Origin of the sequence: Citrobacter sp. Cpo109 (assembly GCF_030332565.1) — a bacterium.
Classification (GTDB): domain Bacteria; phylum Pseudomonadota; class Gammaproteobacteria; order Enterobacterales; family Enterobacteriaceae; genus Citrobacter; species Citrobacter portucalensis.
Window position 1 is genome coordinate 1 of record NZ_JAOWHQ010000071.1, and the last position, 57,671, is coordinate 57,671.

The following is a 57,671-nucleotide window of genomic DNA, read 5'->3' on the forward strand; positions in this document are numbered from 1 at the left end:
TTCTACCCCCCTCTACAAGACTCTAGCCTGCCAGTTTCGGATGCAGTTCCCAGGTTGAGCCCGGGGATTTCACATCCGACTTGACAGACCGCCTGCGTGCGCTTTACGCCCAGTAATTCCGATTAACGCTTGCACCCTCCGTATTACCGCGGCTGCTGGCACGGAGTTAGCCGGTGCTTCTTCTGCGAGTAACGTCAATTGCTGCGGTTATTAACCACAACACCTTCCTCCTCGCTGAAAGTACTTTACAACCCGAAGGCCTTCTTCATACACGCGGCATGGCTGCATCAGGCTTGCGCCCATTGTGCAATATTCCCCACTGCTGCCTCCCGTAGGAGTCTGGACCGTGTCTCAGTTCCAGTGTGGCTGGTCATCCTCTCAGACCAGCTAGGGATCGTCGCCTAGGTGAGCCGTTACCCCACCTACTAGCTAATCCCATCTGGGCACATCCGATGGCAAGAGGCCCGAAGGTCCCCCTCTTTGGTCTTGCGACGTTATGCGGTATTAGCTACCGTTTCCAGTAGTTATCCCCCTCCATCGGGCAGTTTCCCAGACATTACTCACCCGTCCGCCACTCGTCACCCAAGGAGCAAGCTCCTCTGTGCTACCGTTCGACTTGCATGTGTTAGGCCTGCCGCCAGCGTTCAATCTGAGCCATGATCAAACTCTTCAATTTAAAAGTTTGATGCTCAATGAATTAAACTTCGTAATGAATTACGTGTTCACTCGTTGAGACTTGGTATTCATTTTTCGTCTTGCGACGTTAAGAATCCGTATCTTCGAGTGCCCACACAGATTGTCTGATAAATTGTTAAAGAGCAGTTGCGACGCGCTTTAGCGCTCTGTCGCGAGGTGGCGTATATTACGCTTTCCTCTTTCAGAGTCAACCTTCATTTTCAGGTTTTTCTCTTCAACCGAACCGGCTGTTTGTGTGAAGTGATTCACATCCGCCGTGTCGATGGAGGCGCATTATAGGGAGTCGACTCAGGAAGACAAGCGGAAAAATGCATTTTTGTTTCAACCGCTCACCTTTTATCCACAACGCTTACTTTTGCTGCTTTTTTATCGCCATTGGCAGGTCTGCCAGACTATTTATGACCAAATCTGCCGCATTTTCTGCTTCCGGCGTGACGGGTTTTCCTGTGCGCACCAATACCTTCGTGCCAACATTCGCAGCTGCCGCCGCCTGCATATCTTCAATTTTATCGCCTACCATATAAGAAGCGGCCATATCGATGTGCAAGAAGTCTCGGGCGGAGATAAACATGCCAGGATGTGGTTTACGACAGTCGCAGACCTGACGATACTCTTCTACAGTACCCTGCGGGTGATGCGGGCAGTAGTAGATGCCATCCAGCTCAACGTCGCGATCGGCCAGCGACCAGTCCATCCATTCGGTCAACGTTTCAAACTGCGCCTCAGTAAATTTACCACGCGCGATACCAGACTGGTTCGTCACGATAATAAGCGCGTAACCCATCTTTTTAAGTTCACGCATGGCATCAATAACGCCGTCGATAAACTCAAACTCGTCGATCTCATGTACATAACCGTGGTCCACATTAATGGTACCGTCACGGTCGAGAAAAATTGCGGGTACAGACTTTGCCACCTTTTATAGCTCCTGAATAAGGCATGTGACTCTAGTATCGCATGTTTCAGCGGGCAAGAAAGTGCTCATCGTGCAAAGCCCGATTGATTTAGACGTCTGGATGCCTTAACATCCATCTTGTTGACGGCTTCGACCGTACCTGACAGACGAAAATGCCACGGCTAACTTAATTACGATAATAAATAACCAATGATTAAACTTTCGAATATCACCAAAGTGTTCCAGCAGGGGACTCGCACCATTCAGGCGCTAAATAATGTCAGCCTGCATGTTCCTGCCGGGCAGATTTATGGCGTTATTGGCGCCTCCGGTGCTGGTAAAAGTACGCTCATCCGCTGCGTTAACCTACTCGAACGCCCTACTGAAGGCAGCGTTCAGGTTGGCGGTCAGGAGCTGACCACGCTTTCTGAGTCGGAGTTGACTAAAGCTCGCCGCCAAATCGGCATGATTTTTCAGCACTTTAACCTGCTCTCTTCCCGTACGGTGTTCGGTAACGTCGCACTACCGCTGGAACTGGATAACACGCCAAAAGAAGAGATCAAACGCCGCGTAACAGAACTGTTGGATTTGGTTGGTCTTGGAGACAAGCACGATAGCTACCCGGCCAACCTTTCCGGTGGACAAAAACAGCGTGTGGCGATCGCCCGTGCGCTGGCAAGTAATCCCAAAGTGTTGCTGTGCGATGAAGCTACCAGCGCACTCGATCCGGCAACGACCCGCTCAATTCTGGAATTATTGAAAGATATTAACCGTCGTCTGGGACTCACCATTCTGCTGATTACCCACGAAATGGACGTTGTAAAACGTATTTGTGACTGCGTGGCGGTCATCAGTAATGGTGAACTGATTGAGCAGGACACCGTCAGCGAAGTTTTCTCTCATCCGAAAACGCCGCTGGCACAGAAATTTATCCAGTCCACGCTGCACCTGGATATTCCGGAAGATTATCTGGAACGTTTAAAAGCGGAGCCGGAAGCCGACAGCGTGCCGATGCTGCGTATGGAATTCACCGGCCATTCGGTCGATGCACCGCTACTTTCTGAGACGGCCCGTCGCTTTAATGTGAATAACAATATTATTAGCGCGCAGATGGATTACGCCGGCGGCGTGAAGTTCGGCATCATGCTGACTGAAATGCACGGCACACAGGAAGATACACAAGCAGCCATCAGTTGGTTGCAGGAACACCATGTAAAAGTAGAGGTACTGGGTTATGTCTGAGCCGATGATGTGGCTGCTGGTTCGCGGCGTATGGGAAACGCTGGCAATGACCTTTGTGTCCGGTTTTTTTGGCTTTGTGATTGGTCTGCCGGTCGGCGTGTTGCTGTACGTAACGCGTCCGGGGCAAATTATTGAGAACGCGAAGCTCTACCGTACGCTCTCTGCGCTGGTGAACATTTTCCGTTCCATCCCGTTCATCATCTTACTGGTGTGGATGATTCCGTTCACCCGCATGATCGTAGGCACCTCTATCGGACTGCAGGCCGCTATCGTTCCGCTGACCGTCGGTGCCGCGCCGTTTATCGCCCGTATGGTGGAAAACGCGCTGCTCGAAATCCCGACCGGGCTGATAGAAGCCTCTCGTGCGATGGGCGCCACGCCGCTGCAAATTGTACGTAAGGTATTACTGCCAGAAGCGCTGCCAGGACTGGTCAATGCGGCCACCATCACCCTTATCACGCTGGTTGGTTACTCCGCGATGGGCGGTGCCGTCGGTGCCGGTGGTCTTGGACAGATTGGCTATCAGTACGGCTATATTGGTTACAACGCTACCGTAATGAATACAGTACTGGTATTGCTCGTCGTTCTGGTTTATTTAATTCAGTTATCCGGCGATCGCATCGTCCGGGCTGTCACGCACAAATAACGTTGCACACAACACTAAAAACTCATTAAGAAAAGGAAATAAGCATGGCGTTCAAATTCAAAACCTTTGCGGCAGTTGGAGCCCTGATCGGTTCTCTGGCACTTGTGGGTTGTGGTCAGGATGAAAAAGATCCTAATCACATCAAAGTGGGCGTTATTGTTGGCGCAGAGCAGCAGGTTGCAGAAGTCGCGCAGAAAGTAGCAAAAGAAAAATACGGTCTGGACGTTGAGCTGGTCACGTTTAACGATTACGTTCTGCCTAACGAAGCGCTGAGCAAAGGCGATATCGATGCTAACGCCTTCCAGCACAAACCATACCTGGACCAGCAGATCAAAGATCGCGGTTACAAGCTGGTTGCTGTAGGCAATACTTTTGTTTACCCGATTGCGGGCTACTCCAAAAAAATCAAATCACTGGATGAGCTGCAGGACGGTTCCCAGGTCGCGATTCCAAACGACCCGACTAACCTTGGTCGTTCCTTGCTGCTGCTGCAAAAAGTGGGCTTAATCAAACTGAAAGACGGTGTTGGCCTGCTGCCGACCGCGCTGGACGTGATTGAAAACCCGAAAAACCTGAAGCTGGTTGAACTTGAAGCACCGCAACTGCCACGTTCCCTGGACGATGCACAAATCGCACTGGCGGTCATCAACACCACCTACGCCAGCCAGATCGGCCTGACTCCGGCAAAAGACGGTATCTTTGTTGAAGATAAAGATTCCCCGTACGTAAACCTGATTGTGACTCGTGAAGACAATAAAGATGCTGAGAACGTGAAGAAATTCGTTGAAGCATACCAGTCTGACGAAGTGTACGAAGCAGCAAACAAAGTCTTCAACGGCGGTGCTGTTAAGGGCTGGTAATTTTAGGCTGTTTACAGAATCTGTAATATCATCAGGACGGGCGCTTGCCCGTCTTGTCATTTCTGCAAGCACCTGATTCAATATCTGACGTTTAGATCATTCATTGAGGAAATATTATGCGTGCTTTACCGATCTGTTTAGTAGCACTCTTGCTGAGCGGCTGTTCTATGTTAAGCAGATCCCCTGTTGAACCCGTTCAAAGCACCGCAACCCCGCCGAAAGCGGAGCCGGAAAAACCGAAAGCACCGCGCGCTACGCCGGTAAGAATCATTACTAACGCTGAAGATTTAGTAGGCAAACCGTTCCGCGATCTTGGCGAAGTTAGCGGTGAATCCTGCCAGGCTTCAAACCAGGATTCCCCTCCGAGCATTCCAACCGCACGCAAACGCATGCAGATTAACGCATCAAAAATGAAAGCTAATGCGGTATTGCTGCACAGTTGCGAAGTGACCAGCGGAACGCCGGGTTGCTATCGTCAGGCGGTTTGCATCGGTTCTGCACTGAACATTTCGGCGAAATGAGCCATTTTCAGTTCGAGCAAATAGGCGTTATCCGCTCACCTTATAAAGAAAAGTTCGCCGTTCCACGCCAGCCCGGTCTGGTGAAAAGCGCCAGCGGTGAACTGCATTTGCTCGCACCTTATAACCAGGCCGATGCCGTTCGCGGCCTGGAAGCCTTCAGTCATTTGTGGGTGATTTTTGTTTTTCACCAGACAATGGAAGGTGGATGGCGTCCGACCGTGCGCCCTCCCCGCCTTGGCGGCAACGCCAGAATGGGTGTCTTTGCCACGCGTTCAACGTTTCGTCCTAACCCTGTTGGCATGTCGTTGGTTGAGCTACGGGGCATCCGCTGCCATAAAGAGCACGTGATCCTCGAACTCGGTGGGCTGGATCTCGTTGATGGCACGCCAGTCGTAGATATAAAACCGTATCTGCCGTTTGCCGAATCGTTACCCGATGCTCGTGCCAGCTATGCTCAGGATGCCCCCCAGGCCAGCGTAGACGTGACGTTCAGTGAAGATCTCGCGGAGCAGCTACCGAAGCTCGAACAACGTTACCCGCATCTTCGTCAGTTTATTGCCGAAGTGCTGGCGCAGGATCCGCGTCCTGCCTACCGTAAAAACGAGGAAGAAGGCAAAACCTACGCCGTCTGGCTGCTGGACTTTAACGTCCGCTGGCGCGTCACGCCGTCAGGATTTGAGGTCTTTGCTCTGGAAGCCCGCTAATTTGCGTCGCGTACTCTTTTGACATCCCTTTCTCGCTGGTAAACTAAACCACTTTTGTTTTGTGCCAGGCTCGTTTTGAGCCTGTTCGATCGTTCAACTGGAACCGTAACAACATGCGTACTAGCCAATATCTGCTCTCCACTCTGAAGGAGACACCTGCCGACGCCGAAGTCATCAGCCACCAGCTGATGCTGCGCGCCGGGATGATCCGCAAGCTGGCCTCCGGGTTATATACCTGGCTGCCGACCGGCGTGCGCGTCCTGAAAAAAGTCGAAAACATCGTGCGTGAAGAGATGAACAACGCCGGTGCGATCGAGGTGTTGATGCCGGTCGTTCAGCCTTCTGAACTGTGGGAAGAGAGCGGCCGTTGGGAACAATACGGCCCGGAACTGCTGCGTATTGCTGACCGTGGCGATCGTTCGTTCGTCCTCGGCCCAACGCATGAAGAAGTGATCACCGACCTGATCCGTAACGAGCTGAGCTCTTACAAACAGCTGCCGCTGAACTTCTATCAGATCCAGACCAAATTCCGTGACGAAGTCCGTCCGCGCTTCGGCGTGATGCGCTCCCGCGAATTCCTGATGAAAGATGCATACTCTTTCCACACCTCTCAGGAATCCCTGCAGGAAACCTACGACGCGATGTACGCTGCGTATAGCAAAATCTTCAGCCGTATGGGGCTGGATTTCCGTGCAGTACAAGCGGATACCGGTTCTATTGGCGGCAGCGCCTCTCACGAATTCCAGGTGCTGGCGCAGAGCGGCGAAGACGATGTGATCTTCTCCGACTCCTCTGACTATGCGGCGAACATCGAATTTGCCGAAGCCGTTGCGCCGAAAGAGCCGCGCGCGGCAGCAACCCAGGAAATGACGCTGGTAGATACGCCGAACGCTAAAACCATCGCCGAACTGGTTGAGCAGTTCAACCTGCCTATCGAAAAAACCGTGAAAACCCTGCTGGTGAAAGCGGTTGAAGGCAGCAGCTACCCGCTGGTCGCCCTGCTGGTTCGTGGCGATCACGAGCTGAACGAAGTCAAAGCAGAAAAACTGCCGCAGGTTGCCAGCCCACTGACCTTTGCCACCGAAGAAGAAATTCGTGCGCTGGTAAAAGCAGGTCCTGGCTCGCTCGGTCCGGTGAATATGCCAATTCCGGTGGTTATCGACCGTACCGTTGCAGTAATGAGCGATTTCGCTGCCGGTGCCAACATCGACGGTAAACACTATTTCGGTATCAACTGGGATCGCGATGTGGCCACCCCGGAAGTTGCTGACATCCGTAACGTGGTCGCCGGCGACCCTAGCCCGGACGGCAAAGGTACGCTGATGATCAAACGCGGTATCGAAGTCGGCCACATCTTCCAGTTGGGTACCAAGTACTCTGAAGCGATGAAAGCCGCTGTTCAGGGCGAAGATGGCCGTAACCAGACGCTGACTATGGGCTGTTACGGTATCGGGGTCACTCGCGTGGTTGCCGCGGCTATTGAACAGAACTTTGACGATCGTGGCATCGTATGGCCAGATGCCATTGCCCCGTTCCAGGTCGCTATTCTGCCGATGAACATGCACAAATCCTACCGTGTGCAGGAGCTGGCTGAAAAGCTGTACGCTGAGCTGCGCGCGCAGGGTATCGAAGTGCTGATGGACGATCGTAAAGAGCGTCCGGGCGTGATGTTTGCCGATATGGAACTGATCGGTATCCCACACACCATCGTACTGGGCGACCGTAACCTCGATAACGACGATATCGAATACAAATACCGTCGTAACGGCGAGAAAGAGCTGATTAAAACCGGCGACATAGTCGACTTCCTGGTCAAAGCCATTAAAGGCTAATACCAACAAAAAGGCCCTGATTATCAGGGCCTTTTTTCTATCGATTAATTACACGCTTTACCAGGGATAAATTTCGCGTCTTTATCCGCCATCAACGTTTTCACTTTCTCACCCGTATCCGGGTTTGACTCCAACGTGAAATGCGCCTCAAGCGTCAGCAGTACGGACTGTCCGTTTTCCGCACGAGCGGCTAAATAGTCGCGTTCAAGCTGAGCGTTATTCGCCACCGGCATCCGTTTACCCGTTGCGCAGTCGGTAAAGATTGCCGCGTCAGCCATATAGAAATACATGCCTCGCATCGGCATTGGCGTCACCGGTAAGCTGGCGGAAACCGGCTGGAGCGTGTAATTAAACTGTGACTCAATCGGGTTACCTTCACGATCGAGCATTTCCAGCGCCTCGCCTTTAGCCCGGTAGTACGACTTCTCACCTTTGCTGTCGGTCAGCACCAGTTTGTCGGCTGTACGCGCCCATGTGCCATAAGAGGCAAATGAAGACGGTTCATCCCGCACGCCCTGATAGCGTTCGTTCATCACCCATGTGCCGTCTTTTTCCAGAAACAGAGAGGTTTCAATCCCTTCGCAGTCCGCACAAGGTAAGATGCCACGCCAGCTTTGCTGCATCGGTTTTAATTCTGCCGCCCGCGTCGGCTGTAGTACTTCAACTTCAGTACGGTTATTACAGCCAATCAAGGAAAAAAGCGTGCATGCAGCGACCACGGACAATATTGCTGTTTTCACTATCAATTCCTTATTTATTTTTATTCCCGCTCGTCAGTCTTGCGTTCGACGAACTCTCCCGCGCAGTGCTTTCACTGTGGATTTTTGCGCCTTCGATGACAACCTGCGCTCTTTCGAGGCGCGCGTAGGGCGAGTTGCCTGTCGGCTTTTTTGCACCGCGGTTAATTCTTTTATCACCGCCACCAGTCGGGAGATTGCCGCTTCCCGATTGAGCTCCTGGCTACGGTATTCCTGCGCCTTAATGATAATAATGCCATCGCCGCTAATCAGATGATGGCTGGCAGCCAGCAGGCGTTCCTTGTAATACTCTGGCAGGCTCGAGGCCCGAATGTCAAAGCGCAAATGGATAGCCGTCGAGGTCTTGTTAACGTGCTGACCACCCGCGCCTTGTGCCCGAATCGCCGTGATTTCCAGCTCATTATCAGGGATAGAGACGTTTCGGGAGAGAACAATCATGAACGCGGCTGCCACGCGGTCAGATGAATTTCCAGATTGTTCTGAGAGTCGGACAGCCAAATAGCGCCGTCCTGAATAGTCGCCTGCAGCGCCATTGTACGACCAGCAAAATCACTCAGTTGCGCCAGCTGTTCATCATCCAGATACCACACGGTGAGATTTTTAAACTGCGCACATTTGTTCTGGTTTTGCTGCCACCAGATCTGAGCCGCACGGCTGTTGTAGGCAAACAGAGCAACCTCACCAGACTGGGTACAGGCTTTCTTGATACGGCGCTCATCAGGCAGACCCAACTCAATCCAAAGATCGATGCCCAGATGGTCGTTACGCAGCCATGCTTCAGGCTCGTCTTCCGCGCTCAGGCCACGCGTGAACTGCAGCCGCTCATCGGCATATTTAATCCAGGCAAGCAGGCGCAGCATCATACGCTCCTGGGTTTCAGAGGGGTGACGCGCCAGCGTCAAGGCCGCGTCAAGAAACTGGTTGCGGTCAAGATCCGCTACGTTGACGACGGCTTTATAAATTGTCGCTTTAAGCGCCATGGGAGAACTCCTTTCGAATCAGGCGCACATTGTAGCGAAAACTGCGGCAAAAGGCTGCTAACTGCTCATCTATCAAGACGCTGATATTGCTTGAATGAGTATGGTATAGTCACCTTGCTAAACAGAGTTTATCTTCGTAGGCTTAGACTTGCATCCACGGTTAAGTCAGAGTGCTGACAGGAGGGCATGTGGAAAAATATTGTGAGTTAATACGCAAGCGGTACGCGGAAATCGCCAGCGGAGACTTAGGGTATATCCCGGATGCGCTGGGTTGCGTATTGAAGGTGCTTAATGAAGTGGCGGCAGACAGCGCCCTTCCAGAGTCGGTCAGGGAAAAAGCGGCCTATGCTGCCGCGAACTTACTGGTGAGCGATTATGTCAATGAATGAAACGTATCAACCCATCAACTGCGATGATTACGACAATCTTGAACTCGCCTGCCAGCACCATTTGTTACTGACGCTGGCGTTAAAAGATGGCGAAGTTTTGCAGGCGAAAGCGAACGACCTGGTTTCACGCAAAAACGTGGAGTATCTGGTCGCAGATGTCGCAGGTGAAACCCGGGAGCTTCGCCTCGACAAAATTGCCAGCTTCAGCCACCCGCAGATCGGTACTGTGGTGGTCAGCGAATCCTGATTATTTTGGTGCCGGATGACGGTGCAAAGCATCTTATCCGGCCTACTTTCCACGCCAAACCAGACTCACGCCTTCTTCATCTTCCGCCGCTCCCTCACGCGTCACGAAAACACCCGCAGCCGCAATCAACGTTTCGCCGTAAAACAGCAGCGGTGTGGTATCTCGTCGCCAGGGCGGGATCCCCTGCTCCTGCCAGATTTTCTTTAATTTCCGTCCACCGTTACGCCCGACAATATGCAATAAGCCTGGTGCTTTGAAACGAATGCTGACGGTTTCATCCTCTTGCGGCATGCGCAATTCACCCGCAGAGATTAACTGAACCGAACCCAATCCGGCAGGCAGCGCCAACGGTGTTTTCCACTCTAACCATGGGATAACGGTTTCGCTTTGCCCATCGACTGACTTCACCCACCACAGCTGTGACTGATAACGACGGACCTCGTACTCCCCAAGGCGAAAACAGGGTGAGGCATCTTCCCGCGCCAGCGCCACTTCCTGCCAGATACGTTCCAGTCCATCACGAGAAGGCATCGGCGCATTTAACCCCGCCAGCCAGCGACGAAGCAGCGCGGCACGACGCACGTCGCTCACCATCATTAACGGTACCAGTAACAATGTGCCGTGGGCTGTGATGCAATCGGCTAAATCGCTGGCCAGCAGTTCATCCAGTAAACTCTCCTGCTCAGCACACAGCGCGGCGCTGCGGGCTACGGCTTGCGCGAAGTGCGGCCAGCGCTGTTGCAGCAATGGGGTAACGCGCAATCTGAGGAAATTGCGATCGTAGGTATCATCCTGATTGCTTTCATCTTCAATCCAGCATAATTCATGCTGCCGCGCCCATGCTTCTAGCGCCTCTCGCGTTTGCGCCAGCAGCGGTCGAATCAGCTGGGTTCCGGCGAACGGTGAGTTTTCGCCCATGGCGGAAAGTCCGGCAGGACCACTACCGCGCTTAAGCGCCAGCAAAAAGGTTTCACACTGGTCATCGAGATGCTGGGCGGTCATCAGCACCTCGCCCGGTAGTAAGGTCTGCGCAAATGCCTGATAGCGCGCGCGTCGTGCCTGAGCTTCGATGCCCAGACCATCATCCTCAAGGTGTACCCGCTCAACCACCAGCGGCACCTGCCACTGCATACATACTGACTCACAGTGCTGCACCCAACTGTCTGCATGTGGGCTTAATCCGTGATGAATATGGATTGCGCGTAAAGCGACCTCAGGATGCTGCGCTCGCCACTGCACCAGCTGATGCAGGAGTACGGTTGAGTCCAGCCCGCCGCTAAAGGCGACCAAAATCGATTGAAAATTCAGCAGTGAAGTGTTCAGCGTGAGTGTCGTCATGATGGTTACTTACAATGGCATTGCCCGGCACGTTACCGGGCTAACACCACAATGACAAGTCTTACATCTCGTACAGTTCGAGGGGCAATCCGTCCGGATCGTTGAAAAACGTAAAGCGTTTACCGGTAAATGGATCGATACGTATGGATTCACACTTCACGTGGTGTGCTTCCAGATGCGCGATCGACTTTTCCACATCCTCCACACTGAACGCCAGATGACGCAAACCGCAGGCTTCCGGTCGGCTCGGACGGCAAGGTGGAAACGGGAAAGAAAAAAGCTCAATCACATACTGGCCGTTCAATGCCAGATCGCCTTTCCACGAGTCTCTCTCTTCCCGATAGGCTTCGCTCATCAGTGTAAAGCCAAGCACATCGCAGTAAAATGCCTTACTCGCCGCGTAGTCCGTCGCAATAATGGCAATATGGTGAACCTGTTTTAATCCCAGCATAGCGTCATCGCCTCTTTCATTTTTCTGTCAGCACGTTACTCGTACGTCTTAGGGTCAGGCAAGTCGTTATGCCATTTTTAAGACTCTCACGCGATACACACCATCCTCGCCCAATTTAGCGCCATGGATATCGGTTTCAAATCCCGGGTAGCGCTGCCCCACTGAACACAGCATCAGCAGAAAATCGAGGACAGCCCGGCTTTTAGCAGTGATCATTTCCCCGGGCATCAAGAGCGGCACGCCGGGAGGATAAGGCAGGATCATATTGGCGGACACGCGTCCTACCAGTTGATCAAGCGCCACGGTCTCCACCTCACCTTTGATCTGCCGCTGCCAGGCCTGGTGCGGTGTCATTTTCATTTCCGGCAAGGTATCAAATGCCCGCAGCATCAGTCCGGAGAGATCGTGCTGGCGGATCAGCTTATGGATCCCCTGTGCCAGATCCTGAATACGCATATTGCGATAGAAATCGGGATCTTCAGCATACAGATCCGGCAGCATATTTTTCACGCGTAAATTCAGATCGTACGAGCGCTTAAATTCCGTCAGGCCACGTAGCAGCCCCATCGCCCGGGTTTTATCAATGCCAATACTGAACAGGAACAACAGGTTATACGGTCCCGTTTTTTCGACGACGACGCCGCGTTCATCAAGGAATTTCGCCACCAGCGCCGCGGGGATCCCCTCTTCGCTCATATTTCCCTGTTCATCCATTCCCGGCGTCAGAATCGTGACCTTCACCGGGTCGAGGAACATGTGGTCGGCATCAGCATCAATAAATCCGTGCCAGTCTTCACCTGGCGCTACCGGCCAACATTCTGCTTCATCGACCTTTTCCGGCTGCCAGATATCAAAGAACCAGCCATCCGACTCTTCGCGCAGACGCTGCACTTCTTTACGGAAATGCAACGCCCGTTCCACCGAACGATTGATTAACCGCTTGCCGGAATTGCCACGCAGCATTGCCGCCGCCGTTTCTATCGACGCCACAATCGGATAGCTCGGAGACGTGGAGGTATGCATCATAAAGGCTTCGTTAAACGTGTCTTCATCATAGTCACCCTTAATGTGGATCAGCGAAGCCTGTGACAACGCCGCCAGCATCTTGTGGGTGGACTGGGTTTCAAAAATCAGCTTTCCCGGTACCCGTTCGCCGCTCATCCCGCTTTTCCCCTGATAGATCGGATGAAAATGGGTATACGGCACCCAGGCTGAATCAAAATGGATGGAGGGCACATCCAGGGTTTGCTTGATCCAGTTGGTGTTATAAAGCAGCCCGTCATAGGTGGAGTTAGTGATCACCGCGTGTACCGGCCATTGCGCCTGAGTCGTCTCTTCTACCTTGCGTTCAATACTTGCGCGGGTAAATTCCCGGCGGGGTATACCGCCGAGGATCCCCAACGCGTTACGCGTAGGCTTCAGCCAGATTGGCACCACATCGCTCATCATCAGCAAATGCGCCAGCGACTTATGGCAGTTGCGGTCAATCAGTAACGTACTGCCTGCAGGCGCAGCATACATGCCGACAATCTTGTTCGATGTCGAGGTGCCGTTGGTCACCATATAGCTCTGCTCAGCACCAAAGGTGCGAGCGATGTACTCCTCCGCCTCGAGGTGTGGTCCGGTATGATCAAGCAATGAACCCAGTTCGGTTACGGAAATGGACACGTCGGCTTTCAGCGTATTGCCGCCAAAGAAATCATAGAACAGGCAGCCGACCGGGCTTTTCTGGTACGCCGTACCCGCCATGTGCCCGGGCGTACAGAAGGTATACTTTCCTTCCTTCACATAGGTAAACAGCGCCTTGGTGAACGGAGGCGTGATGTTATCGAGGTATTCGCTGGTGTACTGACGGATGCGGGTGGCAATATCTTCAGACTGACCCAGCGCATACTCAAAAAACCACAGCGCCATGCGCAGGTCGTGCGCACTGACATCCATCGTCGAATGGGTATTAATAAAGGCGTAGAGCGGGAGATACTCGTTGAGCTGGTTGATGTCACTGCACAGCTCCAGGCTATATTCATCCCAGTCAAAAATGACGCCGCAAATTCGCGGGTTATGTTCGATAAACTTCAGCAGGTCAACGCTATTCTGCGGCCAGATAATCTGAAATCCCTGCTGTTGCAGCGCACGCTCAAGTTCCTTGATGGGCTCATCTTTATAAAAGACGCCATGCGGTCCCATGATGGCAATGATATTCATGCGTTCCTCCTGGAAAAACCTTAGTTAATCATAGCCTGGTCAAACCGCAGGTAAAAAAAAGGGCCACAACGTTGCGGCCCTTTTCGGAATTAATGCAGTTTACGCGTAACCGTAGCTCATCAGGCGCTGGTAACGACGGTTTTTCAGATCGTCTTTGCTTAACACGTCGAGATCGGCGAGATCAGCCAGCAGCTGCGCTTTCAGGGACGCAGCCATCACTTCCGGATTGCGGTGTGCGCCGCCTAACGGTTCCGGAATGATAGAGTCGATAAGCTTCAGCTCTTTCAGACGCGGGGCAACAATTCCCATCGCTTCTGCGGCCAGCGGCGCTTTGTCGGCGCTTTTCCACAGAATGGAAGCACAACCTTCCGGGGAGATAACGGAATAGGTGCTGTATTGCAGCATATTCACTTTATCACCTACACCGATCGCCAGCGCGCCACCGGAACCACCTTCACCGATAACGGTACAGATTACCGGTACGCTCAGACGCGACATTTCACGCAGGTTGCGCGCGATCGCTTCTGACTGACCACGCTCTTCCGCGCCCACGCCCGGGTAAGCCCCTGGGGTGTCGATGAAGGTAATGATCGGCATGTTGAAACGCTCGGCCATTTCCATCAGACGCAGCGCTTTGCGATAGCCTTCCGGCGCTGGCATGCCGAAATTACGGCGAATCTTTTCTTTGGTCTCACGGCCTTTCTGATGACCAATGATCATCACCGGACGACCATCCAGACGCGCGATACCGCCGACAATAGCTTTATCATCCGCATAGGCACGATCGCCCGCCAGCTCATCAAATTCATCAAACGCCAGGCGGACATAATCCAGGGTGTACGGACGCTGTGGATGGCGCGCCAGTTGGGCTACCTGCCATGCGCCAAGATCGGCGAAGATTTTACGCGTCAGTTCTACGCTTTTTTCACGCAGGCGATGCACTTCTTCATCGATGTTAATATCCAGTTTCTCATCCTGACGGCTAACCGCAGTCAAAGAATCGATTTTTGCTTCCAGCTCTGCAATCGGCTGTTCAAAATCAAGGAAATTCAGACTCATAGTATTCCTGTATTAGTCAAACTCCAGTTCCACCTGCTCCGAACCAATAAGGCCACGGAGATCGTTTAGCAAACGATCGCTCGGAGAGACACGCCACGTCGCGCCAAAACGCAACCGCGCACGTGCATCCGCCCTCTGATAGTAGAGATGTACTGGAATTGTCCCCGAGCGGTGGGGTTCCAGAGACTGACGGAGTCGGTTTAAAAGCTGGTCATCAATTTGCCTGTCCGTCAGCGAGATAGCAAGCCCGCGAGCATATTTTTCCCGGGCTTCGTCAATATCCATGACTTCACGGGCCATCATTTTAAGCCCGCCGCTGAAGTCATCAAAGCTGACCTGTCCGCTGACGATAAGTATGCGGTCTTTTTCCAGCAATTGCTGGTATTTATCCAGAGCATCGGTAAACAACATAACTTCCAGACGTCCGGAACGGTCATCCAGTGTACAGATGCCGATACGATTGCCGCGCTTGGTGACCATTACCCGCGCAGCAATGACGAGCCCCGCAGCCGTGGTGACTTTACCACGTTCTGTCGGATGCATGTCTTTCAGCCTGTAGCCTCCGACATAGCGCTCAATTTCTTTTAAATACTGGTTGATGGGGTGTCCCGTCAGGTAAAGCCCCAACGTTTCACGCTCACCATCTAATACCACCTGCTCCGGCCACGGTTGGCAACTGGCATAGGATTGTTCAATTTGCTCCGGTTCTTCCGCTAGCACGCCAAACATATCGGCCTGACCGATGGCTTCGGCTTTTGCATGCTGATCGGCGGCTTTTAGCGCATCGTTGAGCGAATTCATCAACGCCGCACGATGCGGGCCAAGGCGATCAAACGCCCCGGACATAATTAACTTTTCCAGCACCCGGCGGTTAAGTTTTTTGATATCCGTGCGCGCACAGAGATCAAACAGCTCACGGAAGTAACCGCCTTCGTTACGCGCCTCAATAATAGCTTCAATTGGTCCTTCACCCACGCCTTTTATCGCGCCGATGCCATAAACAATCTCGCCATCATCATTCACGTGAAAATGGTAAAGCCCGGAGTTGATGTCCGGCGGCAGGATTTTGAGCCCCATACGCCAGCATTCATCTACCAGCCCGACCACTTTCTCAGTGTTATCCATATCGGCGGTCATTACCGCCGCCATAAACTCAGCAGGATAATGCGCCTTCAGCCACAGCGTCTGGTAAGAGACAAGCGCATAGGCTGCGGAGTGCGATTTGTTAAATCCGTAACCGGCGAATTTCTCCACCAGGTCAAAGATTTTCATCGCCAGTTCGCCGTCTACGCCGCGCTTTTTCGCCCCTTCTTCAAAGGTGCCGCGCTGCTTAGCCATCTCTTCCGGCTTTTTCTTACCCATCGCACGACGCAGCATATCCGCGCCGCCAAGGGTGTACCCGGACAACTCCTGGGCAATCTGCATAACCTGTTCCTGATACAGGATAATGCCGTAGGTCGGCTCCAGTACCGGTTTCAGACACTCATGCTGCCATTGTACGTCCGGGTAGGAAATCTCTTCGCGACCATGCTTACGGTCGATAAAGTTATCTACCATCCCCGACTGTAGCGGACCAGGGCGGAACAGAGCCACCAGTGCGATCATGTCTTCGAAGCAGTCAGGCTGCAGACGTTTGATCAGGTCTTTCATACCGCGGGATTCAAGCTGGAAGACAGCCGTGGTCTCCGAGCGTTGCAGCATATCGAAGCTTTTCTTGTCATCCAGCGGGATAGCCGCAATATCCAGCGGTGGCTCACCGTTCTTTTCACGGCGCGCGTTGATCATTTCCAGCGCCCAGTTGATGATGGTGAGCGTACGCAGGCCGAGGAAGTCGAACTTCACAAGACCGGCATATTCCACGTCGTTCTTATCAAACTGAGTAACCGGGTGCAGCCCCTGCTCATCGCAGTACAGCGGCGCAAAATCAGTAATCTTTGTCGGTGCGATAACCACACCACCGGCGTGCTTACCGGCGTTACGCGTGACGCCTTCCAGCTTACGCGCCATATCGATCAGCGCTTTAACCTCTTCATCTGCCTCATAGATTTCCGGCAGTTGCGGTTCGGCTTCAAAGGCTTTTGCCAGCGTCATGCCCGGGTCGGGCGGCACCAGTTTCGAAATACGGTCAACGAAACCGTACGGATGCCCCAGCACGCGGCCCACGTCGCGGATAACCGCTTTTGCAGCCATCGTACCAAAGGTAATAATCTGCGAAACCGCATCACGACCGTACATTTCCGCCACGTGCTCGATAACCTGGTCGCGTTTCTCCATACAGAAGTCAACGTCGAAGTCGGGCATTGAGACACGTTCCGGGTTAAGGAAACGTTCGAACAGCAGGTCAAATTCCAGCGGATCGAGATCGGTAATTTTCAGCGCATAGGCGACAAGTGAGCCAGCGCCGGAACCGCGTCCCGGGCCTACCGGTACGCCGTTATCTTTCGACCACTGGATAAATTCCATAACGATCAGGAAGTAGCCAGGGAATCCCATCTGGTTGATAACTTTAAGTTCAACTTCCAGACGTTCATCGTAAGGTGGGCGCTTCTGCGCACGAACTTCAGGGTCAGGGAACAAAAATTCGAGACGTTCTTCCAGACCTTCGCGTGATTTCGCCACGAGGAAATCCTCGGTGGTCATATCGCCGGTCGGGAACTGCGGCAGGAAATATTCGCCCAGACGCACCGTCACGTTGCAGCGTTTGGCTATCTCGACAGTGTTTTGCAGTGCTTCCGGAATATCGGAGAACAGCTCGCACATCTCATCTTCGCTGCGCATGTATTGCTGCGGCGAATAGTTACGCGGGCGTTTCGGGTCATCAAGGGTGAACCCGTCGTGGATCGCTACGCGGATTTCATGCGCGTCGAAATCTCCGGTTTCCAGGAAGCGGACATCGTTAGTCGCCACCACCGGTAGACCACGCGTTTCGGCCAGTGCTACGGCTGCGTGCAGATAATTTTCTTCATCTTGCCTGCCGGTGCGAATCAATTCGAGGAAATAGCAATTGGTAAAATGTTCTTCGTAAAACGCCACGCACTCGTCAACCAGTGCGCTATTGCCGCGCAGCAGGCTGCGTCCGACATCGCCCATGCGACCGCCGGAGAGCAAAATCAAACCTTCTTTTAGCTCGACCAACCAGTCCCGGTCGATAACCGGTCCTTCTGCGCCATAGCCGCGCTGATAGGCTTTCGAAATCAACAACGTCAGGTTCTGATAGCCGGTATTATTTGCGGCCAGCACGGTGAGCTGCGTGAGTTCATCGCCCAACAGCTCACTGCGGACATGAAAATCTGCGCCAACTATCGGCTTGATACCCGCGCCGTGACCCGCTCCGTAAAACTTCACCAGACCACACAGGTTGGTAAAATCGGTGATCGCCAGCGCAGGCATGCCTAACGCGGCCGCCTTTTTTACCAGCGGCCCGGTTTTCGCCAGCCCATCGATCATGGAGTAGTCGCTGTGCACCCGTAGGTGGACGAAACGTGGTTCAGACATCTTCAGATTCCTTCGACACAAGAATCAGGACGAGAGTCCCAGTGCGCGTTTGACGGGGCCAAAGCTGCGGCGATGGTGCTCAGTCGCACCATGCAGTGCCAATTTTTCCAGATGAAATGCGGTTGGATAGCCTTTGTGCTGTGCAAAACCATACTGTGGAAAAACCGTATCCAGCGCCGCCATTTCAGCGTCACGGGTCACTTTTGCCAGAATCGATGCGGCGCTAATCTCCGCCACGCGGCTATCGCCTTTGACCACCGCCATCGACGGTACCGGTAATGCCGGGCAACGATTGCCGTCAATCAGCACGTATTCGGGCGCAATATGCAATCCCGCAACCGCACGCTGCATGGCCAGCATGGTGGCATGCAAAATGTTCAGCTCGTCGATTTCATGCGGTTCCGCCCGACCCAGACTCCAGCTTAACGCTTTTTCTTTAATTTCATCAAACAGCGCCAGGCGACGTTTTTCTGACAGTTTTTTGGAGTCATTAAGACCGATAATAGGGCGAGCCGGATCCAGAATGACGGCAGCAGTGACGACCGCACCGACCAAAGGGCCGCGCCCGACTTCATCCACACCCGCCACTAAATGCGTATGCGGATACACAAATTCAATCATTGCGCTAACTCCAGGACCGCATCCGCCGCCTGCTCATCAGCATTGCAACGGATCTGCTGGTGCAGTTCACGGAATGTGTCGTGCATCGCATGGCTGGTTTTACCATTTGCCAGCAACGGCAACAGCGCTTGCGACAGCGCCTGCGGTTCACACTCTTCCTGCAACAGCTCTTTAACCAGTTCTCTTCCCGCCAGCAGGTTCGGTAGCGAAACGTAATCCGTTTTCACCAGGCGCTTCGCCAGCCAAAAGGTGAAGGGTTTCATACGGTAGCCAACCACCATCGGGCATTTTGCCAGCATACATTCCAGCGCGGCGGTACCAGAAGCCAGCAGTGCGGCATCGCTGGCCACCATTGCTTCACGTCCCATCCCATTGAGCAGATGTACAGAAAGCTCCGGTGCAACTTCCGCTTTAATGCGTTCAAACTGCTCGCGACGTTTGGCATTCACCAACGGCACCACCACTTCGAGATCCGGATAATGCTGGCGTAATAGCTGCGCCGTTTTCAGAAAATCGGCGCTGAGCATTTCCACTTCTGCACCACGGCTTCCTGGCAGTAGCGCCAGGCAGTGAGCGTCATGAGGAATGCCCAGAACATCACGCGCCGCATTTCTATCCGGGTCCAACGGCATGGCATCTGCCATGGTATGACCGATAAAGCGGCACGGGACGTTAAATTTGTCATAAAACGCCTTTTCGAAAGGCAGAAAGGCCAGCACCATGTTGGTGGATCTGCCTATTTTGAAAACGCGTTTCTGTCGCCACGCCCAAACGGACGGACTGACATAATGAATGGTTTTAATGCCCTGTCTTTTCAAATTCCCTTCGAGGGTAATATTGAAATCAGGTGCATCAATGCCGACGAAAACATCCGGCTTTAAGTCGGTGAATCGGCGAGTGAGGTCGGCACGAATATGCAGTAAACGGCGCAGGCGTCCGAGCACTTCAACAATACCCATGACCGCCAACTCTTCCATTTCGTACCAGGCTTCACAACCTTCGGCCTGCATCAGCGGCCCCGCCACGCCAACAAAGCGCGCATTGGGAACGCGAGCCTTGAGTGCACGGATTAACCCTGCACCAAGAATATCGCCGGAGGTTTCTCCGGCGACGAGGGCAATCGTTAAAGGACGCTGTTCAGTCATTAACGAATCAGGCCACGCGTTGAGCGCTCAAAGAAGTCGCTGAAAGCCTGAACTTCGGGGTACTGTTTCGCCAGTTCCGCGATTTCTGGTTTCACTTCTTCCAGCGTTTTACCGCTACGGTACAACGCTTTGTAGGCGTTACGAATCGCGGTAATCGCTTCGCGGGTAAATCCACGACGCTTCAGACCTTCGATATTGACGCCAAACGGCGTCGCGTGGTTGCCCTGGGCGATAACGTACGGAGGCACGTCCTGGGCTACACCAGAACAGCCACCAACCATCACATGAGCACCGATGATGCAGAACTGATGCACCGCGGTCATGCCGCCGATGATAACAAAATCATCAAGCGAAACATGTCCGGCAAGCGTGGCGTTATTCGCCAGAATACAGCGGTTTCCTACCGTACAATCATGCGCGACGTGTGCATTAATCATCAATAAGTTATCGCTGCCCACCTTCGTCACTCCACCGCCCTGCACTGTGCCACGATGAATGGTGACGCTTTCGCGGATGCGGTTGCGATCGCCAATTTCCACACGGGTCGGTTCGCCAGCATATTTAAGATCCTGGTTAACTTCACCGATGGAGGCAAACTGATAGATCTCGTTATCGCGACCAATTTTTGTATGGCCATTCACGACAACGTGAGACTTCAGTACGGTACCCTCACCAATTTCAACATGGGGTCCAACAATACAAAATGGGCCAATGTGAGCATTGGCACCAATGCTGGCGCCCTCTTCTACAATGGCGGTCGGGTGAATAAAGGCGGATTTATCAATCACGTATCAGGCCTCCCGGCTACGGGCACACATCATCGTTGCTTCGCACACAACTTTACCGTCGACCAGCGCAACCCCTTTAAAACGGGTCAGGCCACGGCGCGTTTTCTCGAAAGTCACTTCCATGATCATCTGATCGCCAGGCACGACAGGACGCTTAAAACGTGCTTCATCAATACCCGCGAAATAATACAGTTCGCCTGGTTCCAGTTTTCCTACGCTTTTAAACGCGAGGATACCGGTAGCCTGTGCCATCGCTTCCAGAATCAATACGCCAGGGAAAATAGGTTTACCCGGGAAGTGGCCCTGAAAGAAAGGCTCGTTAACGGATACATTTTTCACTGCGCGCAGAAAACGACCTTCTTCAAAATCCAGCACGCGGTCAACCAGCAGAAACGGAAAACGGTGCGGCAGAAGTTCTAAAATCTCTTCAATATGCAGAGTATGAGTGTTAGTAGTCAAAATACTCTTCCTGTCAAAATATACTAAAAGGCAATAATAACACGGCCTGTCGCAATCGTATGAATGGGACAGGCCGAAAAGTCAGACATGCAAAAACGGTGCTTTAGTCTTGTTGATTAACCTTGCGCTCAATCGCTTTGAGGCGCTTGCTCATATCATCAATATTCATCACCAGTGCAGCTGTTTTACGCCATACCTTGTTGGGTTGTAGCGGAATGCCTGAGGAATAGACGCCAGGTTCAGTGATAGGACGCATCACCATACCCATGCCAGTTACCGTAACTTTGTCGCATATTTCCATATGCCCATTGATCACGCTGGCACCGCCAATCATGCAATAACGGCCAATCTTCAGGCTACCCGCCATAATGACGCCACCGGCTACCGCCGTATTGTCGCCAATCACAACGTTATGCGCAATCTGGCACTGGTTATCAATGATAACACCATTACCGATCACAGTATCGTCCAGAGCACCACGGTCAATGGTGGTACAAGCGCCGATCTCGACGCGATCGCCGATAATCACGCGACCAAGCTGGGGGATCTTCACCCAGTTACCACGATCGTTCGCGTAACCAAATCCATCAGATCCAACGACGGTGCTGGACTGGATCAGGCAATTTTCACCGATCTGGATGTCGTGGTAAATCGTCACATTCGCCCACAAGCGTGAACCTGCACCGATTTTGGTATTTTTTCCGACGAAACAACCTGCACCGATAACCACGTTATCGCCCAGTTCTACGCCAGACTCAATGACCGCATTTGCGCCCACAGAGACATTATTACCCAGCTTCGCCGTTGCATCGATCACTGCACTGGGTGCAATGTTCTGTGCAGGCTGAGGCGTGGTATCTAAAATTTGCGCCATACGTGCATAGGTCAGGTAGGGATTCTTCACTACCAGCGCCGCACTCTTAGCAAAAGGAAGATCGTCCTGCGTCATCACAACGGCAGACGCCTGGCATACGCCTAAATGTTCACGGTATTTAGGATTCACCATGAACGTGATATTGCCAGTTTGCGCAGATTGCATGGACGCTACGCCGGTGATGACGATATCGCCATCACCGTGTAATTCTGCATCCAACTGCTCTGCTAAATCAGCCAGTCGAATTGAAGGCATTACTTATTTAACCTGTTTCAGTACGTCAGCGGTGATGTCTTTTACATCGCTGCTGTTGTATGCAACGGTGTTTGCGTCAACGACCAGATCGATGCTCTGGCTGCTGGCAACAGATTTCACAGCTGTCTGGATACGAGTAACCAGTTTGCCACGTTCTTCGTTGGAACGACGTGCACGATCCTGCTCGAAAGCCTGAGCTTTCTGAGAGAAAGTCTGGCGCTGAGCCATAACGTCTTTTTCCAGCTTGGTACGATCGCTACCCGCTTTCATTGATTGCAGACGCTGCATTTTAGATTGCAGATCGGATTCCATACGCTGCAGTTCGCTGGCACGGCCTTTGAACTCGTTTTCCAGCGTAGCAGAAACACCCGTCTTCTGTGCAACCTGTTGGAACAGGCTACCCATATTGACGATTGCAATTTTGTCAGCAGCCTGTGCGGACGTTGCCATCGCTAAACCGAGACCTGCAGCTAATAACCACTTTTTCACAATTAACTCCTTACCATCCCATTTGCACCCGAAGGTGCAGTTCTTTGCGTGGCCAGGCGATCCCATACAAGATCGCCTAAAGTCATCGCTACACTACCACTACATTCCTTTGCGAAGAACAGTTACCAGGTTTTACCAATGTTAAACTGGAACTGTTCCGCTTTGTCTCCATCGTACTTCTTGAACGGCTGGGCGTAGGAGAAAACCAACGGCCCCAATGGGGACATCCATTGTAACGCGATACCCGCTGACATACGGATATTGCTCGGATCACTATAGTCCGGCACATCCGACGGCGCAGATGACGGATCCCAGTTAGTATCCCAAACGGTACCCATATCCCAGAAGAAGGAAGTGCGGACCGAGTTAGCATACTTATCGCTGATAAACGGCGTCGGGGTAATAAATTCCAGGCTGGCGACAGCCATGGCGTTACCACCTACCGCATCATCTGATTTACAGCCTGAATCCTGAGTACATTCTTCGTTATCGCCGTCATTCCAGTCTGTGCTAGCACCCTTTTTATAGACCGCTTTCGGACCAATGGTGTTGGACTGGAAGCCACGCACGGTACTGGAACCACCGGCGTAGAAGTTCTCGTAGAACGGCATCTCTTTGCTGCCAATGCCATCCCCATAACCTACCTTGGTACGACCCAGAACAACCCACTTGTGGTCGTCATCGATCGGCATATAGGTCGCGGTATCCATCGACAGTTTGTAGTATTCGTTATCAGAACCCGGAATGGTGACTTTACCGTTCAGGTTGACACGCGAACCGTCTGTCGGGAAATAACCACGGTCTAACTTGTTGTATGTCCAACCGTAGTTAAAGGTGAAATCATCAGCGGCAAAACTGCTGGTATCAGCGGATTGTCCCATCGACTCAAGATAACGCTCCATTGCGATCTGCGGCTGCATATTGGACAGTTTGTTATGTACATAACCCAGGCCCGCGCGCAACGTGTTGTATTCGTTGACCGGGAAGCCCAGCGTCACGTCTGTACCATAACTTTTGTTGGTATAGTCGGACAGGTCTGCATCATCCGCTTCAAAGTCGTTATAGAAGACGCGGCCACCAAGGCTCACACCATCAACGGTGAAGTACGGGTTAGTGACAGACAACTCAGTATAGGTCTGGTAATCGTTTTTGGTGCCGTTAATCCCGACAGAATAACCGGTACCTAACCAGTTATCCTGCTGAACGCCAGCCTGGAAGCTCACGCCGCTCTCGGTACCGTAACCGACGCCGAAGTTAAAGCTACCGGTGTTACGCTCTTTAACCTTGTAGACTACATCAACCTGATCCGGGCGGCCCGGAACACGCTGAGTATCAGTATCAACGGTTTCAAAGTAACCCAGACGGTTCAGACGCTCTTTACCCTGGTCGACAAGATCGCTGCCCAACCATGCGCCTTCCATCTGACGCATTTCGCGACGCAGAACGGAGTCTTTAGAAGTGTCGTTACCTTCAAAACGGATCTTACGCACATAGAAACGGTTACCCGCATCCACGTTTACACGCAATTTAACGGTTTTGTCAGCGTCGTTGATTTCAGGCTGCGACTGAACGCGCGGATAGGCATAGCCATAGCGACCCAGAAGCTTCTTGATGTCATCTTCCATTTTGGTCACTTTGGTGCCGTTATAGAGTTCACCTGGCTCGATCTTCGTCAGGGTCTCAATTTCGGCGGAGTGCCCGGCCAGGTTACCGCTCACCTGAACCCCAGAAAGCTTGTACTGCTCGCCTTCAGTGATGTTAACGGTGATGTAGATGCCTTTTTTATCCGGCGTCAGGCTGACCTGAGTGGAATCAATATTGAAGCGAGCATAACCGCGATCCAGATAGTAGCTGCGCAGGGTTTCAAGATCGCCCGCCAGCTTCTGTTTCTGGTATTTACGATCGCCTACCACGTTCCACCACGGCACTTCGTCACGCAACTGGAAGTGAGAGATAAGTTCGTCAGTTGAGAAGGCATGGTTGCCGACGATATTGATCTGTTGGATCTTCGCCGAAACACCTTCCTGGAAGACCAGCTTGAGGTCAACACGGTTACGCGGCAACGGCGTCACCACCGCTTTCACACTGGCGCTGTATTTACCGACGCTATAGTAGAAATCTTCCAAGCCCTTTTCGATATCGGCAAGCGTTGTGCGATCCAGAGACTCGCCAACACGCACGCCAGACGCCTCGAGGTTTTGCTTCAGCATGTCATCTTTCACCGATTTGTTACCGGAGAAAGTGATGCTGGCAATCGTCGGACGTTCTTTTACCTGAACCAGAAGGGTATCACCATCGCGCAGGACGCGGACATCCTCAAAGTTACCGGTGGCGAACAGAGCACGAATGGTATTACTGATGTCTTCATCATTAACCGTGTCGCCTGTGCGCACCGGCATACTGAGGAGAGCCGCACCAACGGCGACTCGCTGTAGGCCTTCGAAATGAATGTCCTTCACTACGAACCCTTCAGCACCGTATACGGTGGCGCTGCTAAACAGCAGCGACGCTATGAGCAACTTTTTCATCGCCATCGTTATTATGCGTTCTTCCTAACACTCTCTTACAACCGAGAGAAATCATTGAAAAGTGCAAGCCCCATTAACAACACCAGCAAGATAGAGCCAATGCGATAACTAAAGTCTTGAACCCGCTCGGATACCGGACCGCCCTTCAGCTTTTCAATCGCCAGGAACAGCAGATGCCCCCCGTCAAGAACGGGCAACGGAAACAGGTTGATTATCCCTAAGTTCACGCTGATAAGCGCAAGGAACATCAGGTAATAAATAATCCCAAACTCCGCTGACATCCCAGCCCCCTGGGCGATAGAAATCGGCCCACTGAGGTTGTTCAGTTTTACATCACCGGTAATCAATTTTCCCAGCATACTGACCGTCAGCTTCATCAACTGCCACGTTTTATCCGAGGCTTCGAGGATGGCGCTGAATGGCCCATACTGGCGTACAGTCTTATACTCATCAGGCAGAGGAATAACTTTAGGCACCACGCCCGCAAACCCTTCTGCCTTCCCGTTAACCTGTTTTGAATCTGGGGTTAACGTTAAAGACAAGGAACTTCCTTGTCTTTCAATATCTAGCGCTAACGGCGTATCCGGATTATCGCGCACCAGCGTCACGAACGTCATCCATTGCGTCAGTGACTGACCATTGACTTTAACGATCCTGTCGCCAGCTTGCAAACCTGCCTTACTTGCAGCGGAATTAACCTGCACTTCTGACAGTACCGGTTCAATCTGCGGACCACGCGGACGCATGCCCAAACTAGAGACAGGATCCTCTTTGTCTGGCTCAAATGCCCAATTGCGTAAATCCAGCGTTTTGTCCTGCCGCTGGTTGCTGCCAAACTGCGCCACGCTGAGGGTTGTATGCTCATCGCCGATTTTGGATACCAGTTGCAATCGCACTGCATCCCAATCAGGGGTTTCGATGCCATCAACCGCTTTTAGTTCCGTACCCGGCTGAATTTGCGCCTGTGCAGCAATCGAGTTGGGTGTTATTTCACCAACAACAGGACGAACGCCAGGGACACCAATGATAAACACCAGCCAATAAGCAAAAATAGCAAAAAGGAAGTTTGCAATCGGACCCGCGGCGATAATAGCAGCACGTTGTCCAACCGTTTTATTGTTGAAGGCGTAATGACGCAATTCCGGTGCGACCGGTTCAGCGCGCTCATCCAGCATTTTGACGTAACCGCCGAGGGGAATCATGGCGATGACGTATTCCGTACCTGATTTATCGGTACGCCGCCAAAGCGCTTTTCCAAAGCCAATGGAAAAGCGTTCGACCCGGACTCCGCAGCGCCGCGCAACCCAGAAATGACCAAATTCATGCACGGTGATAAGCACACCAAGTGCGATGATGAACGCAGCCAAATTCCAGAGAATACTCAGCATAAGACCATCCGTTAGAGCGTCCTGAACACCAGTAACAACAGGCAGGCAAAGACCGGTACCGCAGCCGTCAGGCTATCAATACGATCCAGAATACCGCCGTGTCCTGGAATTAAGTGACCACTGTCCTTAATACCTGCTTCACGCTTAAACATACTCTCGGTCAGGTCACCCAGCACGGAGGCCAGGGCTGCAACGATGGAGCAAATGAGCAAGGTGACAGGCGCAACTTCAAGATTCGCCCACATGCCATAACCCCATGAGATCACGGCCGCAGTGGCGAGTCCGCCAATAAAACCCTGCCAGGTTTTACCAGGAGAAACCTTCGGTGCCAGCTTATGTTTGCCAAACAGCTTACCAAACATATACGCACCAGAGTCCGCTCCCCAAACGAGGATCATGACATATAGCAGCCATAGCGCGCCACTATAATGATTCTCATCATAGTGCCATGCACGTAGCGCCAGCATTCCCCAAAAGAACGGGACAATGGTTAACACGCCGAAAATTATGCGTAATGTTTTGGAATTACGCCAGACCGACGCAGACCCTGGGTAAAACAATACCAGTAATAGCGCTACGACCCACCAGCCCAGCGACGCCCACAACGATACTTCAACCAGCGGTTGATGGATATCGCGATGGTATTCTGGCAGCAAAAATAGCATCAGTGCCAGCAATAGCCCGCACAAAACCGCCAGCCAGACTCGCTGCGTACGCGTGGTAAAACCGCTTAACTGTCCCCATTCCCAGGCGGCCAACATACAGACGACCAACGTAACAATGGCGAACCCCACCGGCGGCAGCAAAAACAGCGCCGCGATGACAACGGGTATTAAAACAAAAGCAGAAATCAGGCGATACTTCAGCAAAAGCGACCCCCATCAGGCTTTTTCATCACCGGGTTCGGTGCCGCCGAAACGACGCTCACGATTAGCAAAGGCATGCAGCGCACCTTCAAAGTCTTGTTCATCGAAATCGGGCCAGAGAACATCGGTAAAGTAAAGTTCGGCGTAGGCAATTTGCCACAACAGAAAATTACTAATTCGGTGCTCTCCCCCAGTCCTTATCACTAAATCCACAGGAGCCAGCTCATGCATACAAATTTGCTGCCCAAGCATCTCTTCATCGATTTGCTCAGGATGCAGCACACCGTCCTGCACCTGTTGTGCCAGTTGCCTGACTCCCTGGACAATATCCCACCGTCCACCGTAATTCGCTGCAATATTCAGCGTCAACCCGGTATTCTGGGCGGTAATCGCTTCTGATTTGCGAATCCGTTCTTGCAAACGTGAGTTAAATCGACTGATATCCCCGATAATACGCAGGCGTACGTTATGGCGATGCAGGTTTTTCACTTCGCTATCAAGTGCCCACACAAACAGTTCCATTAACGCGCTCACTTCCTGCGCAGGTCGGTTCCAGTTCTCACTGCTAAAGGCATACAGCGTTAACGCATCAATACCGTTATTTGCAGCAAAAGAGACAGCCCGGCGGACGGATTTTGCTCCAGCCTTATGCCCAAAGGCGCGAATCTTCCCTTGCTTTTTCGCCCAGCGGCCATTGCCATCCATGATAATTGCGACATGGCGACAACCATGTGCTGGCAAATTTTCGCTTAATGGTTTAGTTGCAGACAACATAACGCGTTATTAGTCCCTGAAAGGATTTACGGTACTCAGGAATACTGAAGCCTATCCACAAAAAAGCCGTGTCAAACCACGGCTTACCCGACCGAAAAAAAGCAAATACCCGCGATCGGGTGGCGCAGACTATATCACTGAAGCCCAACGCTAACAAATAGCACGATTCTCCGTAGAGGGATTATCATCAGCTTGAGAGTCGCATCACTTCTTTTCTGGCGACTTCCCGCGCGATGGCATCGACCTTCAACACGTCGTCAACGCTCTGTGGTTCCTGCAAATCCATCTTATCCAGTACGGATAAATTGAGATCGGCAATATCGGTAAATCGGATCTGCTGCGCCAGGAATGCGGCAACGGTAATTTCATTCGCGGCATTGAGTGCGGTCGTCGCCGCCTGACCTTGCTCAAACGCGTCCATCGCCAGTTTCAGGCACGGATAACGCTGGTAGTCAGGTGCGGAAAACGTCAACGCACTGAGTTTGCAAAAGTCGACAGGCTTAACACCAGACGTCACACGTTCTGGCCATGCCATCGTATGGGCAATAGGTGTACGCATATCAGGTTCACCCAACTGCGCCAGAACACTACCATCCTGATAACGGACCATCGAATGAATAACCGACTGCGGGTGGATCAGCACTTCCATCTGGCTTGCACTGGCATTAAATAACCAACGCGCTTCAATGTATTCCAGACCTTTGTTCATCATGGTGGCGGAATCGACAGAAATTTTTCGTCCCATCGACCAATTCGGATGACGACATGCCTGATCGGGGGTCATAGAGACCAGATCGCGCAATGGCGTTTCACGGAATGGGCCACCAGACCCGGTAAGCAGAACTGACATGACGCCGTTTTGCTCAAGGTCAGCGTATCCCAGATTGTGTTGGATAGGTTGCGGTAAACTCTGAAAAATCGCGTTATGCTCGCTATCTACCGGCAAAAGCTGCGCTTTGTGGCGTTTCACGTCGTCCATAAACAGACGACCGCAGGTCACCAGCGATTCTTTATTCGCCAGCAAAATGCTTTTACTCGCACGAATTGCCGCCAGCGTCGGCAGCAAACCCGCTGCGCCGACAATCGCCGCCATGACCTGATCAACATCATCCAGCGCAGCCATATCACAGGCAGCCTGCTGCCCGCTCATCACCTCGGTACGGCTACCCTGTGCCAAAAGAGCAGCTTTTACCTGTGCCGCGCTTTTTTCATCATCCATTACCGCATAGCGAGGCGCAAACTCCAGGCATTGCTCTACCATACGGGCAACATTTTTACCCGCCACCAACGCAGCAACACGAAATTTTTCCGGGTTATGGCGTACTACATCCAGCGTACTGCAACCAATGGAACCGGTTGATCCCAGGATGGTTAATTGCTTCATCGGACATCCAGAAGAATTTTACTCGTCATACTTCAAGTTGCATGTACGTTGGCTTTACTCGGCCTTTGGCGTCACCGCCTTCCTGCAACTTGAAATATTTAGAGTATGTAGACAGAAAAAAGCAAAACGCCGCCATCCAGCCTTCTCAGGCCTTCTAAGCGGCGTTTTTAGCGTACAGGCGAATCAGAACTGCATCAGTTCTGCTTCTTTCTCTGCCAGCGCCGCATCAACTTTCTTGATTGCTGCGTCAGTCAGTTTCTGTACGTCGTCCTGAGAACGGCGATCGTCATCTTCGCTGATCTCTTTTTCTTTCAACAACGCTTTCACTTTGTCGTTTGCATCACGGCGTACGTTACGTACCGCAACACGCGCGCCTTCAGCTTCACCACGTACGATCTTGGTCAGATCTTTACGACGTTCTTCGGTCAGCGGCGGCAGCGGAACGCGGATGTCAGAGCCCGCAGAGCTTGGATTCAGACCGAGGTCGGAAGCCATGATTGCTTTCTCAACGGCTGGACCCATAGAACGGTCAAATACGTTGATTTTCAGGGTACGGGAATCTTCAACCGTTACGCTTGCCAGCTGGCGCAGCGGAGTCGGCGTGCCGTAATATTCCACGACAATACCATCCAGCAGGCTAGGAGAAGCACGACCCGTGCGAATTTTGCTGATTTGGTTTTTGAACGCTTCGACGCATTTGTCCATGCGTACTTCAGCATCTTTTCTGATATCGTTGATCACGTTACGAATCCTTGAAAGCTTGTTTCAGTCAGACCATACCCGCCACGCAAGATGTGACAAGTATAGTCTTGATTAATTTTGAGGGACGTATCCCGCGACATTAAAGCGGAATATTACCTGCATTTAGCCGCAACGGGAATTATTCCGTGATTAACGTGCCTTCTTTTTCACCCATAACAACACGGCGCAGTGCACCTGGTTTGTTCATGTTAAAGACACGAATCGGTAATTTGTGGTCACGAGCCAGCGTGAACGCGGCAAGATCCATTACTTTCAGCTCTTTATCCAGTACTTCAGTGTAGGTCAACTGTTCGTACATAGTCGCCGTTGGATCTTTAGCCGGGTCGGCAGTAAATACGCCATCGACTTTGGTGGCTTTCAGAACCACATCCGCTTCAATTTCAATACCGCGCAGGCAGGCTGCAGAATCGGTGGTGAAGAACGGATTGCCGGTACCCGCAGACAAAATAACAACGCGGTTGTTACGCAGCAGGCTGATAGCTTCAGCCCAGCTGTAGTTATCACACACGCCGTTCAGAGGAATTGCGGACATCAAGCGAGCGTTCACATAGGCGCGGTGAAGCGCATCGCGCATCGCCAGACCGTTCATTACGGTGGCTAACATGCCCATGTGGTCGCCCACAACGCGGTTCATCCCCGCTTTCGCCAGACCAGCGCCACGGAACAGGTTACCACCACCAATCACTACGCCAACCTGAATACCCAGCTCAACCAGCTCTTTGATTTCCTGAGCCATGCGGTCGAGGATGCTTGCATCAATACCGAAGCCTTCTGAACCTTGCAGAGCTTCGCCACTTAACTTAAGCAGAATACGTTTGTAGACGGGTTTTGCATTGGTAGCCATGTTTCTTTCCTGAGACTGTCAACGAATGAGATGAGTTAATTCCGGCGACATTGTATGTCGCTTTTCAGCATGACCACTATAGCGGTTCGCTGAATTTACAAGCCAGACACAAAAAGAAGCCGCCCTCAGGCGGCTCCTTTAAAAATTAAGACTGCTTGGACATCGCAGCAACTTCTGCTGCAAAGTCAGTCTCAACTTTCTCGATGCCTTCACCCACTTCAAAGCGGATGAAACCAGTTACGTCAGCGTTATGCTCTTTCAGCAGCTGACCAACAGATTTGCTCGGTTCCATGACGAAAGGCTGACCGGTCAGAGAAACTTCGCCGGTGAATTTCTTCATGCGGCCTTCAACCATTTTCTCTGCGATTTCTTTCGGCTTGCCAGACTGCATAGCGATGTCCAGCTGAACCTGGTATTCTTTTTCTACCACTTCAGCAGAAACGTCTTCCGGCTTAACAAATTCTGGTTTGCTTGCAGCAACGTGCATTGCCAGCTGTTTAACCAGTTCTTCGTCAGCGCCAGTTGCAGCAACCAGAACACCGATACGAGCACCGTGCTGGTAGTTACCCAGAACTTCGCCTTCCAGGGAAGCAACGCGACGGATGTTGATGTTCTCACCGATTTTAGCAACCAGAGCAACACGTTCTTCTTCGAACTGTGCTTTCAGAACTTCAACGTCAGTGATTTTGCCAGCAACGGCAGCGTCCAGTACTTTGTCAGCAAATGCCTGGAAACCAGCATCTTTAGCAACGAAGTCAGTCTGGCAGTTAACTTCCAGAATGAAAGCGATGTTGCCGTCGATTTTGGTTTTGATTACGCCGTCAGCAGCAACGTTGCCTGCTTTTTTCGCCGCTTTGATTGCACCGGACTTACGCATGTTTTCGATTGCCAGCTCGATGTCGCCATTAGCTTCAGTCAGTGCTTTTTTGCAATCCATCATGCCTGCGCCAGTACGCTCACGCAGCTCTTTTACCAGGGATGCGGTAATTTCAGCCATTCTAAAATCCTCGGAAGATTTGATCTGCCCGGCATGAAACCGCACAGATTTAAAAGTGAAAAAGGGGGCCATATACAGGCCCCCTAACCAAACGTGATACTACCTGGTCTATAAGGGCTCTAACGAGCGTGCCTTATTATTCAGCTTCTACGAAGCTTTCTTCCGCCTGGGAAGCCAGATCCTGAGAACGGCCTTCACGAACGGTAGTAGCTACAGCACCCAGGTACAGGGTCACAGCACGGATTGCGTCGTCGTTACCCGGGATAACGAAGTCAACACCGTCCGGATCAGAGTTGGTATCAACGATAGCAAATACTGGGATACCCAGGTTGTTTGCTTCTTTGATAGCAATGTGCTCGTGGTCAGCATCGATTACGAACAGAGCGTCCGGCAGACCGCCCATGTCTTTGATACCGCCCAGGCTGTTTTCCAGTTTCTCAAGCTCACGAGTACGCATCAGCGCTTCTTTCTTGGTCAGCTTTTCGAAAGTACCGTCCTGAGACTGAGTTTCCAGATCTTTCAGACGTTTGATGGACTGACGAACGGTTTTCCAGTTAGTCAGCATACCGCCCAGCCAGCGATGGTTCACGAAGAACTGGTCGCAGCTGTTAGCAGCTTCTTTCACCGCTTCGCTTGCAGCGCGTTTAGTACCAACGAAAAGGATTTTACCTTTACGAGCAGAGATCTTGTTCAGTTCAGCCAGAGCTTCGTTGAACATCGGTACAGTTTTCTCAAGGTTGATGATATGAACTTTGTTACGCGCACCGAAGATGAACGGCTTCATTTTCGGGTTCCAGTAACGGGTCTGGTGACCGAAGTGAACACCAGCCTTGAGCATGTCGCGCATGGAAACAGTTGCCATGATTAAAACCTCTATATATAAAAGTTGGGGTTAAGCCTCCACGCATCCCATATTACCGACCCCAAAGGGCACCCCGGAATATGTGCCGATACGTGTGTGTTGTTACACAAAGTGAGATTTGTCGCTCCCGTCCATCGTGTGTAGTCTTCGAATGGATCGGAAGTCCGGCGCGCTTTATACCACAAATACGCCACCGACACCAATAATTGTTGGCGGTCTGTGCTGAATGAACGATGAATTTCGTGTTACAGGAAGGCGGCAAAATTTTGAATCCCCGGGAGCTTACAACCAGTAAGTGACTGGGGTGAAAAAATGTAGCCAACGCATTTGTGGCACGAAAGGCGAAGTTCAGAATGATTCTCAATTTGGCAGGGTACACCCCAGACTGATACCATTGACAGCACTTACACAATTATTGTCGAAATAATCGACACTGATGGACAGAATTTATGGCTATCTCAATCAAGACCCCTGAAGAAATCGAAAAAATGCGCGTCGCTGGCCGCCTGGCCGCTGATGTACTGGAAATGATCGCGCCGTTTGTTAAACCGGGCGTCAGCACCGGCGAGCTGGATCGCCTCTGTAATGACTATATCGTGAATGAGCAGCAGGCCATTTCCGCCTGCCTGGGCTATCACGGCTATCCGAAATCCGTATGTATCTCTATTAATGAAGTGGTGTGCCACGGGATCCCGGACGACGCCAAACTTCTGAAAGACGGCGACATCGTCAACATCGACGTAACCGTGATTAAAGACGAGTACCACGGCGATACCTCGAAAATGTTCATCGTCGGCAAACCTACTATTCTGGGCGAGCGTCTGTGCCGCGTCACACAGGAAAGCCTGTATCTGGCGCTGCGAATGGTAAAACCGGGCATTCGCCTGCGCACGCTGGGCGCTGCTATTCAGAAATACGCGGAAGGCGAAGGTTTCTCTGTCGTTCGTGAATACTGCGGTCACGGTATCGGTCGCGGCTTCCATGAAGAGCCACAGGTTCTGCACTACGATGCAGACGACGGTGGTGTGGTACTGCAACCGGGCATGACGTTCACCATAGAACCGATGCTGAATGCCGGCGATTACCGCATCCGCACCATGAAAGACGGCTGGACGGTGAAAACCAAAGACCGGAGCTTGTCTGCACAGTACGAGCATACTATTGTAGTGACGGAAAACGGCTGTGAAATTCTGACGTTACGCAAGGATGACACCATCCCGGCGATCATCACACACGGCGAATAATGTTTTGCCTGATGGCGATGCATTCACATCTTATCAGGCCTACAAATTGTACTACTTAGTAGGCCGGATAAGGCGTTCACGCCATCATCCGGCTTTTTAATGGGTGGCGCATAATGAATACTCTTCCTGAACAGCACGCAAATACTGCCCTCCCCACCCTGCCTGGCCAACCGCAAAACCCAGGGACATGGCCACAGCAAGATCTCAACTGCTCCGGCATTAAAGCGCATATTGACACCTTCCAGAGCTGGTTAGGCGAAGCGTTTGACAGTGGAATTTCCGCAGAACAGCTCATTGAGGCCCGCACCGAATTTATTGACCAACTGCTACAGCGTTTGTGGATAGAAGCTGGGTTCGGGCAAATAGCCGATCTGGCGCTGGTTGCCGTTGGCGGCTACGGGCGAGGCGAACTGCACCCGCTTTCCGATATTGACCTGCTGATCCTGAGTCGTAAAAAGCTGCCTGATGCGCAGGCCGAGAAAGTCGGTGAGCTGTTAACGCTGCTATGGGACGTGAGGCTGGAGGTTGGACATAGCGTGCGTACGCTGGAAGAGTGTCTGCTGGAAGGATTATCAGATTTAACCGTCGCCACCAACCTGATTGAAACTCGCCTGCTGATCGGCGATGTGGCGCTGTTTCTTGAGCTGCAAAAGCATATTTTTAGCGAAGGTTTCTGGCCTTCCGACAAGTTTTACGCCGCCAAAGTGGAAGAGCAGAATCAGCGCCACCAGCGCTATCACGGCACTAGCTACAACCTGGAGCCGGATATCAAAAGCAGTCCCGGCGGCCTGCGCGATATCCATACCCTGCAGTGGGTGGCCCGTCGCCATTTTGGCGCCACCTCACTGGACGAAATGGTCGGTTTCGGCTTTTTGACGCTGGCAGAACGTGCCGAGCTCAATGAATGTTTGCATATCCTGTGGCGGATTCGCTTCGCCCTGCATCTGGTCGTTAGTCGTTACGACAACCGCCTGCTGTTTGACCGCCAGCTCAGCGTGGCGCAACGGCTAAACTACGGCGGCGAAGGCAACGAACCTATCGAGCGGATGATGAAAGACTATTTCCGCGTCACCCGACGGGTCAGCGAACTGAATCACATGCTGTTGCAACTGTTCGACGAGGCGATCCTCGCCATGCCCGCCGATGAAAAACCTCGCCCGATTGATGACGACTTCCAACTGCGCGGCACGTTGATCGATCTGCGCAACGACGATCTGTTTATCCGCAAACCCGAAGCGATACTGCGGATGTTTTACATCATGGTGCGTAACAGCGCGATCAGCGGGATTTACTCCACCACGTTGCGCCATCTGCGTCATGCCCGCCGTCATTTAACCCAACCGCTGTGCTACATCCCGGAAGCGCGATCGCTGTTTCTCAGTATGTTACGCCATCCGGGCGCGGTGAGCCGCGGTCTGCTGCCGATGCATCGCCACAGCGTGTTGTGGGCCTATATGCCGCAATGGTCGCATATTGTCGGCCAAATGCAGTTTGACCTGTTTCATGCCTATACGGTGGATGAACACACCATCCGCGTAATGCTCAAGCTGGAAAGTTTTGCCAACGAAGAGACCCGTCAGCGCCATCCGCTGTGTGTGGATCTATGGCCGCGTCTGCGACAGCCGGAGTTGATTCTGATTGCCGCGCTGTTCCACGATATCGCCAAAGGCCGCGGCGGCGATCACTCGGTGCTCGGCGCTCAGGACGTGCTCAAGTTCGCCGAACTGCACGGCCTGAATTCCCGCGAAACGCAGCTGATCGTGTGGCTGGTGCGCCAGCATTTGCTGATGTCGGTGACCGCTCAGCGCCGAGATATTCAGGATCCCGAAGTGATCAAGCAATTCGCCGAAGAGGTACAAACGGAACACCGTCTGCGCTTTTTGGTGTGTCTGACCGTCGCGGATATTTGCGCCACCAACGAAACGCTGTGGAATAGCTGGAAGCAAAGCCTGCTACGCGAGCTGTACTTCGCAACGGAAAAACAACTGCGTCGTGGCATGCAAAATACGCCGGATATGCGTGAGCGTGTACGCCATCATCAGCTTCAGGCGCTGGCGCTACTGCGAATGGACAACATTGATGAAGAAGCGTTGCACCACATCTGGTCACGCTGTCGCGCCAACTACTTCGTGCGTCACAGCCCAAATCAGCTGGCCTGGCATGCGCGCCATCTGCTGCAACACGATCTCAGCAAGCCGCTGATCCTGCTCAGCCCACAGGCCACGCGCGGCGGGACAGAAATTTTCATCTGGAGCCCTGACCGTCCTTACCTGTTTGCCGCCGTCTGCGCTGAACTGGACAGGCGTAATCTTAGCGTCCACGATGCGCAGATTTTCACTACCCGCGATGGGATGGCGATGGATACGTTCATCGTACTGGAACCGGACGGCAGCCCGCTGTCTTCAGACCGACATGAAGCGATCCGTTTTGGACTGGAACAGGCCATCACGCAGCGCAGTTGGCAGCCACCGCAACCGCGTCGCCAGCCGGCAAAATTACGCCACTTTACCGTCGATACTGAGGTCACCTTTTTGCCGACCCATACCGACCGAAAATCATTCCTGGAGCTTATCGCTCTCGACCAGCCCGGCCTGCTGGCGCGGGTCGGGCAGATTTTTGCCGATCTGGGAATTTCGCTGCATGGCGCCCGAATTACAACCATTGGCGAGCGAGTAGAAGATTTATTCATAATCGCCACCGCCGACCGGCGCGCCCTTAATAATGAGCTGCAGCAGGAAGTGCATCAACGGTTGACAGAGGCCCTCAATCCAAACGATAAAGGGTGATGTTTTTATTTATTATGGAAAGAGTTTAACAATGCAGCAGTTACAGAACGTTATTGAGTCCGCTTTCGAGCGCCGTGCCGACATTACTCCGGCAAATGTAGATACCGTAACCCGCGAAGCGGTGAATCAGGTTATTTCTTTACTGGATTCCGGTGCACTGCGCGTCGCAGAGAAGATTGAGGGTCAGTGGGTCACGCATCAGTGGCTGAAAAAGGCGGTCCTGCTCTCTTTCCGTATTAACGATAATCAGGTCATCGAAGGTGCGGAAAGCCGTTACTTCGATAAAGTACCGATGAAATTCGCCAACTATGACGAAGCGCGCTTCCAGAAGGAAGGTTTCCGTGTGGTTCCGCCTGCGGCCGTGCGTCAGGGTGCGTTTATCGCCCGTAACACCGTGCTGATGCCATCTTACGTAAACATCGGCGCTTATGTTGATGAAGGTACGATGGTTGATACCTGGGCGACAGTCGGTTCCTGCGCGCAAATCGGTAAAAACGTACACCTGTCCGGCGGCGTTGGCATCGGCGGCGTACTGGAGCCGTTACAGGCTAACCCGACCATCATCGAAGACAACTGCTTCATCGGCGCACGTTCTGAAGTGGTTGAAGGCGTAATCGTCGAAGAAGGCTCTGTTATTTCTATGGGCGTGTACATCGGTCAGAGCACCCGTATTTACGATCGTGAAACTGGCGAAGTGCATTATGGTCGCGTTCCGGCAGGCTCCGTGGTCGTCTCCGGCAACCTGCCGTCGAAAGATGGCAAATACAGCCTGTACTGCGCGGTGATTGTGAAGAAAGTCGATGCCAAAACGCGTGGCAAAGTGGGAATCAACGAGCTGTTACGCACCATCGACTAACAGCGATTTGAAAAAGCGGGCTTAGCCCGCTTTTTTTACATCTGCGAGTGGCATAAACAAGGCTTTTCGTTAATTATTCAATGGTTATAGTGAGCTTAAGGGTACCGCTATGTATGACAATCTGAAAAGTCTGGGCATTACTAATCCTGAAGAGATCGATCGTTACAGCCTGCGGCAAGAAGCCAACAACGATATCCTGAAAATCTATTTCCAGAAGGATAAAGGCGAGTTTTTTGCCAAGAGCGTGAAGTTCAAATATCCCCGTCAGCGCAAAACGGTGGTTGCCGATGGCGTCGGCCAGGGTTACAAAGAAGTGCAGGAGATCAGTCCCAACCTGCGCTATGTGATCGACGAACTGGATCAGATCTGCCAGCGCGATCGCAGCGAAGTCGATCTTAAACGCAAGATCCTTGATGATTTACGTCATCTTGAAAGCGTTGTGACCAACAAGATCAGCGAAATTGAAGCCGATCTCGAAAAACTGACGCGTAAATAAGCCGTTTGTTGCCGGATGGCGGCGTCTTACGCCTTATCCGGCCTACAGGTATATCCTCGTAGGCCTGATAAGCTAGCGCCATCAGGCAATTAATCAATGCTGTTCATCCAGTTGTAACGCCACATACAGCAGCAGTCGGTCGTCAAAGTTTCCCAGATCCAGCCCGGTCAGTTCTGAAATACGATTCAGGCGATATTCCAGCGTATTGCGGTGAATAAACAGTGCCTTTGAGGTGGCCAGCGGCTGGACGTTATGACGAAACCATGCCGCCAATGTCCGACGCAGCAACCCGTTGTTATCCATCGCCTTCAGCCTCACCAAAGGACGCGCCAGCTCATTGGCCTGCCAGCCACCGCGCAGGCTGTCCAGCAGCACTGGCAGCATCAAATCCTGATAGAAATAGCTACGGCTTTCCGGCATCCGCTGTTTACCGACCATCATGGTAGTGCGCGCCGTACGATACGAACGGGCAATGCTACCGGGCCCGGTAAAATAGTTGCCCAGCGATACGCGAAACCGCAGCTGTCCGTTTTCTTTCATACGGGCAATAAGCTGCTCAACGCGCTTACGATGATCTTCAGCGTCCCAGCGGCCAAACTGATTGAGCGCCGGTTTCAGCACCACCATCTCAGTCAGAGAAACAATCGCAATCAGATTATTACGTTCGGGCGTAGTCAACGCATTCTGCAATTGCTGTAGCTCCGCCATTGCACTGTCGACGCCAAGCTGGCCACTATCGACCTCCAATACCGCCACCACGCGCGGCTGGTTCAAATCAATGCCTAAACGCTGAGCCCATTCCATCAGCGCTGGCGTATTCTCTTCCGCCTGAATCAGGTTCATCACCAGCTCTTCACGCAGACGGCTATCCTGCGCTAACAGATGCATCAAGCGCGACTGTTCCAGCATCATCTCGGCGGTCATACACACTAACTCGCCGTATTTGCGCAGATGTTCCGGCTCGCCGGTAAGGCCGATAACGCCAACGATTTCGCCTTCCAGACGCAGCGGCAGATTTATCCCCTGTCGTACACCGTGCAAGTGACGTGCAACCGCATCGTCGATATCGACCACCCGCCCTTGCGAAAGCACCAGCAGTGCGCCTTCGTGCAATTCACCAATACGTTCGCGATCGCCGCTGCCGATTATCCGCCCACGGGCATCCATTACGTTGATATTGGTATCAATGATGCGCATGGTACGCGCCACGATATCCTGCGCCATTTTGGTATCAAGATGCCAACCAGCCATAAAACCCTCCTGTGAGCAGAGCTCAAGCATAGGGAAGATAATAAGCGGCGACATTGTGCAAATGCACAAAGCGAAAGGGAGAAGTATGGAGTTGTGGGAAGTATCACAAAAAGAAACCCCTTCCTGTGCAGGAAGGGGTTCAGGGAGATTACTGCATCAACAGATAGATGGAGCTGTCACCGCGCTGAATGTTCAGCGCCAGCACAGCCGGTTTGCTGTCGAGGATTTTGCGCAGTTCAGCGATGTTTTTCACCGGTTGCTGGTTCGCGCCGATAATCACATCCCCTTTCTTCAGGCCAATCTGTGCAGCCGGAGAATTCGGTTTCACGTCGCTTACCACGACACCTTTATCCTGGCCTTTGTTGCTCATATCGGCACCTTCGATGCCTTTAAAGATAGAGCTGGAGTCAACCTGAGTCTGGCTGCTCTGCTGCAATTCCAGGTTCACGGTGACCGGCTTACCGTCACGCAGCAGACCCAGGGTGATTTTGCTGCCAACCGGCATCGTACCGACCTGCGCACGCAGGGCGGCGAAGCTGCTGATCGGTTTGCCATTCAGGGAGGTAATCACATCCCCAGCTTTAATCCCCGCTTTCGCTGCGGAAGAGTTCGGCATCACCTGGCTGACGAATGCGCCACGCTGGGCGTCAACTTTCATCGCTTTCGCCAGCTCAGAGCTCAGCTCGGTACCCATAATGCCCAGCTCACCGCGTTTAACCTGGCCAAACTCAACCATCTGCGAGGTCAGGTTTTTCACCATGTTGCTTGGGATCGCAAAACCGATACCGATGTTACCGCCGTCCGGCGCGAGGATCGCGGTGTTAATACCGATCAGCTCACCGTTCAGGTTGACCAGCGCACCACCGGAGTTACCCCGGTTGATCGCAGCATCCGTCTGAATAAAGTTTTCATAGTTCTCCGCATTCAGGCCACTACGTCCCAGCGCAGAAACAATACCGGAAGTCACCGTTTCACCGAGGCCAAACGGGTTACCAATTGCCACGGTGTAATCACCCACGCGCAGCGCATCGGAATCTGCCAGCTTAATCGCCGTCAGGTTTTTCGGATCCTGAATTTGGATCAGCGCGATATCGGAGCGCGGATCTTTACCCACGATCTTCGCGTCAAATTTACGACCATCGCTTAACTGAACTTTAATCACCGTGGCATTATCTACCACGTGGTTATTGGTCACGACATACCCTTTCGCGGCATCAATAATTACGCCGGAACCGAGTGCCATAAATTTCTGCTGCTGGCCGCCGCCATTGTCAGCGCCCGGTGCGCCGCCCTGGCAGAACGGCGAACTCTGGAACGGAGAACCGTCCTGGCAGAACGGTGAATTATCACCGAAGAACTGCTGGAAATTACGCGGCATGCGCGGCGTATTTACCGTCGTGCTCCCCTCGACGTTAATACTTACCACCGATGGCATCACTTTTTCGAGCATCGGGGCCAGGCTTGGCATCTGTTGGGCGGTCATTGCTGAAGACGACGTCTCAGCCGCTGTAGCAGACAGGGGGGACAACGCCAAACCTAAACTCAGAGCCAGTGCACTCATTGCTAATGTGGTTTTTTTCATGTGTTTCGTTCTCGATTAACAGGTAACGCAAAATTGCTGTATACGTCAGAGTCGTTTTATAGCGCTAAGTTCCAGAATTAAGTTTAAGGAAAAAGTAAAATTTTATTGTCCGTCTTTACAAATGAGTATTTATTGTTCTACGGCCATCAAGCGACGATATTCATCCCAGGCATACAAATCTGTCATTCCGCTGATATAATCCTGGATCAGTCGGCAGCGATAATAATATTCCAGAACCGAATACTCGGCGCACCCCGTCGATATTTTACTAACTGCCTCAACATACGCAAGACGATGGCGGGTAGACAATTTCTGAAATAAACGGGACTCGATAGGAAAACGTTTTACTCTTTCATTGTCGACCAGTTCAGAAAAATCTGACTGAGACATTTTTAATAACGGCTGATAGATCTCCAGCAACCCGCTGATCACCCGATAGCCCTGTAGTTCCAGTTGTTCAACATCCGGATGGCTAAACACATGTTTTACCGCCACATTTTTATAAACACCCAGTAACTGGCTGAAGCTACTGGCATCTTCTAGCAGCGCATGATTAAAGCTGCCTTCATAAATCTGCGGCAAATTATCAATAAACCGCTGGGCCGCATATGGCACCAGTTTATTCAGCGTATTGACGCGTAAATACATAAAGAACTGATCTTCGGTACTCCGGCTTAATGTATTTGAACGTGACTTCTCCCAGGCGTTCTCAACAACCTGGCTAAACAGGGAACCTTTTTCATGCTGCCCCCACGCCTCATGCAGGTGGTGATAAAGTTGCTCGACGCTAAAGATTCTTTTCTCAACGGCATCTTCCAGATCCGCCACGCAATAAGAGATATCATCGGCAGCTTCCATAATCCAGGTTAATGGAAAGCGACTGTAAGGCGCTAATGATAATTCTTTACGCAACCGCTCAATATACGGTTCTTCAGAAAGGTAATAACCCGGTTTCTTCATTAAATAGTTGTGCGTCTCGGGTGCACTGCCGCGCCACCACGCCGGACGGGTATATTTTAAAATACCGCCGACCTGCGCCCAGGTAAGGTTCATACGCATCAACGTATGCACAAGGCGAATACCCTGTGCATTGCCTTCAAAATGGCACAGGTCCTGGCGCACCTTGCGGCGAATATCATTCAGCGACTCCTCGCCTTCACGCAATCGTAATGCTGTCACCTGGCAACGGTCATCACTTAGGGGCTGGCTTTCTGCGTCTGCGGGATACAGTCGCTGGCGAAACCAGTCATTAATTGCCGCCTCCCCAAAATGGCCAAACGGCGGATTACCAATGTCATGCATCAGGCAGGACATTTCGACAATACTCTCAAATGGCCCTGTCAGTTCATCCAGGCCATACTGCTCCAGCAGCTTTAGTTCTTTCAGTCGGCTGAGGATCTCTTTCGCGATATAGCGCCCAACCTGCTGAACTTCCATCGAGTGCGTCAAGCGTGTGCGTACTGCCGCATTACGCTCCAGCGGAAAAACCTGCGTTTTTTGTTGCAGTCGGCGAATGGCCGGTGAATTGATAATACGTCCGCGATCGCTTTCGAAAATACGCAGGATCTCATGCTCAGTCTTCACGCCCTGCGGCGAACGGTAACGACGATGCCAGTTTATTTTTTTTCGGAAATCGATCTGTGCCATGTCCTCTCCCGCCTGAGAAATGCGCTACCCCTTAAGCGCATGATAGACTATGCCCTCAAATCTGGCTTATCGCGAGTAAATCTATGAAAATCGGCATCATTGGTGCAATGGAAGAAGAAGTTACGCTGCTGCGTGACAAAATCGAAAACCGTCAGACCATCGCGCTCGGCGGTTGTGAAATTTACACCGGCCAACTGAACGGTACAGAGGTTGCGCTGCTGAAATCGGGTATCGGTAAAGTGGCTGCTGCACTGGGCGCTACGCTGCTGCTTGAACGCTGCAAGCCGGACGCCATCATTAATACCGGTTCTGCGGGTGGCCTGGCCTCTACGCTGAAAGTCGGGGATATCGTAGTTTCTGACGAAGCGCGCTATCACGACGCCGACGTCACTGCCTTTGGCTATGAATTTGGTCAGCTACCGGGCTGCCCGGCTGGTTTTAAAGCCGATCCTGCGTTGATTGCTGCCGCAGAGTCTTGCATCGCCGAACTCAATCTGAACGCCGTTCGCGGACTTATCGTCAGTGGCGATGCCTTCATTAATGGTTCCGTGGGACTGGCTAAAATTAAGCATAACTTCCCGCAGGCGATTGCCGTTGAGATGGAAGCGACCGCAATTGCGCACGTTTGCCACAACTTTAACGTGCCATTTGTCGTGGTTCGCGCTATCTCTGACGTTGCCGATCAGCAGTCCCATCTCAGCTTTGACGAATTCCTGGTGGTTGCCGCGAAGCAGTCAAGTCTGATGGTTGAAACGCTGGTACAGAAACTGGCGCATGGCTAAATTACTCTCCAGGGCGCTGGTCGCCCTGCTTTTCACTCTCCCGGCGTTCCTTTACGCCGCGCCGCGTGTTGTGACGCTTTCTCCTGCCAATACTGAACTCGCTTTTGCCGCTGGCATTACCCCCGTTGGCGTCAGCAGCTATTCAAACTACCCGCCAGAAGCCAAAAATATTGAGGAAGTCTCAACCTGGCAAGGGATGAATCTTGAACGTATTGTGGCGCTGAAACCTGATTTGGTTGTCGCCTGGCGCGGGGGAAATGCTGAGCGGCAGGTGAATCAACTGACCTCTCTGGGTATTAAGGTCATCTGGGTGGACGCCGTTACCATTGAGCAGGTTGCCGATGCGCTACGCCAATTAGCGGCATGGAGCCCCAAGCCTGAACAAGCTAAACAGGCGGCGCAAACCATGCTTGATGACTATGCTTTACTTAAATCTCAGTATGCCAACAAACCTAAAAAACGCGTGTTTCTCCAGTTTGGTGCCAATCCTCTGTTTACCAGTGGAAAAGGTTCTATCCAGCACGAAGTTCTTGAGGTATGCGGCGGAGAAAACATCTTTGCCGGTAGTCGGGTTCCCTGGCCGCAGGTTAGCCGTGAGCAGGTCCTGGCACGAGCCCCCCAGGCTATTGTTGCCACAGGCGGTCCGGGTGAAACTCTGAAAATTGAGCAATACTGGGGAAACCAGCTAAAAATACCCATTATTACACTTAATAGTGACTGGTTCGAACGCGCGAGCCCGCGTATTATCCTCGCCGCAAAACAACTCTGTAATGCGCTTTCACAGATAAATTAGCGCCTGCCCCACCAGGTCTGTTGTGAGGATTTAAAAATGCTCGTCTATTGGCTTGATATTGTCGGCACCGCGGTATTTGCAATCTCTGGCGTATTACTGGCCGGAAAATTACGTATGGATCCGTTTGGCGTCCTGGTACTCGGCGTGGTTACCGCCGTTGGTGGTGGTACGATCCGCGATATGGCGCTGGATAATGGACCGGTTTTTTGGGTTAAGGATCCGACCGATCTGGTGGTGGCGATGATCACCAGCATGCTGACGATCCTGTTGGTACGTCAACCAAGACGCATACCGAAATGGATCCTTCCGGTGCTGGATGCCGTTGGCCTGGCGGTGTTCGTGGGTATTGGCGTCAACAAGGCATTTCTCGCAGGAACAGGGCCGCTGGTGGCGATTTGTATGGGGGTGATTACCGGCGTTGGTGGTGGGATCATTCGCGATGTGTTAGCTCGTGAAGTCCCGATGATTTTGCGCACCGAGATCTACGCCACAGCCTGTATTATCGGCGGGATCGTGCATGCAACGGCGTTTTATACCTTTGATGTTTCACTGGAAAACGCCAGTATGATGGGGATGATTGTCACCCTGCTGATTCGGCTTGCCGCCATTCGCTGGCATCTGAAATTGCCGACGTTTGCGCTGGATGATAACGGGCGTTGATGTGACGATACAGAACATGTAGGCCGGATAAGGCGTTTACGCCGCCATCCGGCACATTGCCCGGTGGCGCTACGCTTACCGGGCCTACACCATCAGACTATCGGTATTACAGACAGCAATCAGATGCTGAAAGAAGAACCACACCCGCAGGTGCTTTTCGCATTCGGGTTAGTCACAACGAAGCGGGAACCTTCCAGACCTTCGGTATAGTCAACCGCACCGCCCACCAGATATTGCAGACTCATCGGATCAACGACCAGACCAACACCTTGTTTTTCAATGGTCATATCACCTTCATTCACCTGGTCATCAAAGGTGAAACCGTACTGGAAACCGCTGCAACCACCGCCAGTGATATACACGCGTAATTTCAGATTCGGGTTTTCTTCGTCAGCGATCAAGCTTTTTACTTTATTGGCTGCTGCTTCAGTAAATTGCAGTGGCAGCGCTACGTCATCACTCATATTTTGCTCCAAACGACATCGGCAATTGGGTAAATTTCAACCCAATATTTTGGGCCATTATCTAATACCCTGGTATTTCGTTCAAGTATTCTCGCCAGCGGCAGTCCCCTGGCTTTTCGCCGCCTGCTCCGCTTCCTGTTTTGCCAGCGTACGAGCCAGGATAGTCGAGTATAGCGGCTTTCCGCCCATAAATTGGGCTAATAGTGTTGCGCCAAGACAGGTAATAATCATTGGCAAAATGAGCTGATAGTTATCAGTCATCTCCAGCACCAGCACAATACCCGTTAGCGGCGCACGCACCGAAGCAGCCAACAAAGCCCCCATTCCGGCAATGGCAAAGGTTCCGGCCTCCAGGTGATACTGCGGAAAAGAGGCTGCCGCAGCCATACCGAACGCCGTACCAAGCAACGTGCCCAACGCCAGCATCGGGGCAAAGATCCCACCGGGCGCGCCGGATGAGAAGCACAGCAGCGTGGTGATCACCCGGGTGATAAATATAAACAGCAGTAGACCGACGCTAAAATTGCCTGCTGCGGCAATCGGGATCAGATTAAAGCCACCGCCTGCCGCTTCAGGTTGAATTAATCCGAGGATCCCGCACAGGCCACCGATCACGCCGCCCATCAGCACCCATTTTTTAATTTCACCGCCGTGAAAGCGCTGGAACATATCCTGGGTACGCAACACCATAGTGTTGAACAACGGCCCGACACAGCCAAAAATAAGTCCGAGCACCAGATACAGCCACAGTGTATTTACTGGCGCATTAGACAACTTTCCGACTTCAATAATCGGGGCTTCGCCGTTGAAAATACGAAACACAATGCTCGACATTATAACGCCGGTAAACACGGCTTTGATCGACACGAGGTTATAGCGAAACTGCGGGCGCATCTCTTCAATAATGAACAGGATCCCCGCCAGCGGAGCGTTAAACGCCGCCGAAAGACCCGCTGCCGCACCGGTAGCCAATAAGGTATGTCGCGCTTCTGCGCTACGCATACGGAAAATATCCAGCACCATGCGCCCGAGGTTACCACCAATCTGCACGGTCGGTCCTTCTCGCCCAAGCACCATGCCGGCTCCCAGCGTGCCCATGCCGCCAATAAATTTCACCGGCAGAACGCGCCACCAGCGCACCGGTCGCAGCTCTTCCAGCGCGCCTTCAATCTCTGGGATCCCCGAACCACCGGCTTCCGGCGCAAACTTACGCACCAGGAAATAGCCGACCATCGCCAGCAACGCGGAAAGAATAAACGCCAGCGGCCACAGCAGAATGTCATGGTCCGCAACCTGAGCCAGCGTGCCAATGCGCTGATTCTGCACCCAGGTCACCGCTTTCTCAAATGCCACGCCAACAAGCCCTGTCACTGTACCCACTACGGCAGCCATCAACAGGATCGCCAACGGCGTTTTGTCTCGTTCCAGGAGACGACGAATTTGATCCCTGCGGCGTAAACGCACAATTTGTTGTGCTTCAAAAGAGGGAGTGTCTGTCTTCATCAGATGATCATTAATTGGTAATACAAATACGGAATCGGCATTCTACTCGCACATTTCACGAAAATCCCCTGCAAATCGTATTGTTTCAAATGCGTAAAACTTTCATAACCTTCTCTGAATAACTAGAATAGCGGGCATTTACTTTTTCTACGAACCAGGACCCCATCCATGAGTAAGTCTGAAAATCTCTACAACGCAGCACGCGAACTTATCCCAGGCGGCGTTAACTCCCCCGTTCGCGCCTTTACTGGCGTGGGTGGTACTCCGCTGTTTATCGAAAAAGCGGACGGCGCGTATCTGTACGATGTCGATGGTAAAGCCTATGTTGACTACGTCGGTTCCTGGGGACCGATGGTGCTGGGCCATAATCACCCGGCAATCCGTAATGCGGTGATTGAAGCAGCGGAGCGCGGTTTAAGCTTCGGCGCACCGACCGAAATGGAAGTCAAAATGGCGGAGCTGGTCACTGAGCTCGTGCCGACCATGGACATGGTGCGTATGGTGAACTCCGGTACGGAAGCGACGATGAGCGCCATCCGTCTGGCGCGCGGTTTCACCGGTCGCGATAAAATCATCAAATTTGAAGGCTGCTACCACGGCCACGCCGATTGCCTGCTGGTTAAAGCCGGTTCCGGCGCGTTAACGCTGGGTCAGCCGAACTCTCCGGGCGTTCCGGCCGATTTCGCGAAACACACCCTGACCTGCACCTACAACGCTCTCTCTTCGGTACGTGCCGCATTTGAACAGTATCCGCAGGAGATCGCCTGCATCATCGTTGAGCCGGTCGCCGGCAACATGAACTGCATCCCGCCGCTGCCGGAATTCCTGCCGGGCCTGCGTGCCCTGTGCGATGAGTTTGGCGCGCTGTTGATCATTGATGAAGTAATGACCGGTTTCCGCGTGGCGTTGGCCGGAGCGCAGGATTATTACGGCGTCGTGCCGGATCTGACCTGCCTCGGTAAAATCATCGGTGGTGGGATGCCCGTTGGCGCATTCGGTGGCCGCCGCGATGTGATGGATGCGCTGGCGCCGACCGGTCCGGTTTACCAGGCGGGGACGCTTTCCGGTAACCCGATCGCGATGGCGGCAGGTTATGCCTGTCTGACCGAAGTCGCCCAACCGGGTATTCATGAAACGCTGAACGAACTGACGACGCGTCTGGCGGAAGGTCTGTTGGAAGCTGCCGAAGAAGCGAATATTCCGCTGGTGGTTAACCATGTGGGCGGGATGTTCGGGATTTTCTTCACCGATGCAGAAACCGTAACCTGCTATCAGGATGTGATGGCATGCGACGTCGAACGCTTCAAGCGCTTCTTCCACATGATGCTGGATGAAGGAATTTATCTGGCGCCGTCTGCTTTCGAAGCGGGCTTTATGTCCGTGGCGCACAGTGAAGACGATATCAATAACACCATCGACGCCGCGCGCCGGGTGTTTGCGAAGTTGTAAAAAAGAGAACGTGCAGAAATGTAGGCCGGGTAAGGCGAAGCCGCCACCCGGCTTTTTTATTGCCGGATGTCGACGCAAAGCGTCTTATCCGGCCTACATGAAAGGGGTCAGCCTCAGCGGCTCTGCTTTCTCAGCAGATAGATAAAGTACGGCGCACCAATAAACGTCGACAATAACCCCGCCGGGATCTGATACGGAAACAGCACCATCCTGCCGCACCAGTCAGCAAAGACCAGCAACACGCCACCCGCCAGCGCCGAAATCAGCATATGCGGCATCGCCCGCCGAAAACCCATCATACGGGCAATATGCGGCGCCATCAGCCCGACAAAGCTCAACGGTCCAATGGTCATGGTGGCTGTCGCCGTCAACCCTGCCGCCAGCAGCAGTAACCCCACGCGCGACGGCGTGATTGCCATACCCACCGCCCGAGCCGTATCGCCGCCGAGCGGTAAAATTGTCAGCCAACGGCGGCACAGCGGCGTCAGCGCCAGCAGAACCACCATCACAATCCCGGTACGCAGTACCTGCTCTCCGCTCGCGTTATAGGTTGAACCGGAGATCCAGGTCAGCACGCCCGCCATGCGCGGATCGCCGCTGGCCTGCAGCATCATCAGCAGCATAGTAAACGCCGTACTGAGCGCCATGCCGGCCAGCAGCATACGGTGCGGCGAAAACCCACCGCGCCCGGCAGCAATCATAATGATAAGCAGAGTAGCCGCGGCCCCGAGGCTTCCGGCAGGCAGCAGCCAGCCAAAAGCATTTCCAGGGACCAAAAACAGCATGAGCACCACGCCAAATGCCGCACCGGAGCTAATGCCCAGCACTTCCGGACTGGCCATCGGATTGCCCGTCAGACGCTGAATAATACAGCCCGCTACCGCCAGCATCACCCCCGCAATCAGGGCCGCCAGAATGCGAGGCCAGCGCCAGGGCATCAGCTCATCCAGCATCGCACCGCTGGCCCAAGTCCAGCCATGTGCGTCGCGGCCAAACGACAGCGCCACCACAAGGGTTAGCAGTAAAATTACGCCACCTGCCAGCGCAAACATCAGCACATTCTGACGTTCAGCGGCGATGCGATTACTGGCGTTCATATCCGGGGCGCTCATACTCCTTAAGCGCGGCAACAACCACAGCAGCAACGGTGCGCCAATCAGCGCCGTCACTGAACCGGTGGAGACTTCCATCCATACGCGGGTCAACCACAGAATGATTTGGTCGGAGAGCCAGAGGATCAACGCACCAATCAGCGGGGCCAGCACCAGACGAGCCAGCAAACGACGCGCACCGAGCATTTTCGCCAGCAGCGGTGCAAACAGGCCAATAAAGCCGATAATCCCAACCGCGTTAACCAGTAAGGCGCTGATAACAATGGCCAGCGATAACGCCGCCAGACGCGCCAGCGACAATGCCAGACCGAGGTTACGCGCCACGCCGTCATCCAGTCCCATCAGCGTCATTGGGCGTAATAACAACAGAGTCAGCATCACGCCGCCCAGCAGCTGCGGCCACAGACGTTGTACGCCGCTCCAGTCGGTTTGCGTTAGCGTGCCGCTGCTCCATAAAAACATGCTTTGCAGTTGATCGTGATGGAAGATAACCATCAACTGGTTAATCGCCCCGCAGTACAGGCTGACCACCAGCCCGGCAAGGATTAACGTCACCGGAGAAAGGCGCTTGCCCCAGGCAACGCCAAACACCAGCGCCCCAACGACACATGCTCCCGCCAGCGCCGCAAATTGCGTGGTCAGCGCACCTGGAATAGCCCACAGCGTGGTAACCGTAATGCCCAACTGCGCCCCGGTCGCAACGCCCAGTGTGGTTGGCTCCGCCAGAGGGTTACGCAACACCTGCTGAAACAATACGCCGACCAGCCCCAGCCCGGCGCCGACCAGCAGAGAAATCGCCAGCCTCGGCAGCAGGCTATAGTGAAAAACCATCTGCTCAATGATGTCGATATCCGGTGACCAGATAGCCTGTTGCCACTGACTGCGCGGTAGCGCAACGGAGAAGTTAACCCATGTCAGCCAGCAGGCAGCAACAAACAGCACCAACAACAGCAACGCCGGATGGCGGCTTCGCCTTATCCGGCCTGGAAAGCGCCCGAACCGTAGGTCGGATAAGGCGCTTTTTGCGCCGCCATCCGGCATTTCAAGTTTCCTGCTCACGCTTTGCCTCCCAACGCATTATCCAGAATACGGGCAAAATGCATGGCCGATAGCGTTGCGCCATAAAACCAAACGGCAGGCACACGTTGAAAACGTCCGCTACGGACAAACGGCATCGCCTGCCATAATGGCATAGACATCAGCGCAGCCATCTCTTTATCGTTGCCGTGATCAAAGCACAGCACATCGACATCCTTATAAGCAGCCAGACGGTCAATACTCACGGCAGTGCTACCCCAGAAGTTTGTTTCTCCCTGCCAGGCATTTGGGATCCCATATTCGTCCAGTACGTCCTGGAACAGGCTGTTTGAGCCAAACACCAGCATATGTCGCGAATCAAGCAAGGACGTAAGCAATACGGGGCGCGCGCCACGTTGAATGAAGCGCGGTTTCAGGCTGGCGATAAAACGATCGTACTCAGTCAAATGGCGTTCAGCAGAGGCTTGCAGATTGAACAATTGCGCCATTTCCTGCAGCGATTGTCGCGCAACGGCCAGCGGCTTTTTGCCATCGCTGAAGTTAAATCCCCGGCCAGGTGCAATTCGCGCCAGCTTTTCAGGGGAAGGACCATAGCCTGCCGACCAGAGCAGAAATGAGGGCTTCATTTCGGTAAGCAGTTCGAGATTGGGCTCCGTACGTAGTCCGACGTCAATCACCGAATCAGGCAGAGGAGGTTCACTGACCCACAGCTTGTAGTTAGGGATATCTGCGATGCCGTACGGCGTAATCCCCAGCGCCAGCAGCAGCTCTACCGGCAGCCATTCCAGCGCTACAATGCGCTGTGGATCAACCGCCGCGGCGTGTGCCGTATTCATCCGCCACAGCAGAGGCGACAGCGCCATCGCCGTAAGCAATCGCCGACGGGTAATATGATGTAATCCGATCATTAATAGACAAAACTCACGGGTGCGGCACCGGCCGGATGCGGCAAAATGCCCATCGGGATACCGTAAATTTGTTCCAGAGTTTCACTGCACATCAGTTCAGCTGGCGTTCCTTGAGAAATCATCTCACCGCCGCGCAGCGCAACGAGGTAATCGCAGTAGCGGGCCGCCATATTGATATCATGCAGCACCGCAACCACCGTCAGCCCGCGCTGCTGGCTTAAGCGGTGCACCAGCGCCAGCACGTCAACCTGATGGGCGATATCCAGCGCGGAAGTCGGTTCATCAAGTAGCAGGCAGCGGCTGTCCTGCGCTACCAGCATGGCAATCCACGCACGTTGGCGTTCTCCGCCCGACAGGCTATCGACCAGACGGTGCGCCAACGGTTTTAAACCGACCAGCGAAATCGCTTCTTCTACTTTCTCTCTGTCGGCAACGCCAAAACGCCCCAGCGCCCCGTGCCATGGATAACGACCAATCGCCACCAGTTCACGCACTGTCATCCCTTCCGCCTGCGGTAACTGCTGCGGCAGATAGGCGACCTTGCGGGCAAACGCTTTGCTGCTCCAGCTCTCCAGCGGCTGTTCATCGAGCAGGATTTCACCTTCTGACGGCGGCTGATGACGTCCCAGCATTTTTAATAACGTCGATTTACCGGAACCGTTGTGGCCGATAAGACCAGTCACTTTTCCCACAGGAAAAGTTAATGAGAGAGGATGCAATAGCGTGCGGCCAGGCACACGAAAGGAGACATTACGCAACGCAAAAGTGGTGTCGGGATGGGATCTGTTTTCCTGCATAGCAGCCAACTTGTAAAACGGGCACGCAAAGCGTGCCCAAAGAGAAATTAGAAACGGAAGGTTGCAGTCGCAACGACCTGACGTTCTGCGCCCCAGAAGCAGCCATAGGTATCGAAGCAGCTGGCAACATATTCACGGTCAAACAGGTTTGTAACGTTAACGGCAACACTAGAACCTGCCATACCCAGGCGCGCGAGATCGTATTTAACGACTGCATCCATCACGGTTGAGCTACCCACTTTGAAGGTGTTCTTCGGATCGCCATAGCTAGAGCCAACATAACGACCGCCTGTGCCCAACGTTAACCCTGACAGCGGGCCTTCGTAGAAGGTGTAATCCCCCCACAGAGAAGCCATGTTTTTTGGTACTTGCACAGGTGTTTTACCTTTAAGCGTCGTGTCTTCTGTATATTCCGCATCGGTATACGTATAAGACGCTGTCAGGTTAATGTTCGCATTCACTGCGGCTTTTGCTTCTAATTCAACGCCACGAGAACGAATTTCACCCGCCGGAACCTGCGCATACGGATTAAGCGGGTCGGTAGTCAGGTTATTCGTTTTCGTCAGCTCATATACCGCGGCAGTAACAACAACGGGCAGATCTTTTGGAACATATTTTACGCCAGCTTCATATTGCTTACCTTTTGACGGTGCATAAGCAACGTTGTCGGCAGGTGTTGCTGCCCATGCTTTAGAAGGATTCGGCTCGAACGATTCGCTGTAGCTAAAGTATGGCGTAATACCATTGTCAAAGAGATAGTTAATCCCACCGCGCCAGGTGAACTGCTCATCGTTACGTTCAACTTTCTGATTACTGGAACGAATAGTTGTTGCCTGCTGAGACCAGTCATAGCGGCCTCCCAGCGTTGCAACCCATTTATTCCATTCCAGTTGGTCCTGTACATACACACCTGTTTGGTGCTGCGTGTTAAGCTGGAACGGTTTCGCGTCAGGGAAGTCAACATCGTCATACACCGGATTATTCATATCTAAAGGCGGTGCACTTCCGTAGGCGTTATCGATATCGTTTCGCAGACGCGAATAGTCGACACCGGTAAGCAGAGTATGTCCAACATCTCCCGTCGCGAACTTGCTTTCCAATTGAGTATCTACGCCAAAATCATTATAGCGTTCATCGGCGACGATAATCTGACGGGTCAATTGATTCCCCACTGCGCCGAAGCCGTACACACTCTGTTGAGATGTTTTGATTTGGCTATAACGCAAATTTTGACGCACAGTGAAGGTGTCATCAAAACTGTGTTCAAAGCTGTAACCAACCATTCGCTCATAACGCGAATAGGTATTGTTCGGCGCATAATCCGTAAAGCTCACAGGCAAACGGGAACCATCAGGTAACGGCTCAACCGTACCTTCTTTCGGCAGCCAGCCGTAATAACCTGTTGAAGGCTCATTCTGAATGTTTGCTCGCAGAGTCAGGTTGGTTCGGTCATCAGGCTTCCAGCTAAACACGGGAGCAATGGCATAACGCTTCTGCTTCGCAAAATCTTGTTGTTCGTCATTAGAACGTGCCAACCCTGTCAGGCGGTATGAGTACACGCCGTCGTCATCCAGGGAATCGCTGAAATCAAAACCGGTTTGGAACAGATTATCCGAACCCATTTTGAATTGAATTTCTTTTAACGGCTCTGATGTCGGGCTTTTGCTAACCATGGAGATCAAGCCACCCGGATTACTTTTCCCGTAAAGTACAGATGTTGGCCCGCGCATAAGCTCGACGCGTTCAAGCATGTAAGGATCAACAACGGCAGAGCTGTAGTAATCACCCTGTAACTTGACGCCATCAAGGTAATTGTTTGGTGTTGGGCCTGGCGTGTAGAAGCCACGAATAATAACGAAATCATAAGTGCTGGAAGCGCCACGCGTAGAAACGGCAGCACCAGGGGTATAGGCTAAAGCCTCTTTTACCGACCCAGGTTGATGCATATCCATCTCTTCACGCGTAACAACCGAAACAGACTGTGGGGTCTTTTCGATAGGCGTATCAGTCTTTGTGGCAGTGGCGGAACGTTTCGCGGCAATCGTCGGCGAAGGCCCCCATGCGCTTTCCTGCGGAGCAGGTGCAGCAGTTACGGTGATGGTTTCTTCTTTCGGGTCAACCGCCGCCTGTGCATAGACAGACATGCCGCTAACCGCTGTGGCTACCACTACTGCGATTTTACGCAGTGATGAACTTGGCTGAGCAGTTTTAAGACGCGCCATTGGTATTTCTCTGATGAAAGTGAATGATAACGTAAACGAGAATTATTATTATAACGGCAGCATAATATTCGAAACTCTGGCGAGATAGCAAGCAATACGCGTCCCTACTAAAACTGAGGGGTTAAGAAATAACCAGATGAAAAGAAAGGGTTAATAAATTAGGCTGGAATGTTAGGGCTCGGAAAGAGTCCTGTCGTACTGCTGCGTATATACGCCTGCAAATTAACGGTAATACACTTCAAAGGTGGCCACTGCATCGACCTGACCTCCCTTCACCGTTCCGGTTTTAGCGTATCGCGCTTTCAGGGGGATCTCCTCTGTTCCCCGCCCGTTTGCGCTTTCGATCCCCGTATATTCCTGATCAAAACTCAGCACATGATTGTCTTTGTCGAGGATCTGGATCCCCACACCGCTGGCAGCCCCTTCCCCACTGGCAATGTTCAGAATATTGCCGTCGGTAACACCGGTTGAACCGGCGCTGGTAAACTTATAATCAATGTGCGTTCCGGTAGTACAATCGGCGACTTCAATTTTAAAGCTGTCATCGGTGAGTACGGAAGAATATCCCTGAGATAAACTGCCTGAGGTTACCGAGTCCATCAGAACGGCAATATCTTTACTGACCAAATTACAAGTATTGGTTAGCACATCGACCACCGTTGGGCCAAAACGCAGTTTTGCCGCTATCAGGTTCCCCATTTGATAATCGGCATTAAATAAGCTGGTATCCAGCGTACCAGACTGAACGGTGTCAATAACGACCAACTCAACCCCCACATGATAGGTTGAGTCAAAAGAAGCCCAACTCCCTAATCTACCAATATAGTGCCGGGGAGTAATGAGATTATCGCCAGTGAATGTCGCTGTCTTATTCTCTGCGCGAGCAGCGCGAAAACCAATACCAGGTACTGTTGTTTTATAAACTCCCGGCAATACTCCTGAATAATCAGCATCAGTCAATACCAAATAGCCGTCATACACCCGCTCATTGCCGTCACAGCTTAAGCCGTGTGATTCTCCAACTGTTTCTCCGGAATAGACTACAGTTCCTACAGCTGCATCAGACTCAATCACAATCTGCGCGGGCATGGTAAACATAATCGTTGGATTCGCATCCGGATTGGTAAACGAGCATTCAGCCCTGGCCTGCTGAAAACAGACGCTAATAATAGCTAACATCAGCGTGATGAAGAGCCTGACAACAGGCTTTATTCCTTTTTGCATCTGGTCATTTCCCTGTTAGCTAAACAACAACATCCACCGTTGCCACTACCAGTGGTAGTACGGCAAACATAGCCATCGCATACCACTATCCAGCACCTGCTGCTTGTCCGCTTTTGCATATCTCCTCCATTTATCAACGGCAGTTGAGCGTTGCGGTGAAAATTCCCGGTTCAGGTTGTGCCGGAACCGTCACCTCCGCCGAGCAGCGCTGCTGCGCCGTATCACCCCATTGCGCGGTCACACGCTGCGTCCCTTTTAATCCAGTGATAAACACTTCACCGGCATCGCCCACGATAGAGGTTGCGCCGTCCATACTCAGCATCGCCCCAAAAGGCACCATACCCTGACCATATCGCAACGTCAGCAAGGCACGCTTACCCGCACGCGCGGTAAAATCCGCCGCCACTACCGCCCCCTTGGTCGGATTCACGTCCAAAGACGCATCCTTAATATCTAAATCATCGCGCCCCATTGTATTCACGGTGATGGTGTTACGCCGATAGTTGGTTAAGGTCGGCACAATGGCATTGCCCCAACGGTCGGTATACACCCCTTGTGAATTTTGGATTTTGACGTTATCGCCATCGACAATATGCACCACCGCAAAAGCATCCTGGATCGACTGTCCCAGAGTTATTCCTTGCGAGTGCGCGACAACGGAGCCCTGTGCACTATAGCCCCACTGCTTGCTGTCTTGCTGATAGCTGTAATTAGCGCTGAACTCCCCCACCGAAGCCCGATAGCGCGAGGAGAGATAAGCGCCGTAGCCCACGTTGTTATCGGTGTAGGTTTGCTGAAGGTTGTAATTTAAGTTGTTGTTTTCCAGCAACGAGCCGCTAACGCCCGCCTGGTGCGAGGTGTTACCTTTTTTCGAACTGGTCAGGTTATAGGTGCCCCAGGAGTTCGCCAGCCAGCGCGAGAGCGGAATGTTAATCGAAATCGAAACCTGCTGGTCGTTATCGGTCGATGGCGTTTTCGTCAGGCTATAGTTCAGCGACCAGTTAACGCCCTGCCAGCTGCTGCTGTAACCCAAGCTGACGCTGCGCTCATGGCCTTCCATTCCCCAGTAGTCCTGCTGATAGGCGTTGGCATATACCGACCCCCAGCTATGTAACGACTGTGAAAGGTTTAGCTGTAAGCGGCTCCGGCGGTTAAAAGCATTGCGATAGCTGTAAATGCTGTCGTCGTCATAGGCGTTATTGCGCTGATCGAGAGCCTCCTGAAAGGTATAAAATCCAGAGGTGGAATAACGATAGCTGGCCAGCGTGATCGTGGTATTGGTCAGCGGAAAATCTTTTGCGTACTGCGCGCGCCACGACTGGCCGTTCGCATCTTCGCGACCGTCGTCAAACGCGGTTCTGGCGGCCGTCAAATCCATCGACACTGAACCAAAATCGCGTAAATCGGCCCCGATGCCGACCAGCCCGGCATGATACATCGACGCGCCCTGCAGACCGCCGTAGGCGGTAATTCCGAAAGGTAAGCCGTAAATTGCCGTCACCT

General features: G+C 52.6%; 52 protein-coding genes and 1 rRNA gene (1 of these 53 running past the window's edge). 16 read left to right on the forward strand and 37 right to left on the reverse strand.

Features of this window, described 5'->3' with window-relative positions:
* Window positions 1–676, reverse strand: a 16S ribosomal RNA gene (locus OGY71_RS20715); the annotation flags it as partial.
* 369 nt (window positions 677–1,045) lie between these two features.
* Window positions 1,046–1,612, reverse strand: coding sequence for a D-glycero-beta-D-manno-heptose 1,7-bisphosphate 7-phosphatase (gmhB, locus tag OGY71_RS20720; RefSeq protein ID WP_003829138.1), 567 nt, complete (start codon window positions 1,610–1,612; stop codon window positions 1,046–1,048).
* A gap of 189 nt (window positions 1,613–1,801) precedes the next feature.
* Here gmhB and metN point away from each other — a divergent pair, with 189 nt between their 5' ends.
* The 6 genes from metN (at window position 1,802) to proS (ending at window position 7,396) form a co-directional block, all read left to right on the forward strand.
* A complete protein-coding gene (gene metN, locus OGY71_RS20725; RefSeq protein ID WP_003829140.1) occupies window positions 1,802–2,833 on the forward strand; it encodes a methionine ABC transporter ATP-binding protein MetN in 1,032 nt (343 codons plus the stop codon).
* Window positions 2,826–3,479 carry a methionine ABC transporter permease MetI gene (locus OGY71_RS20730; RefSeq protein WP_003018471.1) on the forward strand — a complete coding sequence of 218 codons (654 nt, stop codon included), beginning with the start codon at window positions 2,826–2,828 and terminating at the stop codon, window positions 3,477–3,479. The genes metN and OGY71_RS20730 overlap by 8 nt, the downstream gene beginning before the upstream one ends.
* Window positions 3,480–3,523: 44 nt before the next feature.
* On the forward strand, window positions 3,524–4,339 hold the full coding sequence (gene metQ, locus OGY71_RS20735) for a methionine ABC transporter substrate-binding lipoprotein MetQ (protein ID WP_003829145.1): 816 nt from the start codon (window positions 3,524–3,526) through the stop codon (window positions 4,337–4,339).
* A 116-nt stretch (window positions 4,340–4,455) separates the two neighbouring features.
* Entirely contained in the window at window positions 4,456–4,860 is a 405-nt protein-coding gene (gene rcsF / locus OGY71_RS20740) for an envelope stress sensor lipoprotein RcsF (protein WP_003018477.1), read from the forward strand.
* Entirely contained in the window at window positions 4,857–5,564 is a 708-nt protein-coding gene (gene tsaA, locus OGY71_RS20745) for a tRNA (N6-threonylcarbamoyladenosine(37)-N6)-methyltransferase TrmO (protein WP_003829147.1), read from the forward strand. Before rcsF ends, tsaA begins: the two co-directional genes overlap by 4 nt.
* A gap of 113 nt (window positions 5,565–5,677) precedes the next feature.
* Window positions 5,678–7,396 carry a proline--tRNA ligase gene (proS, locus tag OGY71_RS20750; protein ID WP_003829149.1) on the forward strand — a complete coding sequence of 573 codons (1,719 nt, stop codon included), beginning with the start codon at window positions 5,678–5,680 and terminating at the stop codon, window positions 7,394–7,396.
* Window positions 7,397–7,440: 44 nt separating this feature from the next.
* On the opposite strand, the gene nlpE is transcribed toward proS, so the two are convergent.
* Genes nlpE through OGY71_RS20765 form a run of 3 tightly spaced genes read right to left on the reverse strand, consistent with a single transcriptional unit; the run spans window position 7,441 to window position 9,134 of the window.
* On the reverse strand, window positions 7,441–8,139 hold the full coding sequence (gene nlpE, locus OGY71_RS20755; RefSeq protein WP_085951559.1) for an envelope stress response activation lipoprotein NlpE: 699 nt from the start codon (window positions 8,137–8,139) through the stop codon (window positions 7,441–7,443).
* 30 nt (window positions 8,140–8,169) lie between these two features.
* Window positions 8,170–8,592 carry an alternative ribosome rescue aminoacyl-tRNA hydrolase ArfB gene (gene arfB, locus OGY71_RS20760; protein WP_032942412.1) on the reverse strand — a complete coding sequence of 141 codons (423 nt, stop codon included), beginning with the start codon at window positions 8,590–8,592 and terminating at the stop codon, window positions 8,170–8,172.
* Window positions 8,589–9,134: a YaeQ family protein gene (locus OGY71_RS20765; protein WP_003018497.1), complete on the reverse strand. Its 546-nt coding sequence runs from the start codon at window positions 9,132–9,134 to the stop codon at window positions 8,589–8,591. The genes arfB and OGY71_RS20765 overlap by 4 nt, the downstream gene beginning before the upstream one ends.
* Before the next feature lie 188 nt (window positions 9,135–9,322).
* On the opposite strand from OGY71_RS20765, the gene OGY71_RS20770 reads away from it, so the two are divergent.
* Both OGY71_RS20770 and rof read left to right on the forward strand, forming a co-directional pair.
* Window positions 9,323–9,523: a YaeP family protein gene (locus OGY71_RS20770; RefSeq protein WP_003018499.1), complete on the forward strand. Its 201-nt coding sequence runs from the start codon at window positions 9,323–9,325 to the stop codon at window positions 9,521–9,523.
* Window positions 9,510–9,770, forward strand: a complete 261-nt coding sequence (rof, locus tag OGY71_RS20775; RefSeq protein ID WP_003018503.1) for a Rho-binding antiterminator — start codon at window positions 9,510–9,512, stop codon at window positions 9,768–9,770. Before OGY71_RS20770 ends, rof begins: the two co-directional genes overlap by 14 nt.
* A 42-nt stretch (window positions 9,771–9,812) precedes the next feature.
* On the opposite strand, the gene tilS is transcribed toward rof, so the two are convergent.
* The 20 genes from tilS to rpsB all read right to left on the reverse strand — a co-directional run bounded on the left by tilS (window position 9,813) and on the right by rpsB (window position 33,354).
* A complete protein-coding gene (tilS, locus tag OGY71_RS20780) occupies window positions 9,813–11,108 on the reverse strand; it encodes a tRNA lysidine(34) synthetase TilS (RefSeq protein WP_126319183.1) in 1,296 nt (431 codons plus the stop codon).
* A gap of 61 nt (window positions 11,109–11,169) precedes the next feature.
* Window positions 11,170–11,559, reverse strand: coding sequence for a VOC family protein (locus OGY71_RS20785; RefSeq protein WP_008786273.1), 390 nt, complete (start codon window positions 11,557–11,559; stop codon window positions 11,170–11,172).
* 66 nt (window positions 11,560–11,625) lie between these two features.
* The gene (gene ldcC, locus OGY71_RS20790; RefSeq protein ID WP_003829162.1) at window positions 11,626–13,764 is read right to left on the reverse strand and encodes a lysine decarboxylase LdcC; all 2,139 of its coding nucleotides are present in this window, start codon (window positions 13,762–13,764) and stop codon (window positions 11,626–11,628) included.
* Window positions 13,765–13,863: 99 nt separating this feature from the next.
* On the reverse strand, window positions 13,864–14,823 hold the full coding sequence (gene accA / locus OGY71_RS20795; RefSeq protein WP_003829164.1) for an acetyl-CoA carboxylase carboxyl transferase subunit alpha: 960 nt from the start codon (window positions 14,821–14,823) through the stop codon (window positions 13,864–13,866).
* 12 nt (window positions 14,824–14,835) lie between these two features.
* The gene (gene dnaE, locus OGY71_RS20800) at window positions 14,836–18,318 is read right to left on the reverse strand and encodes a DNA polymerase III subunit alpha (protein ID WP_200920777.1); all 3,483 of its coding nucleotides are present in this window, start codon (window positions 18,316–18,318) and stop codon (window positions 14,836–14,838) included.
* A gap of 24 nt (window positions 18,319–18,342) precedes the next feature.
* Window positions 18,343–18,939: a ribonuclease HII gene (gene rnhB, locus OGY71_RS20805; RefSeq protein WP_003018518.1), complete on the reverse strand. Its 597-nt coding sequence runs from the start codon at window positions 18,937–18,939 to the stop codon at window positions 18,343–18,345.
* A complete protein-coding gene (gene lpxB / locus OGY71_RS20810; RefSeq protein ID WP_286613650.1) occupies window positions 18,936–20,084 on the reverse strand; it encodes a lipid-A-disaccharide synthase in 1,149 nt (382 codons plus the stop codon). The genes rnhB and lpxB overlap by 4 nt, the downstream gene beginning before the upstream one ends.
* Entirely contained in the window at window positions 20,084–20,872 is a 789-nt protein-coding gene (lpxA, locus tag OGY71_RS20815) for an acyl-ACP--UDP-N-acetylglucosamine O-acyltransferase (RefSeq protein ID WP_003018525.1), read from the reverse strand. The genes lpxB and lpxA overlap by 1 nt, the downstream gene beginning before the upstream one ends.
* A gap of 3 nt (window positions 20,873–20,875) precedes the next feature.
* Complete coding sequence (gene fabZ / locus OGY71_RS20820; protein ID WP_003018528.1) at window positions 20,876–21,331, reverse strand: 3-hydroxyacyl-ACP dehydratase FabZ; 456 nt, start codon at window positions 21,329–21,331, stop codon at window positions 20,876–20,878.
* Window positions 21,332–21,434: 103 nt separating this feature from the next.
* Window positions 21,435–22,460, reverse strand: coding sequence for a UDP-3-O-(3-hydroxymyristoyl)glucosamine N-acyltransferase (gene lpxD, locus OGY71_RS20825; RefSeq protein ID WP_003018531.1), 1,026 nt, complete (start codon window positions 22,458–22,460; stop codon window positions 21,435–21,437).
* A gap of 3 nt (window positions 22,461–22,463) precedes the next feature.
* Complete coding sequence (gene skp, locus OGY71_RS20830) at window positions 22,464–22,949, reverse strand: molecular chaperone Skp (RefSeq protein WP_003018533.1); 486 nt, start codon at window positions 22,947–22,949, stop codon at window positions 22,464–22,466.
* A gap of 122 nt (window positions 22,950–23,071) precedes the next feature.
* Window positions 23,072–25,483, reverse strand: a complete 2,412-nt coding sequence (gene bamA / locus OGY71_RS20835; protein WP_164563109.1) for an outer membrane protein assembly factor BamA — start codon at window positions 25,481–25,483, stop codon at window positions 23,072–23,074.
* Window positions 25,484–25,512: 29 nt separating this feature from the next.
* The gene (gene rseP / locus OGY71_RS20840) at window positions 25,513–26,865 is read right to left on the reverse strand and encodes a sigma E protease regulator RseP (protein WP_063941138.1); all 1,353 of its coding nucleotides are present in this window, start codon (window positions 26,863–26,865) and stop codon (window positions 25,513–25,515) included.
* Between the two features lie 11 nt (window positions 26,866–26,876).
* Window positions 26,877–27,734: a phosphatidate cytidylyltransferase gene (gene cdsA, locus OGY71_RS20845; protein ID WP_003829174.1), complete on the reverse strand. Its 858-nt coding sequence runs from the start codon at window positions 27,732–27,734 to the stop codon at window positions 26,877–26,879.
* 12 nt (window positions 27,735–27,746) lie between these two features.
* Complete coding sequence (gene ispU, locus OGY71_RS20850) at window positions 27,747–28,505, reverse strand: (2E,6E)-farnesyl-diphosphate-specific ditrans,polycis-undecaprenyl-diphosphate synthase (protein ID WP_008786266.1); 759 nt, start codon at window positions 28,503–28,505, stop codon at window positions 27,747–27,749.
* A gap of 187 nt (window positions 28,506–28,692) precedes the next feature.
* The gene (ispC, locus tag OGY71_RS20855) at window positions 28,693–29,889 is read right to left on the reverse strand and encodes a 1-deoxy-D-xylulose-5-phosphate reductoisomerase (RefSeq protein ID WP_003829176.1); all 1,197 of its coding nucleotides are present in this window, start codon (window positions 29,887–29,889) and stop codon (window positions 28,693–28,695) included.
* A 183-nt stretch (window positions 29,890–30,072) separates the two neighbouring features.
* Window positions 30,073–30,630 carry a ribosome recycling factor gene (gene frr, locus OGY71_RS20860; protein WP_003018547.1) on the reverse strand — a complete coding sequence of 186 codons (558 nt, stop codon included), beginning with the start codon at window positions 30,628–30,630 and terminating at the stop codon, window positions 30,073–30,075.
* Window positions 30,631–30,769: 139 nt separating this feature from the next.
* Entirely contained in the window at window positions 30,770–31,495 is a 726-nt protein-coding gene (pyrH, locus tag OGY71_RS20865; protein WP_003018549.1) for a UMP kinase, read from the reverse strand.
* Between the two features lie 145 nt (window positions 31,496–31,640).
* Window positions 31,641–32,492: a translation elongation factor Ts gene (gene tsf / locus OGY71_RS20870; protein WP_003018551.1), complete on the reverse strand. Its 852-nt coding sequence runs from the start codon at window positions 32,490–32,492 to the stop codon at window positions 31,641–31,643.
* 136 nt (window positions 32,493–32,628) lie between these two features.
* The gene (rpsB, locus tag OGY71_RS20875; RefSeq protein WP_003018553.1) at window positions 32,629–33,354 is read right to left on the reverse strand and encodes a 30S ribosomal protein S2; all 726 of its coding nucleotides are present in this window, start codon (window positions 33,352–33,354) and stop codon (window positions 32,629–32,631) included.
* Window positions 33,355–33,803: 449 nt separating this feature from the next.
* Between rpsB and map the strand changes: the two genes are divergently transcribed.
* The 4 genes from map to OGY71_RS20895 all read left to right on the forward strand — a co-directional run bounded on the left by map (window position 33,804) and on the right by OGY71_RS20895 (window position 38,736).
* The gene (gene map, locus OGY71_RS20880; RefSeq protein ID WP_003829182.1) at window positions 33,804–34,598 is read left to right on the forward strand and encodes a type I methionyl aminopeptidase; all 795 of its coding nucleotides are present in this window, start codon (window positions 33,804–33,806) and stop codon (window positions 34,596–34,598) included.
* A 113-nt stretch (window positions 34,599–34,711) separates the two neighbouring features.
* Complete coding sequence (gene glnD, locus OGY71_RS20885; RefSeq protein WP_164563110.1) at window positions 34,712–37,384, forward strand: bifunctional uridylyltransferase/uridylyl-removing protein GlnD; 2,673 nt, start codon at window positions 34,712–34,714, stop codon at window positions 37,382–37,384.
* A 31-nt stretch (window positions 37,385–37,415) separates the two neighbouring features.
* A complete protein-coding gene (dapD, locus tag OGY71_RS20890) occupies window positions 37,416–38,240 on the forward strand; it encodes a 2,3,4,5-tetrahydropyridine-2,6-dicarboxylate N-succinyltransferase (RefSeq protein ID WP_003829186.1) in 825 nt (274 codons plus the stop codon).
* 109 nt (window positions 38,241–38,349) lie between these two features.
* Window positions 38,350–38,736, forward strand: coding sequence for a DUF3461 family protein (locus OGY71_RS20895; RefSeq protein ID WP_003018562.1), 387 nt, complete (start codon window positions 38,350–38,352; stop codon window positions 38,734–38,736).
* Between the two features lie 93 nt (window positions 38,737–38,829).
* Here the strand turns inward: OGY71_RS20895 and cdaR are convergent, their stop codons facing one another.
* The 3 genes from cdaR to dgt form a co-directional block, all read right to left on the reverse strand.
* Window positions 38,830–39,987, reverse strand: a complete 1,158-nt coding sequence (gene cdaR / locus OGY71_RS20900; protein ID WP_003829189.1) for a DNA-binding transcriptional regulator CdaR — start codon at window positions 39,985–39,987, stop codon at window positions 38,830–38,832.
* Window positions 39,988–40,135: 148 nt separating this feature from the next.
* Complete coding sequence (degP, locus tag OGY71_RS20905; RefSeq protein WP_003829191.1) at window positions 40,136–41,569, reverse strand: serine endoprotease DegP; 1,434 nt, start codon at window positions 41,567–41,569, stop codon at window positions 40,136–40,138.
* 129 nt (window positions 41,570–41,698) lie between these two features.
* Window positions 41,699–43,216 (reverse strand): dGTPase, encoded by a 1,518-nt coding sequence (gene dgt, locus OGY71_RS20910; RefSeq protein ID WP_126956855.1) that lies wholly within the window; start codon window positions 43,214–43,216, stop codon window positions 41,699–41,701.
* An 83-nt stretch (window positions 43,217–43,299) separates the two neighbouring features.
* Here dgt and mtnN point away from each other — a divergent pair, with 83 nt between their 5' ends.
* The 3 genes from mtnN to OGY71_RS20925 are packed head-to-tail and all read left to right on the forward strand — an operon-like array spanning window position 43,300 to window position 45,451.
* Window positions 43,300–43,998 carry a 5'-methylthioadenosine/S-adenosylhomocysteine nucleosidase gene (gene mtnN / locus OGY71_RS20915; protein ID WP_003829195.1) on the forward strand — a complete coding sequence of 233 codons (699 nt, stop codon included), beginning with the start codon at window positions 43,300–43,302 and terminating at the stop codon, window positions 43,996–43,998.
* Window positions 43,991–44,791, forward strand: coding sequence for a vitamin B12 ABC transporter substrate-binding protein BtuF (gene btuF / locus OGY71_RS20920; RefSeq protein ID WP_003829197.1), 801 nt, complete (start codon window positions 43,991–43,993; stop codon window positions 44,789–44,791). The genes mtnN and btuF overlap by 8 nt, the downstream gene beginning before the upstream one ends.
* 36 nt (window positions 44,792–44,827) lie before the next feature.
* A complete protein-coding gene (locus OGY71_RS20925; protein WP_003829199.1) occupies window positions 44,828–45,451 on the forward strand; it encodes a TRIC cation channel family protein in 624 nt (207 codons plus the stop codon).
* Window positions 45,452–45,570: 119 nt separating this feature from the next.
* Here the strand turns inward: OGY71_RS20925 and erpA are convergent, their stop codons facing one another.
* From erpA to clcA, 3 genes are read right to left on the reverse strand one after another with little or no spacing between them, the layout of a single operon-like run.
* Window positions 45,571–45,915: an iron-sulfur cluster insertion protein ErpA gene (gene erpA / locus OGY71_RS20930; RefSeq protein WP_003829201.1), complete on the reverse strand. Its 345-nt coding sequence runs from the start codon at window positions 45,913–45,915 to the stop codon at window positions 45,571–45,573.
* Window positions 45,908–45,973 (reverse strand): small protein YadW, encoded by a 66-nt coding sequence (yadW, locus tag OGY71_RS20935; protein ID WP_122973801.1) that lies wholly within the window; start codon window positions 45,971–45,973, stop codon window positions 45,908–45,910. The genes erpA and yadW overlap by 8 nt, the downstream gene beginning before the upstream one ends.
* A gap of 23 nt (window positions 45,974–45,996) precedes the next feature.
* A complete protein-coding gene (clcA, locus tag OGY71_RS20940) occupies window positions 45,997–47,418 on the reverse strand; it encodes a H(+)/Cl(-) exchange transporter ClcA (protein WP_003829202.1) in 1,422 nt (473 codons plus the stop codon).
* Between the two features lie 168 nt (window positions 47,419–47,586).
* Here clcA and hemL point away from each other — a divergent pair, with 168 nt between their 5' ends.
* Complete coding sequence (gene hemL, locus OGY71_RS20945; RefSeq protein ID WP_003829203.1) at window positions 47,587–48,867, forward strand: glutamate-1-semialdehyde 2,1-aminomutase; 1,281 nt, start codon at window positions 47,587–47,589, stop codon at window positions 48,865–48,867.
* A 113-nt stretch (window positions 48,868–48,980) separates the two neighbouring features.
* Here the strand turns inward: hemL and fhuB are convergent, their stop codons facing one another.
* The 6 genes from fhuB to OGY71_RS20975 all read right to left on the reverse strand — a co-directional run.
* On the reverse strand, window positions 48,981–51,020 hold the full coding sequence (gene fhuB / locus OGY71_RS20950) for a Fe(3+)-hydroxamate ABC transporter permease FhuB (RefSeq protein WP_286613780.1): 2,040 nt from the start codon (window positions 51,018–51,020) through the stop codon (window positions 48,981–48,983).
* A 14-nt stretch (window positions 51,021–51,034) separates the two neighbouring features.
* Window positions 51,035–51,925, reverse strand: a complete 891-nt coding sequence (fhuD, locus tag OGY71_RS20955; protein ID WP_286613653.1) for a Fe(3+)-hydroxamate ABC transporter substrate-binding protein FhuD — start codon at window positions 51,923–51,925, stop codon at window positions 51,035–51,037.
* Window positions 51,925–52,722, reverse strand: coding sequence for a Fe3+-hydroxamate ABC transporter ATP-binding protein FhuC (fhuC, locus tag OGY71_RS20960; RefSeq protein WP_286613655.1), 798 nt, complete (start codon window positions 52,720–52,722; stop codon window positions 51,925–51,927). Before fhuC ends, fhuD begins: the two co-directional genes overlap by 1 nt.
* 47 nt (window positions 52,723–52,769) lie before the next feature.
* Entirely contained in the window at window positions 52,770–54,944 is a 2,175-nt protein-coding gene (gene fhuA, locus OGY71_RS20965; protein WP_126956860.1) for a ferrichrome porin FhuA, read from the reverse strand.
* Window positions 54,945–55,166: 222 nt separating this feature from the next.
* Entirely contained in the window at window positions 55,167–56,168 is a 1,002-nt protein-coding gene (locus OGY71_RS20970; RefSeq protein ID WP_164563113.1) for a fimbrial protein, read from the reverse strand.
* A gap of 133 nt (window positions 56,169–56,301) precedes the next feature.
* Window positions 56,302–57,671, reverse strand: the 3' portion of a protein-coding gene (locus OGY71_RS20975) for a fimbria/pilus outer membrane usher protein (RefSeq protein WP_286613658.1). The gene runs 1,114 nt beyond the window's last position; 1,370 of the gene's 2,484 nt are visible here — the last part of the coding sequence; its start codon lies beyond the right edge, outside the window; the stop codon is at window positions 56,302–56,304.

Coding starts and splice junctions, on each gene's coding strand:
- bamA (WP_164563109.1), bottom strand. CDS start 25,483: ATGGCGATGAAAAAGTTGCTCATAGCGTCGCTGCTGTTTAGCAGCGCC.
- lpxD (WP_003018531.1), bottom strand. CDS start 22,460: ATGCCTTCAATTCGACTGGCTGATTTAGCAGAGCAGTTGGATGCAGAA.
- cdaR (WP_003829189.1), bottom strand. CDS start 39,987: ATGGCTGGTTGGCATCTTGATACCAAAATGGCGCAGGATATCGTGGCG.
- OGY71_RS20730 (WP_003018471.1), top strand. CDS start 2,826: ATGTCTGAGCCGATGATGTGGCTGCTGGTTCGCGGCGTATGGGAAACG.
- tsaA (WP_003829147.1), top strand. CDS start 4,857: ATGAGCCATTTTCAGTTCGAGCAAATAGGCGTTATCCGCTCACCTTAT.
- ldcC (WP_003829162.1), bottom strand. CDS start 13,764: ATGAATATCATTGCCATCATGGGACCGCATGGCGTCTTTTATAAAGAT.
- erpA (WP_003829201.1), bottom strand. CDS start 45,915: ATGAGTGATGACGTAGCGCTGCCACTGCAATTTACTGAAGCAGCAGCC.
- fhuA (WP_126956860.1), bottom strand. CDS start 54,944: ATGGCGCGTCTTAAAACTGCTCAGCCAAGTTCATCACTGCGTAAAATC.
- ispC (WP_003829176.1), bottom strand. CDS start 29,889: ATGAAGCAATTAACCATCCTGGGATCAACCGGTTCCATTGGTTGCAGT.
- mtnN (WP_003829195.1), top strand. CDS start 43,300: ATGAAAATCGGCATCATTGGTGCAATGGAAGAAGAAGTTACGCTGCTG.
- map (WP_003829182.1), top strand. CDS start 33,804: ATGGCTATCTCAATCAAGACCCCTGAAGAAATCGAAAAAATGCGCGTC.
- degP (WP_003829191.1), bottom strand. CDS start 41,569: ATGAAAAAAACCACATTAGCAATGAGTGCACTGGCTCTGAGTTTAGGT.
- glnD (WP_164563110.1), top strand. CDS start 34,712: ATGAATACTCTTCCTGAACAGCACGCAAATACTGCCCTCCCCACCCTG.
- fhuB (WP_286613780.1), bottom strand. CDS start 51,020: ATGCCGGATGGCGGCGCAAAAAGCGCCTTATCCGACCTACGGTTCGGG.
- hemL (WP_003829203.1), top strand. CDS start 47,587: ATGAGTAAGTCTGAAAATCTCTACAACGCAGCACGCGAACTTATCCCA.
- proS (WP_003829149.1), top strand. CDS start 5,678: ATGCGTACTAGCCAATATCTGCTCTCCACTCTGAAGGAGACACCTGCC.
- rnhB (WP_003018518.1), bottom strand. CDS start 18,939: ATGATTGAATTTGTGTATCCGCATACGCATTTAGTGGCGGGTGTGGAT.
- OGY71_RS20765 (WP_003018497.1), bottom strand. CDS start 9,134: ATGGCGCTTAAAGCGACAATTTATAAAGCCGTCGTCAACGTAGCGGAT.
- accA (WP_003829164.1), bottom strand. CDS start 14,823: ATGAGTCTGAATTTCCTTGATTTTGAACAGCCGATTGCAGAGCTGGAA.
- OGY71_RS20970 (WP_164563113.1), bottom strand. CDS start 56,168: ATGCAAAAAGGAATAAAGCCTGTTGTCAGGCTCTTCATCACGCTGATG.
- ispU (WP_008786266.1), bottom strand. CDS start 28,505: ATGTTGTCTGCAACTAAACCATTAAGCGAAAATTTGCCAGCACATGGT.
- dnaE (WP_200920777.1), bottom strand. CDS start 18,318: ATGTCTGAACCACGTTTCGTCCACCTACGGGTGCACAGCGACTACTCC.
- OGY71_RS20925 (WP_003829199.1), top strand. CDS start 44,828: ATGCTCGTCTATTGGCTTGATATTGTCGGCACCGCGGTATTTGCAATC.
- btuF (WP_003829197.1), top strand. CDS start 43,991: ATGGCTAAATTACTCTCCAGGGCGCTGGTCGCCCTGCTTTTCACTCTC.
- OGY71_RS20895 (WP_003018562.1), top strand. CDS start 38,350: ATGTATGACAATCTGAAAAGTCTGGGCATTACTAATCCTGAAGAGATC.
- pyrH (WP_003018549.1), bottom strand. CDS start 31,495: ATGGCTACCAATGCAAAACCCGTCTACAAACGTATTCTGCTTAAGTTA.
- tsf (WP_003018551.1), bottom strand. CDS start 32,492: ATGGCTGAAATTACCGCATCCCTGGTAAAAGAGCTGCGTGAGCGTACT.
- fhuD (WP_286613653.1), bottom strand. CDS start 51,925: ATGATCGGATTACATCATATTACCCGTCGGCGATTGCTTACGGCGATG.
- rpsB (WP_003018553.1), bottom strand. CDS start 33,354: ATGGCAACTGTTTCCATGCGCGACATGCTCAAGGCTGGTGTTCACTTC.
- metQ (WP_003829145.1), top strand. CDS start 3,524: ATGGCGTTCAAATTCAAAACCTTTGCGGCAGTTGGAGCCCTGATCGGT.
- rcsF (WP_003018477.1), top strand. CDS start 4,456: ATGCGTGCTTTACCGATCTGTTTAGTAGCACTCTTGCTGAGCGGCTGT.
- fhuC (WP_286613655.1), bottom strand. CDS start 52,722: ATGCAGGAAAACAGATCCCATCCCGACACCACTTTTGCGTTGCGTAAT.
- arfB (WP_032942412.1), bottom strand. CDS start 8,592: ATGATTGTTCTCTCCCGAAACGTCTCTATCCCTGATAATGAGCTGGAA.
- tilS (WP_126319183.1), bottom strand. CDS start 11,108: ATGACGACACTCACGCTGAACACTTCACTGCTGAATTTTCAATCGATT.
- lpxB (WP_286613650.1), bottom strand. CDS start 20,084: ATGACTGAACAGCGTCCTTTAACGATTGCCCTCGTCGCCGGAGAAACC.
- dgt (WP_126956855.1), bottom strand. CDS start 43,216: ATGGCACAGATCGATTTCCGAAAAAAAATAAACTGGCATCGTCGTTAC.
- dapD (WP_003829186.1), top strand. CDS start 37,416: ATGCAGCAGTTACAGAACGTTATTGAGTCCGCTTTCGAGCGCCGTGCC.
- clcA (WP_003829202.1), bottom strand. CDS start 47,418: ATGAAGACAGACACTCCCTCTTTTGAAGCACAACAAATTGTGCGTTTA.
- rseP (WP_063941138.1), bottom strand. CDS start 26,865: ATGCTGAGTATTCTCTGGAATTTGGCTGCGTTCATCATCGCACTTGGT.
- OGY71_RS20785 (WP_008786273.1), bottom strand. CDS start 11,559: ATGCTGGGATTAAAACAGGTTCACCATATTGCCATTATTGCGACGGAC.
- metN (WP_003829140.1), top strand. CDS start 1,802: ATGATTAAACTTTCGAATATCACCAAAGTGTTCCAGCAGGGGACTCGC.
- rof (WP_003018503.1), top strand. CDS start 9,510: ATGTCAATGAATGAAACGTATCAACCCATCAACTGCGATGATTACGAC.